Below are 44,315 nucleotides of genomic sequence, written 5' to 3'. Positions count from 1 at the left end.
ACGGGTTCGGCCGCGCTCGGCACCGGGTCGGCTGTGCTCGGCACCGGTTCTGCCGCAGTTGGTTCGGCGGGTATTGGCACCGGTTCGGCACTGGCGGGTACGGGTTCGGCCGCGCTCGGCACCGGGTCGGCTGTGCTCGGCACCGGTTCTGCCGCAGTTGGTTCGGCGGGTATTGGCACCGGTTCGGCACTGGCGAGTACGGGTTCGGCTGTGCTCGGCACCGGTTCTGCCGCAGTTGGTTCGGCGGGTGTCGGCACCGGTTCGGCACTGGCGGGTACCGGTTCGGCGGCGGTCGGTTCCGCGGGCGTCGGTTCGGCCGGAACCGGTTCTGCCGCTGTGGGTTCGGCGGCGGTCGGTTCCGCTGCCGTCGGTTCGGCCTCGCCGCTACTGCTGCTCTTGATCCCGCTGCCGACACCGGCCGCGCCCGCGGTGCCGCCCGCTCCGATCATCGTTGCGCCGGCACCGGCCGCGCCACAGCTCGCGCCGGTACCGGTGGCCGCGCCACCCGCCCCCGCGCTCGAGCAGACACCTCCGCCACCACCGCCTCCGGCGCCGCCCGCGGCATCGGCCAAGCCGAATCCGGACGTCCGGTCGACCAGCGCCGACGACGGCCTGCCGAAGCCCAACATACTGGGTGTCGTTGGCGGCCTGATCGCGCTCGCGCTGGCCGGAACCGGTTCCGGCGCAGTGAGTTTCCAGACCGCGTCGGCCGCGCAGGCCCGCATCGACGCCGCTCGTGCCGAATTCTTCGGACCGAGGACGTAAGGGTGCGTTCGATGAGTGAGAGCAGGACGCAAACCGGGCTCTGGGCCTATCGCCGGGTCGCGGCCGCGGTCGACGCGGTATGCGCTGTCGCCGCGGATTCCGATGCGACCACCCTGGAGGAGGTCGTCGCCTCCATTGCCAGCGAGCGGCGCCGCGAGATCGAAATCGCCAGTGCCGAACTGGGTCCCGGTGTCTGCGGTCAGCGCCGGTTCTATCCGGATCGCGATGTCATCGTGCTCGCCGCCGCACTGCCGAGCCGCGACCACACGCTCGCACACGAATTGGGCCATATCGTCTTCGATCATGAGGGTGCGCCCGCGCCGGAGGTGATGCTGGAGGCCAGTGACGATCTCATCGCCTACATGCTCAGTCAACGGGCGCATCAGCAGATCGTCGACGACGGTGCGGACGAACTCGCCGAATGGGAGGCCGAGACCTTCGCCGCCATGTTGATGACACGACTGCGCGTATTCAACAGCCGGGGCGCGGGCGTCTCGGTCCTTCGATTCGATGAGGCGCTGGGATGACCCTCTGGTTGACGGCCATGCTGGTCTGGGTTGCCGCTGGCGCGCGTGTGGGGCGCGTGCTGGTGAAGCCCGCGACGACCGCCCGGGTGGCGATCGTCGTGGCAGTCGCGGCGGTCGCACTCGCGGCGACCGTCGCGGTGCCCGAGATCGCCCTGGCGCTGGACAACCTGCTTCCGCGCGGTCTGCACTCGGGCCTGCTCTCCGACGGAGTCGTCGCCTCGGCCTGGATTCTCTTCGCGACCGCGACCTCGGTGGTCGCCTCGGCGGCGTGGCCGGTGGTCTCCCGTACCAACCTGCGCCGGATCGCCTTCGTCATCTATGGCCTCGCTGTGCTCGCGGTGGCGGTGAATCTGTTCTGGTCCACCACCTTCGGCTGGTTAACCGTCGCGCTCGGCTGTGTATTCATCGTCATCACCGGTGTGCGCAACCTGGACTGGACCACCCTTGGTCGCGGTATCGCGATCTATACCGCCGCAACCGCGGTCGTCGCGGTGCTGGCCGTGCTGCAGGTCCGCCGGGCCTGCATCGGCGCGCCGCCCACGAAGGCCGGTGAACCGGACTGGGGCTGGCCGATCTGGGAGGTGGCCGCGCTGCTCATCGCCTTCGGCGCGGTCTGGATCGTGGTGGAATTGTGGGTGCGCGCGCGAATCCTGTTGCGGCAGACCAAGGTTCTGCACCGCATCATGGTCGGCCGGTTTCCCGAGGTGGTCGCCCACGAACAGACCGGCACCTCGACGCAGCTCGAGGCATCCGATCAGGTCGCGCAGATCATGGACGCCCTGTATCTGCAATCCGGCGGCGGCGTCGAATTGGCCGCCGCGGGTCCGCCACCGCCACTGGTCTCGCTGCGTGCGGACCGTGTTGCGCAGTGGGCGCGAAACCCTTTGGGCGATGTAGTAGTCGACGCGCGATGGATTGCTCCACCCGAGGGGATTAGTCCCCGCGGTTGGGTCCAGGCAATCGCGCGTGCCTACGAAGCGAGTGCCGAAGCCGCTGCCCGAAATTGATCGTGTGCAATCAAAACGATCAGTTCCGGAGCATTCCGAAGGACTCGCTCCGGGTATTCAATATGGTTGACATAGCAAGGAATCCGGCCGGGTGGATGGCCATGCCGGATTCCATGTGTCTACCGACGTATCCGCACAACTGATTTCGTCGCAAACCGGTGACTCCGGGCGCGCTTTTATCGCATCCCTGCACTTGTCGCCAAGCCCACAATTTTATGGGCGGACGCGGATGCGACGAAGTCGAGAAGCGGCAAGCCCCATGACGCAGTACGGTGCGACCCTGCGGGCCGCACCGTACTGCACTGTGGGAGAACCTATTCGGTACCGTCCGGAGGAATTTCGGGCAGACCTTCACTTGCCCGCAACTTCTCCGCCATAGAGGTGAGGAGGTTCTGTGATTCTTCGGACAGATCGAACGCCCTACTCGACAACCGTCGCAGCCCATAGCCCTGCAGCTGGGACAGCAACTCCAGATCGTGATCGATCTTGGCGGCATAGATGTCGTTGAAGAAGTAGTCCGGCTTGACCTTGAAGAACTTGGCCAGTGCAGCCACCGTTTCGTCCGACGGGTTGGTCCGCTGTCCCGACCGCAACTGCGAGAGGTACGGTTTCGAGATCGGATGCCCGGAGGCGGTCAGCGCAGCCGCAACCTCCGCGTTGGTGTGCGGCTTGCGCCCCGGGGGATGCACGGTTTCGAACAGCTTGTTCAGCCGCGCCGCGAAATCAGCCATTGTGAGCCGCCCAATTCCCTTCGCTGTACTAACAGTCGTTATCTCGGATACGTATCATTGATATTAGCGGCTCAGTAACTGAAAACCTACGCCTGATTCAGGATTTCCTTGAAGCTTCTAGGTGCCGCTCCGGGGAAGACACTGCGACGGTTGCGTTTGCGGGTCACGCCAACGGCTCTTGAGAAAACGTGGTGTGATCAGGTTCTGGCCCGTCGCGAGGGTCTTCCCCGCCGCATCCATGATAGCGAAAAGATAGCTGATGGGTCATCTACACGTCTGCGCTGGTCTTTGTGTGGCGTACGACACGTTTTGGGCTCATGGGGATGAACGTTCAACCTTTGAGCAGAATTGGTTGAAACTGCTACAAGCGCTCGATGATGGTGCCTGTCGCCAATGCGCCGCCCGCGCACATCAGCACCATCGCGGTACTGCCGCCGGACCGCTCCAGTTCGTGCAAAGCCGTTGTGATGAGCCGAGATCCGGTTGAACCGACCGGATGTCCGAGTGCAATCGCACCGCCGTTTACATTTACCCGGTCCATGTCTGGTTTGTGTACAGAGGCCCATGAAAGTGCAACTGCCGCAAAGGCTTCATTGATCTCGAAAAGATCGATGTCGCCGATATTCATTCCGGATCGTTCGAGCAGTCGGGTGCACGCCTGTACCGGACCGTCGAGATGGAATTCCGGTTCCGCGCCGACCAGTACCTGGGTGACGATCCGTGCGCGCGGGCGCAAACCCGCTCGCTGCGCGGCCTTTTCGTCCATCAGCAGTACGGCGGCGGCGCCGTCGGAGATCTGCGAGGAGGTACCCGCCGTGTGGACTCCGCCCTCCAGTACCGGCTTCAACTTGGCCAGACCTTCGAGTGAGGTATCGCGCAGGCCCTGATCCCTTGTCACGTCCAGCTTTTCACCGGTGAGCTTGCCTTCCTTGTCGACGGCGGGCGCGGTCACGGTGAGCACCTCGCGGTCGAAGCGCCCCTCCGTCCAGGCCTGTGCGGCCCGCCGCTGCGAGCGGACGCCGAGCTCATCGAGATCGTCGCGAGTAAGGCCGCGCCGCTTGGCAATACGCTCGGCAGCCTCGAATTGATTCGGCAGATCGATATTCCAGGTGGCCGGGCGGCGCGGTCCCGCGTTCTCGCCGACATTGGCGCCCAACGGAACTCGGCTCATCGCTTCCACGCCGCAGGCCATACCGATATCGATGGCGCCGGTCGCGATCAGTCCGGCGATCAGATGGTTGGCCTGCTGTGCCGATCCGCATTGGGCGTCGATGGTGGTGGCGCCTACCTGCCACGGCAGTCCGGCATGCAGCCAGGCGACGCGGGTGACGTTATTGGACTGTTCACCGGCCTGGGTGACGCAGCCGCCGATAACCTGCTCGACCGACGCGGGGTCCAGATGTGCCTTCTCGAGCAGTCCGCGTTGAGCGAGGCCGAGCAGTTCGGCGGCGTGCAGACCGGCGAGCCAGCCGCCACGCTTGCCGATGGGGGTGCGAGCGGCCTCGACGATGACGGGTATGCCCATGTCCAACCTTTCTTTTGGGACAGAAACTGAAACGTGTGTTCACGCGCGATACGGCGGAGTCTGTCCTGTTCTTCCCTCATTATGCAGCTTATGCTTGAATGATTGTAGAACGTGTTTCAGTTTGTCGAAGGAGACATCTGGTGGTAGACCAGCGGAATGCCCGGCCGAATCTGCCGGATGGGTTCGATGTCACGGACCCGGACATTTATGCCGAGCGTGTTCCGGTCGAGGAGTACGCCGAACTGCGCCGTACCGCACCGATTTGGTGGAATCCGCAGCCGCCCGAGATCGGCGGCTTCCACGACGAAGGCTTCTGGGTGGTGAGCAAGCATGCCGACGTCAAGGAGGTCTCGCGCCGCAGCGATGTGTTCTCCACCTTCGAGAACACCGCGATCCCGCGCTTCAACGACGACATCACCCGCGAGCAGATCGAACTGCAGCGCTTCGTCCTGTTGAACATGGACGCGCCCCAGCACACCAAACTGCGCAAGATCATCTCCCGCGGCTTCACCCCGCGCGTGATCAACGGCCTGCGTGCCGAATTGAAGACCAGGGCCGAGGCCATCGTGAAGGAGGCGGTGGACAACGGCGCCGGCGACTTCGTCACCCAGGTCGCCTCCGAACTGCCGCTGCAGGCGATCGCCGAGCTGATCGGTATCCCGCAGGAGGACCGCAGGAAGGTCTTCACCTGGTCCAACGATATGACCGGCTACGACGATCCGGAGAGCACGGCCGATCCGGTCGCCGCCTCCGCCGAGGTGCTCGGCTACGCCTACCAGATGGCCGCGGCGCGTAAGGAATGCCCGGCCGACGATATCGTGACCAAGCTGATCGAGGCGGATGTCGACGGCGATGAGCTGACTCCGGAGGAGTTCGGCTTCTTCGTGATCATGCTTGCCGTCGCGGGCAATGAGACGACCCGCAATGCGATCACCCACGGCATGGTGGCCTTCCTGGAGCATCCGGACCAGTGGGAGCTGTTCAAGAAGGAGCGTCCGGCCACCGCTGCCGACGAGATCATTCGCTGGGCCACCCCGGTCACCTCGTTCCAGCGGACCGCGCTGGAGGACACCGAACTCGGTGGCGTGCAGATCAAGAAGGGGCAGCGGGTGGTCATGCTGTACCGCTCGGCCAACTTCGACGAGGACGTCTTCGAGAACGCGGAGAAGTTCGATATCACGCGAAAGGACAACCAGCACTTGTCCTTCGGCGGCACCGGCGCGCACTTCTGCATCGGCGCGAATCTGGCGCGCATGGAGGTCGATCTGATCTTCAATGCCATTGCCGACGCCATTCCCGATATCACCAAGCTCGGTGACCCCAAGCGGCTGCGTTCCGGCTGGCTCAACGGCGTCAAGGAATTCCAGGTCGACTACAAGGCCTCGGGCTGCCCGATCGCGCACTGAATCGCCGGGATCCAGGCTTGTGTCGGCAGCCTGGATCCCCGGCTTTCGGTGACAGACAAGGGCCCCCGCACCGGTTTGCCCAATGCCGGTGCGAGGGCCCTTGTTGTGCTGCCCCCGAGGGGAGAGGCAGCGTGCTCAGGTAATCGGTTTGGCCGTCGCCATGGCTCGGTCGACCTCCCAGAAGGCCCGCAGCGCGGCGATTTTGCCCGATTCGTCGACCTTGTAGGTGAACACACCTTCGGCATCGATCTGGTGTCCGCCCATCTTGGTGCGGATCAAACCGGTAAAGGCGATTTCGTTACCGCAGGCGAAGGAGTCCTCGAACAGGAACTCGATCGAATCGGTCTTCGCGATCGCCATATCCCAGAAGGCCGCGATGGCCTCCTTACCGCGATGGCCCTTGCCCTCCGGATCGAAACCCGAAGGGCCGATGGGATCTTCGACGATGCCGTCGGTTGCGAACAGCTCGACCCAGGCCTGCTTGTCCCTGGCCCGCACCGCCGCCTGCGAGGCAAGCCCGGCGGTCCTTGCTGGATGTTCGGAATTACTCATACGCGTGCCTTCGCGACGATGGGTTCCTCGATATTCGCCGCGGCGAAGCGACGCAGTGACTCCTGTTTGGCCGCCAACTCACCGTCGAAGCCGATGCCATCGGCCAGCCACGGAACAACGATCGCATCGGTCACCCCGGCATCGGCCAGATCCTGATATCCGGAGCGCCCGAACTTGTCGATGCACACCGCCTGGATCTCGAAAGGCGCACTCTTCCGACCGAATTCGGCGCGTAGCGTATCGAGCTTGCCGATTGTGGCGCACAGTTCGTCGTAGGTCATCATCGCTGAGGTCCAGCCGTCACCGACCTTGGCCGCCCGGCGCAGTGCGGGCGCGGTGTGGCCGCCGATGTAGAACGGCACCGGTTCGCTCGGCGCCGGGCTGATCTGCAGCAGCTCGAAATCGAAGAACTTTCCGTGGTACTCGACCATGCCGCCGCCGAGTGCCAGCTTGATGACCTCGATCATCTCGTCGACCCGTGCCCCACGATTGGCATAGGGCACGCCGCACCATTCGAATTCCTCGGGCGCCCAGCCGATTCCGACGCCGAACCCGAACCGGTTACCGGACAGGTTGGCGACCGAGCCCACCTGCCGCGCAAGCAGTAGGGGATTGCGCGAACCGAGTTTGAGCACGTTCGTGTAGAAGCGAATTCGGCTGGTCACCACCGCCATGGCGGTAGCACCGATGAGTGGGTCGACCCATGGCGTCTCCGGGCCCCAGAAGCGGCCGCCGTCGGCGGTGTACGGATACTTCGCCGACGCCGACTGCATATAGAACAGCGAGTCCGGTAGCGCGATCGACGAAAATCCGCACTCCTCAGCGGTTTTCGCCAATTCCGGCAGCTGCTCCAGCGGACTCAGCGCGATACCGACGGTGAACTTCAGCGGGGTCATCAGCTGGGCTGCTCCGAGCCGACCACCCACATCGAGAAGTACTGCGACCCACCGCCGTACGCATGTCCGAGCGCCTTCTTGGCGTTCGCGACCTGGTAGTCCCCGGCCCGGCCCATCACCTGCTTGGCGGCCTCGGCGAATCGGATGAGACCGGAGGCACCGATCGGGTTCGAGGAAAGTACGCCACCGGACGGATTGACCGGCAGGGTTCCGCCGATCTCGGTCTCGCCCTTATCGGTGAGCTTCCAACCATCCCCCTGTGGGACGAAGCCCAGGTTCTCCAGCCACATCGGCTCGAACCAGGAAAACGGCACGTAGATCTCGGCGACGTCGATTTCGTTGAGCGGGTCGGTGATTCCGGCGGCGTGCCACAGTGCGGCCGCGGCATCCTGTCCGGCCTGTGGATTGACCTGGTCGCGGCCGGCGAAGGTGGTCGGTTCGGTGCGCATGGCGGTGCCGTGCACCCACGCGACCTTCTTGCCGGTGGCCTCCACGGCCTTCGCGGCATCCTCGTCACCGATCACCAGGGCGCACGCACCGTCCGAGGACGGGCAGGTCTCGTCGAATCGGATGGGATCCCACAGCATTTGGGAGGAGAGCACCTTCTCCAGCGTGATATCGGGCTGGTGCAGATGTGCCAGCGGGTTCTTCGCTCCGTTGCGGCGATCTTTTACCGCCACCATCGCGCCGATATGGCCCGGCGCGTTCGATCGGCGGATGTAGGAACGCACGTGCGGCGCGAAGTATCCGCCCGCGCCCGCGCCGACCGGCATGGTGAAGGGCACCGGAACCGACAATGCCCACATGGCATTCGATTCCGACTGCTTCTCCCAGGCAATGGCGAGTACGCGCTTGTGTACTCCGGCCTGTACCAGATTGGCGGCGACGATACCGGTGGAGCCGCCGACGGATCCGGCGGTGTGTACGCGCAACAACGGCTTTCCGGTGGCGCCCAACGCATCCGCCAGATACAGCTCGGGCATCATGACACCCTCGAAGAAGTCCGGCGCCTTACCGACCACCACCGCATCGATATCGGCGATGGTGAGTCCGGCATCGACCAATGCGCGATCGATGGCCTCGCGGCACATGCCCGCCATGGACACATCGGTTCGTTTCGTCACGTGATGTGTTTGTCCGGTGCCGAGCACCGCAGCAGGGAAACTCATCGGCTCGCCTCCGAATCCAAAACGGCTACCAAGTTCTGTTGCAGCGCCGGACCGCTGCTGGCGTGGGCGAGCGCCCGATTCGCCGTGCCCGCGATAATCGCCTCGGCCGCGAAGCCGATGCGCTCCAGACCTGCCGCGAACATCGGATTGGCGGCGAGTGCGCCGCCCGACGGATTCACCTTGGTCTCGGGCCGCAGGCCGATGGCCTCGGCGAGAATCAACTGCTGATGACTGAACTGCGCATGCAGTTCGGCGATATCGAAGCCACTGGTATCGCCGCCGGTAACCGACTGTGCCGCAGCGGAAGTCGACGGGGATACGGTCAGATCGCGGGCGCCGAGATTGGGGGTGTCCACCCGATGCGCCATGCCGGTGATCCAGGCCGGGCGCTCGCACAGTTCGCGCGCCCGATCGCCGACCGCGAGCACAATGGCGGCCGCGCCGTCGGTGACCGGTGCGACATCGTGCGCGCGCAGCGGATCGGCGACATACGGTGTGGCGAGCAGAGTTTCGATATCGCCGGAATCACCCGCGGCCACCGCCGCCATATCGCGCTCGGTCCAGCGTCCCGCATCCAGTCCGGCCTGCGCCTGCAGGCCCGCGATCGAAAGTGCGTCCGGCCACAGCGGAGTGACCAGATACGGATCGAGCTGCATGGTCAGAACCTGGCGCAGCGTACCCGCCGACGACTTGCCGAAGCCGTACACCAGTGCCGTCTGCGCCTGGCCGGAACGGAGTTTCACGAAGGCCTCGTAGAGCGCCCACGCGGCGTCCATTTCGACATGCGATTCGTTGATCGGCGGCACCGCGCCGATGGCGTCGACCGCCGAGATGAACGAGAAGGCACGGCCCGCAAGGTAATCCGAGGAACCGGAGCACCAGAAGTCGATATCGGACTTGGTAATGCCGAGTCGGGCGTAGAGCTGCTGGAAAATGGGCACCAGCATCTCGACACCATTGGTGGTGCCGAAGGTCTCCGGCACATGCGGTGCGTGGGCGAAGCCCACAACCGCGATGTCGCTAGAGGCGGCGGGGTGGGTAGGCAGAGCGTTGTTCGTCAACGTGGCCTCTCAGAGGTGGTGCTTATAGGTCTCGTAGTCGGCATCCGGCTCGCCGGTGGGTCGGAAGTGGTCCACATTGCTGAGCCCGAAGCCCCACTCCTCGCGCGGTTTCCACACCGCCTCCACCCGCATGCCCATCCGCACCTCGCTCGCCTCACATCCGAGCACGAGGTGCAGCACCGGGATGTCCGCGCCGTCGAGCAGCACATATGCCGCCACGTACGGCGGCTTGATCCGCTGGCCCATGAACGGCACATTCACGATGCAGTAGGTGGTGACGATGCCGCGATCGGGCAGTTCGACGATTTCGTCGGTCGGTCGGCCGTCGGTCGGATTGGCGCCGCGCGGCGGGAAGTACACCTTGCCCGCGGCATCCGTGCGCCCGCCGAGCAGCTTGCCCTCGGCCAAACCGCGCAGGTAGATGGTCTCCTGCGGTGACGCGCTGTGCATGTAGTGCAGGTCGACCGGTGTGATCAGCACCTCGACCGGCTCGTCGTCCGCGCTGGATTCCGTCGGCGCGGTGGAAGTCTCGCCCGGTTCGAAGCAGGCGATGTCCTTGATGCTGCCGATGGTCTCCCCGGCCCAGCGCGCGACCACGCGCAGTCCGGTGTGGATGTCCTCGGGTGTGGAAACATCGACGGCGTGCAGCAGCGTTGTGTCCGCGCCGTCGAGCTTGATCAGCGCCCACGCGAACGGGCGGTCGAATGGCTGACCGGGCAGCGGATCGCGCACGAAGGTCCAGGACTGGACGGTGCCGGTATCGGCCACATCGACGAATTCGGTCAGCGGCGCGGAGGTGACCGGATCGTATTCCGGCGGTGGCACCAATACCCGCCCATCCGAGCCGCGCACACCGACGATCCGGCGGGCGCGCAGTTTGGCCAGGAAGGTGCCGATGGTCGGTCCGACCGATCGCGTGTAGTCGAATTGCACCCGAAGGGGTGCACTGAGTACGTCGGGCGCGGCAGTGTTCAATTCCGACCCTCTCTCATCCGTGATTGTCCCGGAGGCGGTATGCCCACCCGTCGCCTGACCACCACCCCTCATGGAGTCGCTCCGCGACGCAGTATTTTCATCAGCCACGAAATCGAGTAGAACAGGTTCTTATTCTGGTGGCAAGAAGTTGGCTGGAAAGAGGTCTCCCATGAAGTTCGGATTGCAACTCGGGTACTGGATGGCACAGCCGCCGCAGAATGCCGGTGAGTTGGTGGTCGCCGCCGAGGCGGCCGGTTTCGATGCGGTCTTCGCGGCCGAATCTTGGGGATCGGATGCCTTCGGGCCACTGATGTGGTGGGGCTCGTCGACAAATCGGGTGCGACTCGGCACCTCGGTCGTACAGCTGTCGGCGCGCACGCCCGCCGCGACGGCCATGCACGCACTGACGTTGGACCATCTCAGCGGGGGCCGGGCAATCCTCGGGCTCGGCGTTTCGGGGCCGCAGGTGGTGGAGGGCTGGTACGGGCAGCCGTTCGCCAAGCCGTTGCAGCGCACCAGGGAGTACGTCGGCATCATTCGCCGCATCCTCGAGCGGCAGGCGCCGGTCACCAATGACGGGCCGCGGTATCCACTGCCCTACACCGGCCCGGGCTCCACCGGACTCGGTAAGCCGCTCAAGCCGATTGTGCATCCGCTACGAGCGGATTTGCCGATCTGGCTGGGTGCGGAGGGTCCGAAAAATGTGGCGCTGACCGCCGAGATCGCCGACGGCTGGCTGGCGATCTACTACGCGCCGCGGCTGGCCGGGATGTACAACGACTGGCTCGATGAGGGCTTCGCCAGGGCCGGGGCGCGGCGTTCGCGGGCGGATTTCGAAATCGCGGCGAGTTGTCAGGTGGTGATCACCGACGATCCCAAGAGCGAGCTGGAACGGATGCGCTGGATCATGGCGCTCTACATCGGTGGCATGGGTGCACCAGAACTGAATTTCCACGCCCAGGTCTACCGGCGCATGGGCTATGAGCGTGAGGTCGACGAGATCGGCAGGCTGTTCCAATCAGGGAAGAAGGCCGAGGCCGCCGCAATGGTGCCGGATGAGCTGATTTTGGATACATCGATCATCGGTGACGAGGAGCATGTACGTAAACAACTCGGGGTCTGGGAAGCCGCGGGCGTCACCGAGATGCTGGTGTCGGTTCCAGATATCGAGCAATTGCATCGGCTCGCACCCCTTGTACAGATGTAGAACACGTTCTAGATTCGTAGGGGTGACTGATTCACCCACCCCGTCGGCTCCTCACCATCCCCCGATGGAGTCAGTAGAAATTCTCGGTCTCTGGAACATCGCGAACGCGGAACCCGATCGGATCGCACTGGTGGATCCATCCGGCCGCGAGGTGAGCTATCGCGAATTGGCCACGCTCGCGAACCGCTACGGCACCGGCCTACGGGCACTCGGCTTGCAGCCCGGCGACGTGCTGGTCACCATGGTGCACAACTGCGTCGAGGCGGTCGCCGCGTACTTCGCGGCCTACCAGGCCGGGTTGTACATCGTCGCGGTGAACTGGCATCTGACCGGTCCGGAGGTCGCCTATATCCTCGCCGACAGCGAGGCCAAGGCCTTCATCGCCAGTGACCGGTTCGCCGCCGCGGCGATCGCCGCCGCCGATGAGGCAGGGTTGCCCGCCACCGCGCGTTTCGCGGTCGGCGAGATAGCGGGCTTCAAGTCGGTGTCGTGGCTGGGTGCGGCCGATACCGGTCGGCCCGATAACCGGACCACCGGTGCGCCGATGCTCTACACCTCGGGAACCACGGGACGGCCCAAGGGTGTTCGGCGCCCGCTCACCGGCACCGACCCGGATGTCGTTCCGGTGTATTCGTCCGCGTTCTTCGGGCTGTTCGGGCTGAAGCCCTACGACGAGCACGTGCACATCTGTGGTTCGCCGCTGTACCACACGGCCGTGCTGAACTTCGCCACCATCTCGATCCAGTTGGGGCACAAGCTCGTTCTGATGGACCGCTGGGATGCCGAGGAGATGCTGCGGCTCATCGACAAGCATCGGGTGACCCACAGCCATATGGTTCCGACCCAGTTCCACCGCCTGCTCGCGCTGCCCGCCGACGTGCGCGCCAAGTACGACGTTTCTTCATTGCGCAGCATGGTGCACGGTGCGGCGCCGTGCCCGGCCGAGACCAAGCGGCGGATGCTGGAATGGTGGGGTCCGACGGTCACCGAGTACTACGCGGCCACCGAGGGCGGCGGCACGGTGATCAACGGGACCGAATGGCTGACGAAGCCCGGCTCGGTCGGCAAGGCTTGGCCCTGGTCGGTGATCAAGGTGTTGAGCGAGGAAGACGGCTCCGAAGTCCCCACCGGCGAGACCGGTCTGGTCTATATGCGAATGGGCACGTCCAGCTTCGAATACCACCACGCCAAGGAGAAGACCGAAGAGGCAAGGGTCGGTGACCTTTTCACGGTCGGCGATATCGGCCACCTCGACGAGGACGGCTACCTCTACCTGCACGACCGCCGCTCCGATCTGATCCTGTCCGGCGGTGTGAACATCTACCCGGCCGAGATCGAGAATGTGCTGACAACCCACCCGAAGGTCGAGGATGTCGCGGTCTTCGGTCTGCCCCATCCGGATTGGGGCCAGGAGGTCAAGGCCGTCGTCCAGCCGGTCGCCGGTGTCGAGGGCAACGACGAACTGACCGCCGAGCTATTGGCCTACGCCGCAACCCAATTGGCGAAATACAAAATGCCCCGCTCCATCGACTACCTCGATGAATTGCCCCGCGACCCCAACGGCAAGCTCTACAAGCGCAAACTCCGCGACCGCTACATCCCGGCGTCGTAGCACCATCGGACGCAGCGGATTGCTGTCGCACACCGAGTGACCGTCGCGCAGAGGGGATACCCTCTGCGCGATAGTCATTGCCTCTGCGCGACTTTCGCTTTCTGCGCGATAGCGTCAGGGGCCGCCACTTGCCTTGCGCGGCCTGCCGTCTGCTCGGCCTGCTCAACCGACCTGTCCGGCCCTCCCGTACCCCGGCGGCCCACCTCACCCAGCCGGTTCGCGCAACTCCGGCGCCAAACCGAAGAGCGGGAACAGTTTTTCGGTATCGAGGAAGAAGTTGAGTCCGGCGATCGAGTCGCCGTCGAGTTCCAGCACCGTGATGGACCAGGGGACCCAGACGCCCGGTTCGGTTTCGCTCGGCTTGTAGTGGCCGAAGGCGGGCAGGCCGTTGGCGCCTTCCAGGCGGATCATGCGGGAATCGCGGCACGCCTTGCCGTGGCCGAGCATGAATGCGGCCACATTCTCCGGGCCCGAGACCCACAGTTCGATCGGCGGCATGGACAGTGCCACATCGGTTTTCAGCAGGGTGGTCAGGGTGTCCATATCGTAGGCTTCGAAGGCCTTGACGAAATTGTCGACGAGTTTGCGCTGATCGTCATCGGTTTCGTCATAGGTGTCGGTGGCGGTGGGCTGCACCTTCGACATGGTTGCCCTGGCACGCTGCAGTGCGCTGTTCACCGAGGCGGGGGACATGGTGAGCGCCTCGGCCGTCTCGCTGGCCGAGAACCGCAGCACTTCGCGCATGATCAGGATGGCGCGCTGGGTGGCGGGCAGATGCTGACAGGCCGCGACGAATGCCAGCCGCAGTGTGTCCTTGGCCGAGGCGTGCTCGGCCGGATCCGATCCGAAAGCCAGTGCGTTGGGGATCGGTTCGATCCAGACGTAATCCGGCTGCGGCATGGGCAGCGGCGAATCCGGCCGCGACGGACCGGACAGATCCATCGGCCGGGCCCGGCGCTGCGGGCCGTCGAGCATATCGAGGCAGACATTGGTGGTGATCTTGTACAGCCAGGACCGTAGGCTGGCGCGACCCTCGAACGAGCCATAGGACTTCCACGCGCGGGTGAAGGTCTCCTGCACCGCGTCCTCGGCTTCGAAGGAGGAGCCGAGCATGCGATAGGCGTAGGCGCACAGTTCCCGCCGGTGTCCTTCGAAGGATTCGAGGACGTCCGGGGTGAGGCCGACGAAGTCGTTCATGGGTGTCACCCTGCCACAGCCCACCGACACATTCGAGACCCGAATTCGCTCGATCGAGCGCTGCCGGACGCGGTCCGTCATTAGTCCCGTACGCGTCGGCGTGCGAAGGCGAGACTACCGCCTACCTGCGGCTTCAAGATCATCGACAGATGTGTTCGGCCACACAGCGCCCGGAACCGATGAGTTTCGTGCGTTCGATCCGTCTCTACTTAGAGACCGCCGACGCCGACGTAAGGGATCCCGCATGCCCAGCAAGATGATCTTCATCAACCTTCCCGTCGCGGACCTGGGCCGGTCCAGAAACTTCTACGAGGCCATCGGCTGGAAGGTGAATCAGGACTTCACCGATGAGAATGCCGCGTGCATCGTCATCGACGACAACATCTGCGCCATGCTGCTGACCAAGGAGTTCTATTCGAACTTCAGCAAGCGCCCGATCGCCGACACGATCGCGACCAGCGGCGGCGCATACGCGCTATCCCTGGCCAGCGCACAAGAGGTCGACGCACTCACCAATGCCGCCCTGGCCGCAGGTGCCACCGAGGAAATCCACGAGGACCGCCGCGCCCAGGAGGCCCAGGTCGGCATGTTCGGCCGCACTTTTATCGATCCGGATGGCCACCAGTGGGAGCCCTTCTGGATGGACTACTCCGGCAACTGATCCCTGCCGGCGCCGGTCGAATGGTGGCCCCAGCGACCCTCGTCATTGAATCGGGCGCCGCCCGCGGGTACCACCAGTCGACTCGTCTCCGCGCGAAAGTAGTTCAGCTGCCGGTGAAGGTGGGCTTGCGCTTTTCGGCGAAGGCCTTGGGGCCCTCTTTGGCATCGGCTGAGCGGAAGACCGACATGCCGAGTTCGGCCTCGATCTGGAAGGCGTCCTCTTCCGGCATGGCCTCGGTCTCCCGAATGGTGCGCAGAATCGCCTGCACCGCGAGGGGGCCGTTCGCTGCGATCTGTGCGGCGAGTTCCAGTGCCTTGTCCAATGCGGTGCCGTCCGGGACCACATGCCCGATCAGCCCGATCTCCTTGGCCTCGGCGGCGGTGATGTGCCTGCCGGTCAGCAGAATGTCGGCGGCGACGGTGTAGGGAATCTGACGGACCAGCCGAACGGCCGAGCCGCCGAGTGGGAACAGACCCCAACGCGCTTCGGATACACCGAATTTCGCGCCTTCGGCGGCCACTCGGATATCGGTGCCCTGCAGGATTTCGGTGCCACCGGCGATGGCCGGGCCTTCCACCGCCGCGATCAGCGGTTTGGTGAGCCGGCGGCCCTTGAGCAGCGCCTCCAATTTGGTCGGATCGAAGCTGCCCGCGTTATCGCCGGGGTGCTGTGCGGTCATCGCCTTGAGGTCCATGCCCGCACAGAACGCACCACCCGCACCGGTCAGGATCGCGACGCGGATATCGGGATCGGCGTCCACCTGGTCCCAGGCGTCGCGCATGATCGCCATCATTTCGGCTGAAAGGGCATTGCGCGCCTCGGGCCGATTCATGGTGACGATGAGGACGTGATCGCGCTTCTCGACGAGGCAATCCGGCATTGCTGATTCTCCTGACTTTCCAGGGGACGGCGGGTCGGCGGAGCCGACCGGGGTGGGTAAATTCGGCCTTGTCAGAAACAGTAACACGTTCTATTTTTAGCTCTGTGAGCTACAACATAGCGGACCTAGTCGAACACGCCATCGATCTGATGCCCGACCGCGTAGCGCTGGCCGACGACGGCCGCGAGGTGACTTACGCGCAGCTGGAGGAGCGGGCCAACAAACTCGCGAACTACCTGCTGCAACAGGGTGTCCAACCGGGCGACAAGGTGGGCATCTATTCGCGTAATACGATCGAGGCCGTCGAGGCCATGGTCGCGGTCTTCAAGGCCCGCGCCGTGATGATCAACGTGAACTTCCGATACGTCGAGAACGAGTTGCAGTACATTTTCGACAATTCGGATATGGTCGCGCTGATCCACGAGCGCCGCTACAGCGACCGGGTGGCCGGGGTTCGCCCGAATACGCCGCTGCTGAAGACGGTCATCGTCGTGGACGACGATACGACCGGCACCATTGCGACCGCAGCCGATTCGGTGGAATACGAGGCGGTGCTGACCGAGTCCTCCGGTGAGCGCGACTTCGGTGAGCGCTCGGCCGATGACATTTTCATGCTCTACACCGGCGGTACCACCGGCCTGCCCAAGGGCGTGATGTGGCGGCACGAGGACTGGTGGCGCGTACTCGGCGGCGGCATCAACTTCCTCACCGGCGAATACGTCGAGGACGAATGGCATCAGGCCAAAACCGGTGCGGGCAATCCGCAGATGGTCAGGTTCCCGATTCCGCCGATGATCCACGGCGGCTCACAGACCGCGACCTTCCACAGCCTGTTCGACGGCGGTAAGGCCGTGATGATTCCGGAGTTCACCGGGCACGGCGTGTGGCAGCACATCGACCGGCACAAGATCAACCTCATCTTCATCACCGGCGACGCCATGGCCCGGCCGATGATGGATGCGCTGGCCGAGGGTAATCCGGAAACCGGTGAGCCGTACGACCTTTCGAGCCTGTACCTGATCGCCAGCAGTGCGGCGCTGTTCTCGCCGACGCTCAAAGACCAGTTCCTGGAACGGCTGCCGAACCGGATGATCACCGATTCCATCGGTTCATCCGAGACCGGCTTCGGCGGTCTCGCCGTTGTCGCCAAGGGTGCCAACCACACCGGTGGTCCGCGGGTGAAGATCGATGCCGCCACCCAGGTGCTCGACGAGCAGGGCAATCCGGTGGAACCGGGCTCCGGGCAGGTCGGATTCCTCGCGCGCAGCGGCCACATTCCGGTCGGCTACTACAAGGACGAGGCCAAGACCAAGGCAACGTTCAAGGAGTTCAACGGAATTCGCTACTCCATCCCCGGCGACTACGCCCGGGTCGAGGAGGACGGCACTGTCACCATGCTCGGCCGCGGTTCGGTGAGCATCAATAGCGGCGGCGAGAAGATCTACCCCGAGGAGGTCGAGGGCGCGCTCAAGATCCACCCGGAGATCTTCGACGCGCTGGTGGTCGGCGTTCCGGACGAGCGGTGGGGGCAGCGCGTGGCGGCGGTCGTGCAGTGTCGTGGTGACAAGCGTCCCACCCTCGACGAACTGCGTCCGGTGCTCACCCAGGAGATCGCGCCCTACAAGCTGCCGCGCAGCGTGTGGTTCGTCGATCAGATCAAGCGCAATCCGGCGGGCAAGCCCGATTACCGTTGGGCCAAGTCGCAAACCGAAGAGCGCCCGGCCGACGAGCACATCGAGGCGAGCAGCAAGTAAAACGGTAGTACGACCGATAACGGCAAAGGGCTGCCGCGATATTGCGGCAACCCTTGCCTTTTGCGGCTTCGGCGCTCGTCCGCGATAGGAGATCGAATTGACAACGCCCTATGCGTTTTTCGCGGCATCGGAAGGCGGCTTCGAGCCATTGCCGTTCGCGGCCAGCAGCTGGTCTGCGAATATGGTCAACGGGCCCGCGATCTGCGGCCTGCTGGCCAGGGCGTTGGAAAGGCAGCACTGTGCTGCGGGATTCACACCGGCCCGGCTGACCGTCGACCTGTTCCGCCCTACCTTGACCAAGCCGGTGACGGTGGTGACCGAGCTGGTACGGGACGGTCGCCGCATCCGGGTCGCCGATGCCGCACTGATACAGGACGGCGTGGATGTGGCCCGCGCCAGCGCGGTCTTCCTGAAGCGGTCGCAGCAGCCGCCGGGCGAACTATGGACGCGTACGGAATCCCCGCAGCCGCCGCCGGTTCCGATCGCGGACGGGCCGACCGCGCCGATGTGGAACAGCGACGGTACGGCCGATGGCTGGTCGTCGCGGATCGGTGAGCATCAGAACAACGGGCGCAAACGCATGTGGCAGGCGCCGCTTTCGGTGGTCGAGGGGGAGCCGCCGTCGGCCTTCGCCGCCGCCGCGATGATCGGTGAGTCGACGAGCCTCATGACCAACTGGGGGACCGCCGGCATCGGTTTCATCAATGCCGATCTGACGCTTGCGCTGTCCCGGCCCGTCATCGGCTTGGAGATCGGCGTGCAGGCCGACAGCCATATCAGCGCGGACGGAATAGCCGTCGGCAGTGCGACATTGTTCGATCGAACCGGATCCTTCGGCACATGTGTGGTTACGGCATTGGCCAACGCCGACCGTCAAGTCGACTTCGCCAACGGCGATCCGCGCCAAAGGGTCTACATTCAGTAGCCCGGATCTCCGCCGCCGCGCACGGATTGGTTCGCCGCGCACCGATTGGCTGGGCAACCGATGCGTGTCAGACAAATCCGTGCGTGGCGGCGAGCGTGAGTAACGGCGCATCCGTGCGCGACAGCGGCGGGTCAGCGGTTGGCGAGCTCGGCCAGGCGGAAGGCCAGCTTGGTGCGGACGGCGGGGATGCGGGTTGCCGCCGTCATCAGGGCGTTGCGCAGGAGTCGGGCGGGGCGTGGTCGCAGGGTCGCCATCTTGGTCATCCGGTCGGTGAAGGCGACGACACCGAGAGCGACTGGGCGGCGGGTGGTCTCGTAGGTGTCGAGCAGGGTGTCGGTCTCGCCGTTGATCACCCGGGCCAGCAGCGGACCGAGGAAGGCCGCGTCTTGGATGCCGGTGTTCATACCCTGTCCGCCCGCGGGGCTGTGCACATGTGCCGCATCACCGGCCAGCAGCAGACGCCCCGCGCGGTAGTGGTCCGCGACGCGGTGGTGCACCCGGAAACGTGAGCTCCACAGCACTTCACTGACTTTCACGCTGCCGCCGGGGCCACGGGTGGCCAGGATGGTCTGAACATCCTCGATGGTCGGGTGTTCGGGGGCCTCGGCGACGGTCGCCACGACCCGGTACCGATTCGGATCGGTGTCGTCGGGCAGCGGCGCGACCACCGTCACGCCCTCCGGTGAAAGATGCAGTGCCACTTCGTCACGCGCGATCGGCCAGTCCATGCGGACATCGGCGAGTACGAAGGATTCCGGGTAGGTGTCGCCGGTGAAGCCGATGCCCGCCTGTTCCCGAACGACGCTGTGCATACCGTCCGCGCCGACCACGTAGTCCGCGCGGATCGTGTCGGTCGCGCCGGCGCCGTCGACGTATTCGACTGTGACGCCGTCATTTTCAGCGATAATCTTGGTGATCCGGTAGGGGCGGTGCACATCGCCGCCCGCCTTGCGCAACCGTGCGAGCAGCACGGCCTCGGTGGTGTCCTGCGGAACCATCAGCGTGTACGGGTACTCGGTGGGCAGTCCGCCGAACGGCACTGTGGCCAGGGTGCGGTTGCCGTCCAGCACCCGGAAGGTCGGCACCACGATGCCGCGGTCGACGAGTTCCTCGGCAATGCCCAGTTCCTGCAGTACCTCCAGGGTCCTGGCGTGTACGACCGCGGCGCGTGAGGTGTTCGCGCCCTCGGTGAGCCGGTCCAACAGTACGAAGTCGATACCGGCGTCGGCCAGCGTGATCGCGGTGGTCAGTCCGGCCGGACCGGCCCCGACGATGACGACGGAAGTGGTCTCCGGCAGCGGGGTGGTGTTCATCGGAACTCCTAGGTCAACATCTGTAGGCCAACGCTTGTTGGCATAACCGTAGCGCGCATCGATTACATAAGTCAACAGTTGTTGGCCTACACTTGTTGGCATGAACATCGAGCCAGATCAACCCCCTGCACGTCGCTCCGATGCCACCCGCGCGGCCATCCTGGCGGCCGCGCGCGCCCGCTTCGCCGCCGAGGGTTTTCGCAAGGCGACCATCCGCGCCATCGCCGCCGATGCCGCGATCGATCCGTCGATGGTGATGCGCTACTTCGGCAGTAAGGACGGACTCTTCGCAGCGGCCGTCGATGTGCGCCTGGACCTGCCGGATCTCGCCGCGGCCGATCCGGATACCCTCGGCGAGTTGCTGATTCGCCGATTCCTGGCGATCTGGGAGGACCAGGCCGATAACAAGGTGCTGGTGATTCTGCTGCGCTCATCGATTACCGATGAGGCGGTCAGCGAACGCTTTCGACAGATCTTCGCCGAACAGGTGCTGCCCGCGGTGCTGCGCTTCGGCGCTGCGGCCGATGCGCAGCGCCGCGGGGGTTTGATCGTCACCCAGTTGCTCGGGCTGGCGCTGTGCCGCTATGTGCTCGAGCTGCCGCCGGTGGTCGGCCTGACGCGCGAGCAGATCATCGCCGATATCGCTCCGACTCTGCAGCGCTATCTGATATCGACGCCGATCAGTGCTTAGATGTGCGCGCCACCGTCGACGTGAATCGTTGTGCCGGTGATGAATTCGCCGTCATCGGAGGCGGCCATCGCGACCACAGCCGCGACCATCTCGGGTGAGCCGAGCAGTGGCCCGATGGCCGGAGCCATCTTGCTCATGAGGGTCGGATCGATATCCGATGGCACATCCAGCAGGCTGTAGGTCATGGCCGTCTCGATGCCGCCGGGTGAGACGCAGACCGCGCGCAGATTCCGCTTGCTGTACTCCAGCGCCAGCACCCGCGTGAAGGCCTCCAGTCCGCCCTTGCTCGCCGCGTACGCCGCGCGATACGGCGCGGCATAGGACGCGGCATTCGAGCTGATATTGACCACAACCCCGCGCCCGGACTCCAGCAGTGCAGGCAGGGCGGTCCGGGTCACCAGGAACGACCCGGTCAGATTGGTGCCCAGGACGGTATTCCACAGCTCGGTAGTGGTTTCGTGGGTATGCGACATGCGCACGATCCCAGCGGCATTCACCAGCACATCGAGGCCGCCGATCGCGTCTATCAGGTCGGGTACCGTCTGCTCGACGGCAGCCTCGTCCGCGATATCGAGTGTCGCGACGGTGAGCCTGTCGCCCAAGTCCTGATCCATTGCGAGCTGGGCGGTCTTGGCGAGCCCATCGCCAGTTCTGCTCACGCCGACCACCTCCGCTCCCTCCTCGAGCAGCCGCAAGACGATGGCCCGGCCGATGCCCGACCCCGCGCCCGTCACGAGCACTCGGCGTTGCGCGAAACGTTTCATACGCTCTGTACATCCCGCTCGGCCAACAACTGCGCAATCTGGGGCAGTCGGTCGAGATCGATCGGCTCCGCGACCAACTCGATGGGGAAGGGCCGATCCGCGGGCTGCGGCAGACCGGGGCCGAGGATCAGGCCACCGCGGACGCCGATGCGATCCATTTCCTGGATCAGCGGTTCGTAGCGGGCGGGCAATAAGTTGTTGTGCAGCACGAAATCCCGGATATCGTCGGCGGTGGTCAGACTGCACTGGCGCACCGGGGAGCAGACCGGGAATTTCGGGTCGCGGAAGGTCATATCGTCGACGAAGCCGCGCATGAAATCCGCGGCATGCTGCTGCAATGGTGAATGGAACGCGCCCTTGTACGCGTCCAATACAAACATTTGGCGGGTATCCGAGGACGCCTCGATTTCGGCCAGGATCTCTTGCAGTGCAGTGAGATATCCCGAGATCACGAAGGAGCGATGGACGTCATCGATCGGGCCGGTATCCACGGCGAGGTGCACGCCGGGGCGGCGCCCACCGTAATAGTTCGCCGGATCGTCCTCGATCGGCGTGTACATCAGCCCCATCCCCTGTGCGGCAACACCTTCCGGTAGTTTCGGTACGAGTCGGCGGTGATGGAGCATGCCGAACAATTCGTGCCGCTCCACCGCTGCGGCCACACAGGTGCTGATCAGCGCACCCAGGCTCAGTCCACCGGCGGCCTCCGGTTCGAAACCGCGTGTGGCCAGATCCTCGGCGAGACCGAGTGCGAAGGCGGCCTGACGCAATGCGCCGAGACTGTGCCGATCCTCCGGTTCGCTCGCCATTTCCGCGGCCACTTCTCTGGCGCGCAGGCGGTCCACCGACAATCCGGTCACCGCGGCGGCTTCTTCGTAGGCGAGTGCGATGGACGGACACCGCTCGCAGAACTCATCGATGACCTCGGCGGTCAGACTGACCTGTCCACCGAATAGAAAAGAAACCCTCATTGCATGTCCTACCCACGCCGGGGCCGCAGCAAGGCGACACCCCATTGCGTATCTGTGAAACACGTTCGACCGGAACGGAATTGGCGGCGCCGCCGTATCGAATACACCAAGCCGACCGCCCTGTGGGCAAGAGTTTCGCCGGACCAGGCGCTGGCCACCCCCTGGCCAGTAGTACCCCGGGGCAGTAGTACTACTGGCCGAGTCGCCCGAGGAATCGCAACATCAGCTGGTCGATTTCACATCCATGCGTGAGATTCGGTGTGTGCGCGGCGCCCTCGATGGTGTGAAATTCCGCGGGACCACCGAGTCCCTTTGTCAGTAAATCCACGGCGTCGTGGTCGAAGGCCGGATCGAAGGCGCCGCGGACCAATAATGCGGGACAGGTGATATCGCCGATGAGATCCGAGATGTCGTCCGCATTGATCAGACAGTCGGCCGCCGCGGCGACACGTTCCCGATCACCGCTCAACCATTTGGCCAGCCACGGTTGATGATCGGTCCGATCACCGCCGATGATCAAGCCGGCCACCATCTTCGCGATCACCGTCAACGGCCCGGTCCCGATCCAGGCATCGGTGACCTGGCGATAGCCGATCCGCTGCACGTCGCTGTAGGCCTGCGCCGAACAGCCGAGCAGGATCAGTCCATCCACGCGCGGCGGGCACAGCAAGGCCATGCGCAGCGCAGTGAACCCACCCTGCCCGACACCGCCGACGACCACCCGGTCGATGCCGAGGTGGTCGACCACCGACCAGGCATCGCGGGCCAGATCCCAGAAACTGTATGCGCCGTCGTCGTGTTCGGTCAGTCCGTGTCCGCGCGCATCGATCGCAATCACCCGGTATTGCGGTGCGAGCGCGGCAACCTGGTTCGCGAACATTTCGTGATCCATGAAGAAGGCGTGCCCGAGCACCACCGCGGGCCCGGATCCTCCGCTGTCGACGAAGTGCACTTTCGCGCCAGCGGAGGTTACGAAGGGCATAACCGTGCTCCTGTCAGACTGCGTCCCCCGAATGGAGCAGCCTAACAAGAACCGGTTATACCAACGGGTTTCACCACATCACGGGCAACTCCTCGACACCGCCGGTGAAGCTGCTGGTGCGCATCGGCACCTCGGCCGGGTCCACGGCCAGCCGCATGGTCGGGAAGCGCGTCACCAATTGGGTGAAGACGGTGTGCAATTCGATGCGGGCCAGCGGTGCGCCGATGCAATGCCGGGCCCCGTAGCCGAAGGTCACATGGGAGCCGTCCTTTCGGGTCACGTCGACGCGGTCGGGATCGGTGAAGACAGTCGGATCATGGTTGGCCGCGGTCAGATCCAGCAGCACGAGATCGCCCGCGCGGACCTCGTTGCCGTCGATCTCCATATCGGTGCGCGCGTAGCGGGGCATCTGGGTGGCATCTGCCGTCCGAAGGAGTTCTTCGATCGCGGTAGGCACCAGTTCGGGATCGTCGACCAGGGCCCGCCATTGATCGAGGTGTTCTAGGAGCCGTTTGGCGCCGACCCCGATCTGGACAACCGTGGTCTCATGGCCGCCGAACAACAAGCCGAGCCCGAGCGTCGCGATGCCCTGATCGGACAGATCGTCGCGGGCGCATAGATGCGACAGCACGTCATCGGCTCGGTCGCGCCGTTTGCGTTGGACCAATGCCATGAAGTACTCGAACAGTCCGGCGACACCCTGCTGCACCTTGGTGGCGTCGTGCTGTTCGCCGAGCGCCTCGGTCCAGGCGCGGAACTGATCGCGATCGGCGTAGGGCACACCGAGCAGTTCACAGATGACCAAGAGCGGCAGCGGCAGCGCCACGGCGGTGTGCAGGTCGGCGGGGGAGCCCTGCGCGGCCATCTCGTCGAGCAACCGCGTGGTGAGTTCTTCCACCCTGGGCCGCAATTCGCGCATCCGTCGCGGCGAGAAGAACGGCACTACCAACTCGCGCAGTCGCGCCTGATCGGCGGGTTCGGTCTCGAAGTTGCCCAGGGGTCCGCCGAAGAACATCGAATCCGAGGCGCGCGCAGCGGTTTCCGGTGTGGGATGGGCACGACCGAGGCGCGGATCGGCGAATAATGTCCGAACCTGCGCGTAGCTGGTGGCCAACCAGCCTTCATGGCCTAGTGCGGTTCGCGTCCGCCGGATGGTGTCGCCCGTGACGGGGCAGCCTATGTCCACGGTCACTCCTTACGTATTTCTCGAACCAGAGTCATTCGGGCAGGCGCACCCGCAGCAGATTGCCGCTCGCGGTGCCGACCAGGAATTCCCTTTCGCCGCCATGCGATATGACGATCGAGGTCATCGGCTCACCCGTCAGCACGGTGCACGTCGAGTGATCCGCCGGGTCGATGCGCACGAGTCGGCCCGAGGTGGTGGCGTCGTAGAGCAGGCCGTCCGGGCCGACGGCGAGATCGTCGGGTAGCGGTGGTGCGCCGGGGCCAGCGGCTAGATCCGCGATTGCGGTGACGCTCGATGGATCGTCGAGTGGGATGCGCAGGATGCGGCCGTTCGGGCTGAGATACAGCGTGACGTAGAGCGCTTCGCCGTGGACAACGATACCGTCGGCTCCGAAATGCCTTGCCTGATTGGACCATTCGGTGTCGACGCGTCCGTCCGGTCGGATCCGGACAACGCCGGTCGAGGTGTCGGCGACGAAAAGGTTTCCCGCGGTATCGAATGCGGCGCCATTGGCCATACCCAGACCGGAGGCGAAAATCTCGGCCTGCGGCGTCTCGGCTGTGGGATCAATGCGGACAACGCCGCCACCGGTTGAGCCGGGCACCAGATTGGTCGGGAAGTTCCCGTACGTCACGTAGATCAGTTGGTCCGGGCCGAGTTTCACCGCACCGGGATACGCGACCGCGACCCTGGCGGTAACGCGGCCGGACGGGTCGTAGCGAACCACTTCGTTGCGTCGCACCCGCGAGACCCACAGGTCACCGTGCGCGTCATAGGCCAAACCTTCGGCCCAGTCCTCATCCCGAACAACGGCGGCCGCCGCAATCGTCGCGGTGGCTGTTTCGCACGAAATCGGTTCGGCCACAGCAGAAGTCGGTGCCGACACGCCGAGGAAGACGCTGGTGATCGCGATGCAGATCCGGGCTGCGGTCACCATGCGACAGGCAATGCAGTCAGGCCCTTGGTGACCACATTCTCGCGCACCGGCAGGGCGTCGGGATCGACCGTCAGATGCAGTGTCGGGAAGCGGGATATCAGCTGACCGAAAGCGACCTGCAGTTCGATGCGAGCCAGCGGCGCACCGGTGCAGTAGTGCAGGCCATAGCCGAACGCCAGATGCTGCCCTTCTGCGCGGGTCACGTCGAGTTGGCGCGCGTTGGTGAAGATCTCCGGATCGTGGTTGGCCGAATCCACGTCCAGCAGCACCAGATCACCCGTCCGAACGGTGACGCCGTCGATCTGCATATCGGTGCGCGCATACCGGGCGAAGGCGGTGGAATCGTGTACGCGCAGCAGCTCCTCGATCGCGGCCGGGACCAGCTCCGGCTGGTCGACCAGCTTCTGCCACTGCGCCGGATTCCGCAGCAATTGCACAGTGCACAGGCCGATCTCGACGACCGTTGTTTCGTGCCCGGCCAACAGCAAACCCATGGCCAGCGTCGCGATGGCATCGTCGGCCAGGTCCGGCACCTCGCACAGCTTGGCGATCACGCCCTCGCCCGGTTCCCGGCGCAGCCGTTCGACCAGCGACTTGCAGTACAGGAACCATTCGGCCCCGGCCTGCCCCGACTTCGCGCCATCGCTGGTGTCGAACAGCGCCTCGCTCCAGATCCTGAACTGCGCGCGATCCTCGTAGGGGACGCCGAGCAGTTCGCTGATGACCAGCAGTGGCAGCGGTTCCGCGAAGTCCCGATGCAGGTCGGCGGGGGAGCCCTTTTCGGCCATGTCGTCGAGCAGTTGGGTGGTGAACGCGGCCACCCGCGGCGTGAGTTCGCGCATTCTCTTGGCCGAGAACAGCGGATTGAGCAGCCCGCGCATGCGCGCGTTATCGGCGGGTTCGGTTTCGAAGTTCCCGAACGGGCGGCCGAAGAACACCGACTCCGACGAGCGTGCCGCGGTCTCCGGTGTGGGATGGGAGCGGCCGAGACGCATATCGGTGAATAGCTCCTTCACCCTGTGATAGCCGCTGACCTTCCAGGCTTCGTCGCCCGTCGCGGTGCGGACGCGGCTGATCGAGCTGGGTGTGGCGCCGGTTCCGGTGAAGGGGCATGCGAGTTCCGATGAGTCGGTGGTCATGGCTCACTCCTTGCTAACAAGCTCTTATACAAGCAAGCTTAAACATAATTGCTTGTACTATTCCACTTGAACAAGGAGGTGATGTCGTGCCCGAAAGCCCAACGCCCGCCGAGACTTCGGCGCAACCCGTCCGGCGCATGCCGCGTGCCCAGCGGCGCGAGCAGATCCTCGCCGCCGCCACCCGCGCGGTGGCCCGCAACGGATTCAGCGGGACGGGCCTGCCCGATATCGCCGCCGAGGCGGGCATTACACACGTGATCCTCTACCGGCACTTCGCCTCGAAGGCTGATCTGTACCGGGCCGTGCTGGAACGGGCCTACACCAGGCTCGGTGCCGCCGTCGGCACCGAAAAACTGGACGGCACCAGCATTTCCACGTTGCTGCGGGCGGCCGCCGCGGATCCGGACGCCTTCCGGCTGCTGTTCCGCCACGCGGTCCGCGAACCCGAATTCCGCGACGTCATCGATATGGTCCGCAGCTATTCGACAATGATCGCGCAGCGGTATCTCACCGATGCCGTGCCGTCGGGGCCGTGGCAGGACTGGGCCGCGCAGGTCATCCCCACCTTCATTCTGGATGCGGTGATCGCCTGGCTCGATGCCGGACAGCCGGATCTCGACGATGCCGCCGAACGGATCAATCGCGCCGCTCGTGCGCTGATCGAGGTAGCCGGCGGCGAATTGATCCAGAAGGATTGAGCGGCAAGGCATAACGTCATCCATGGGCGGCGACCCGAAGGAGGAACATGGATGAACTACAGGTGCCGACGCTCGCCGAATTCGTGCGGATGCGGCGGCAGCGACCGACCGCGGCGCATCCGGGCGGTCTGAGCCGACAACAGCTCGCCGAAGCGATCCACTCCAGCGTCGGCTATCTCGCCAAGATCGAACAGGGCGGTGCGTTCAATCCGAGCCCATCGATTCTCGATACGCTCGCCGACGCCTTCGCATTGGAGCCGGACGAGCGCATCCATCTGTATCACCTTGCGCAACAGCGATTCAGCGGCGCTGCGCCGCAGCCGGGTCCGGTGCGCCCGCCCGTGCGCAAGACACTCGACGCATTGACCCCGCATCTCGCAGCGGCGCTGGACGACGGCTGGCGCGTCATCGACTGCAACGATGCCTTCGACGAGGCCTTCCCCGGTCTGCGCCCGAACGGACACGCGCTGCGCTGGATGTTCACCGACCCGCGTGCACGTCTGGTGATCGAGGAATGGGAGCGGGAGGCAGATCTGATGGTCGGGCGCCTGCGCGCCTACGCGGGACGTGCCGGTGCGCGGGCCGATGTCCAGCTGCTACTACGCGAGCTGGCCGCACAGTCCGATTTTCACCGCCTGTGGAATACCGGCCGGGTATACATCGGCCGCCGCGACCCGACCATTCGGCTCCGAAATCGCAAGACGGGCAAGCCGTTCGAAATCCACGTCCAGCGATTCCGCAGTACGCTGCCCGAGCCGACCCGACAACTTTTCGTCGGGTTGCTCGAGGGCAATGAGGTCGGATAGCCGCAAAGCATCACCTCCGCAACGGCCCGCCGACGCAGTCGACCACAGCTCGCGGGCTGTCCGCGGTTCCGCGCAGGCGCCGGGCGAGGCGTTGCCCACGAGTCGGGGCGCCTTGGGTGCGCACGATCCGAAGGGGGCTGCGTCGCTCAGCAATCGGCCCGCCGGTGGCAGGGCCGGCGGGCCGATTCGGGGGTGCGGATACCGGCCCTTTCGAGCGACCTGCAAGCAGTCGCCGGCGCTCGGTCAGGCAGGAGTTTCCGCGAGCAGAGAGCCGATGGCGCGCAGGTGGTCGCTCGCCCCACCCAGTGCGAATTCATTGTGCTTGGCCGCGGTGAAGTAGTTGTGCGCGATGTGGTCGCGGTCGATGCCGACGCCGCCGTGCACGTGAACCACGGTGTGCGCCACGCGATGTCCGGCATCGGCGGCCCAGAACTTGGCGGTGTGTACGGCTTCCGCGCTGGCCAGATCCTCGGAGACTCGCCAAGCCGCTTGGGTGACCGCCAACCGCAGGCCTTGGACGTCGATGTAGGCGTCGGCGAGACGCTGCGCGACGGCCTGGAAGCTGCCGATCGCCTTACCGAATTGTTCACGCTCGCGGGCATATTCGGCGACCAGTTCGAGCGCGCGTTCCAGGGTGCCCAATTGCTGCGCGCTCAGACCGAGCCAGGCGCGGGTCAGGATCCAGTCCAGGATTTCCGCGCCGGAGTCCGCCGTCGCAACCAATTCGGCTGGGGTGTCATGGAATTCGACGCCGAACTCGGCGCTGAAGTCGACCACACGCTGGGCGGTCACATTCACCGTCGTATCGGCGGGATCCACCAGGAACAGCGCGGGTGTACCGGAAACTGTGGCGGGGACCAGGATTCGGGCCGCACGATCGGCATAGGGCACCGTGGTCTTCGCGCCGGTCAGTCGCCAGCCGCCATCGACCTCATGGGCCACGGTGGTCGGTTTGGTGGGCTCCCAGTTGTGCTCCTCGGCGAGCCCGACGGTCAGGATAATGCTGCCGGCACCAGCCTGACGCGCCCAATCCTGTTGGGCGACCGAGCCGAAACGTGCGAGTGCACCCGCACCCACCACGATCGACCACAGATACGGCACTGCGGCGACATGCTTGCCCAGTTCACGCAGCACGGCGCTCTGCTCGAGCGCGCCGAAATCGCCGCCGCCCACCGCTTCCGGCAGTGCGGCGGCCAATATGCCGGTCTCGGCGAGCGACTGCCACAGCGGCTCGTCGAAGCGGCCCTCGGCATCGAGTTCGCGGATCCGGTCCGCGGTGACCAACTTGGCGCAGACCTCGGCGGTCAGGCGGGTCAGATCGAGCTGAGCTTCGGTGGGTGTGAAATCCATGGTGTCTACCTGCTTTCTGCGGTGCGAGCGACGGGCCCGGAGGCGGTAGCTTGCGTGACCATGTCGGGCCCCGGGAGCACCGCGATTGAACAGCTCAGCGCGCTGCGGCGGGTTGCTTGAGTGCGGTCATAGCGATGATGTCGCGCTGGACCTCGTTGGTGCCGCCACCGAAGGTGAGGATCAGCGCGGCGCGGTGGAACCGCTCCAACCGTCCGCGCAGCTCGGCACCGGGCGAATCCTGACGCAGATAGGCCTGCGGGCCGAGGATTTCCATCAGCAGTCGGTAGGCCTCGGTGGACAGTTCGGTGCCGTAGACCTTGCAGGTCGAGGCATCCCACGGCCGCGGCGCGGCCTCCCCGCCCGCATCGGCGCGACTGGCGATCTCCCAGTTCAGCAGCTTCAGGTATTCGACCTTGGCCTGCACCCTGGCCAGATTGAGCCGCACCCATTCCTGATCGATGACCCGGGAACCGTCGCCCGCCTTGGTGTTGCGCGCCCATTCGGTGGTCTGGTTCAGCGCCACCATGAGCGGTCCGGCCGAGGTCAGCGCGACGCGTTCGTGGTTGAGCTGGTTGGTGATCAGCGCCCAGCCGCCGTTCTCCTGCCCGACCAGTGAACTCGTCGGTACTCGGACGTCCTGGTAGTAGGTGGCGCTGGTATCCGGTCCGGCCATGGTGTGCACCGGGGTCCAGGAGAAGCCCTCGGCGGTGGTCGGCACGATGAGCATGCTGATGCCCTTGTGCTTCTTGGCGGTCGGGTCGGTGCGAACCGCGAGCCAGACATAGTCGGCGTACGCGATCAGACTGGTCCACATCTTCTGCCCGTTGATCACATAGTCGTCGCCGTCGCGCACGGCGGTGGTGCGCAGGCTGGCCAGGTCGGTGCCGGCGCCCGGTTCCGAATAGCCGATGGAGAAGTGCAGTTCGCCCGCGGCGATCTTGGGCAGGAAGAACTTCTTCTGCTCCTCGCTGCCGTAGTGCATGATCGTCGGCGCCACCGAGTTGATGGTGAGGAAGGGCACCGGCGCGCCCGCGATGGCCGCCTCATCGGTGAAGATCAGCTGGTCCATGGTCGGGCGGTCCTGGCCGCCGAACTCCTTGGGCCAGGCCAGGGTGAGCCAGCCGTCGCGGCCCATTTCCTGGACCACCTCGCGGTAGACGTTGCCGTGGCCGTACTCGCCGGTGGTCGCGCTCAGCGCGGCTCGGCGCTCCGGGGTGATCAGCCGCGCGAAGTAGTCGCGCAGCTCCGCGCGGAGCTCTTCCTGCTGCGGCGTGTACGCAATGCGCATGGCGATACCTCATGCCCTCGTTCGGTGTCGGTCAACCGATCATTGCATACGGACTGAAACATGTTCCAGTATTGCTACCGAATCCGCACAATGGCGGTACCCGATATGACCTGGTGTTGTTAGGCTTCGACCAGAGTCGCGTTTAAGGAGTTTCTATGAAGGTCACGGTCGATCCGGATCAGTGTGAAGCCAACGGAATCTGTGTCGGAATCGCCCCCGACGTCTTCGAACTCGATGACGAGGACGTGTTGCACATCGTGGAAGCCGACGTGCCTGCGGATCGGCTCGCCGATGTCGAGGACGCGGTGGCCCAGTGTCCGAAGGCGGCGCTGAAGTTGCAGTAGCCGATGCTTGCCGTCAGATAGGAACACGTTCTAGAGTCGGCCCGTGAGTGAGCGCAGCGAACGAACCGAAAACACAGCGTGTATCACACACGGCGGAACCGAGCGCAGCGAGGTGCAGCCGTGAGTGATGTAGACAACACGGATGTTGGCCTTGCGGGGCGGGTGGCCATCGTTACCGGTGGCGGCGCCGGACTGGGGCGCGCCGAGGCGCTGGCCTTGGCGCGGGCAGGCGCGTCGGTGGTGGTCAACGACCTGACGGAGTCGGATGCGGTGGCCGAAACGCTCGCCGATATCCGTGCGCTCGGCGCCAAGGCCGAGTTCGTGGCGGGCAGCATTGCCGAGCGCGCCACCGCCGACGCGCTCATCAGCACCGCCGAGGAAGCGTTCGGCAGCGCCGACATCGTGGTGAACAACGCGGGCATCACCCGCGATCGCATGCTGTTCAACATGTCCGACGAGGACTTCGACGCGGTGGTCGCAGTCCATCTGCGCGGCCATTTCCTATTGACCCGCAACGCGGGTGCCTACTGGCGGGCAAAGTCCAAGGCGGCGGGCGCGCCGATCTACGGCAGGCTCGTCAACACCTCTTCCGAAGCGGGCCTGCTCGGTCCGGAGGGGCAGGCCAACTACGGTGCGGCCAAGGCCGGTATCACCGCGCTGACGCTGTCCGCCGCGCGGGGGCTGTCCCGATTCGGTGTGCGCGCTAATGCCATTGCGCCGCGTGCGCGCACCGCGATGACCGAGGCGGTCTTCAGTGCGGCGCCGGAGGACGGCATCGATCCGCTCTCGCCCGATCATGTGGCCCGCTTGGTCGCGTATCTCGCTTCGCCCGCCGCCGATGTGGTCAACGGTCAGCTGTTCGTGGTCTACGGACCGATGGTCGCCTTGATGGCCGCGCCGGTCGTCGAACAGCGCTTCGATGCCGCCGATGATCACTGGTCGGTAAATGATCTCGCCGCCACGCTCGGCGGTTACTTCGCGCAGCGGCCCGCGGGGCGTACGTTTTCTGCGTCTTCATTGATCGATCTAGACAACTGACACTGTGATGGCAGGCGCCATCGGACACAAGCTGATCACTCGACCAGTTGTTGATCACCGATGCGGCGCTTGGTAGACATGGGAGTCAATGGTGCGTGACGCCTCACAAGGGTTAGGCCACCCTCAAATGACACCTGTTACAAATTCATGGGCCGAATTTGAGAAAAATGGCAGTTCAAATGTGCCAAAAAGCTTCCTACAGCAATGTGAACATGTTCTAATCGTTGCGGCGATGTGGCCAGGGCGGGGGCATCGTGCGATGAGCAGAATCAGCAGGATGAGCAAGGAGGATCGTGCATGAACGAGGTCCTTGCTGTGCCATTGCGGGCAGTCGGCGGATTCTTCGAACTCGTCGCCGACGTTGCGCGGGCCAGCATTCGACGTCCGTTCCAAGGGCGCGAGTTCATTGATCAGGCCTGGTTCATCGCACGCGTTTCGATCATTCCGACGCTGCTGGTGGCGATTCCGTTCACCGTGCTGGTGAGCTTCACGCTCAACATCCTGTTGCGCGAAATCGGCGCCGCCGATCTCAGCGGCGCCGGTGCGGCATTCGGTGCGGTCACCCAGGTCGGGCCGATTGTCACCGTATTGATCGTGGCGGGCGCTGGCGCCACTGCGATCTGCGCGGATCTCGGTGCGCGAACCATTCGCGAAGAGATCGATGCGATGCGCGTACTCGGTATCGACCCGGTGCACCGCCTGGTGGTGCCGCGGGTGCTGGCCTCGATGTTCGTGGCATTGATGTTGAACGGCCTGGTCTGCACCATCGGCATCGTCGGCGGCTTCCTGTTCTCGGTGCTGCTGCAGGACGTTAATCCGGGTGCTTTCGTCAATGGCATCACGCTGCTCACCCATCTGCCCGAGCTGGTCATCTCCGAAGTGAAGGCCGGTTTATTCGGGCTGATCGCCGGACTGGTGGCCTGTTATCTCGGCCTGAATGTCAAAGGTGGTCCCAAGAGTGTCGGTGATGCGGTGAATCAGACCGTTGTCTTCGCCTTTATGGCCCTGTTCGTAGTAAACGTCGTGGTCACCGCCGTCGGTATCAAGTTCGCGGCGCGGTGAGGCGATGGCATTCGTAATCCAATCCCGCTTCCCGCGTACCGTTCGGCGAGTGCGTCGCTTTTCGAACTCGCTCGATTCGCTGGGTAAACATGCGGTGTTCTATGCGCAGACGATCGGTTCCATCCCACGCGCACTGATCTACTATCGCACCGAGACCATTCGTTTGATCGCCGAAATCAGCATGGGCACAGGCGCTTTGGCAGTTATCGGCGGCACGGTTGTCATTGTCGGATTTCTCACGCTGTTCACCGGCGGCACCATCGCGGTGCAGGGTTACAGTTCGCTCGGAAATATCGGTGTCGAGGCGCTGACAGGCTTCTTCGCGGCATTCATCAATGTGCGCATCGCGGCGCCGGTGATCTCCGGAATCGGTTTGGCGGCAACGATCGGCGCGGGTTCGACCGCGCAGCTGGGCGCCATGCGGGTGGCCGAGGAGATCGACGCACTGGAGTCCATGGCGATCCGGCCGGTGCCGTATCTGGTCGGCACCCGGGTGCTCGCGGGCATGATCGCGATCGTGCCGCTGTACGCGCTCGCGGTGATCTGTTCGTTCATCGCCAGCCGATTCGCCACCGTGGTCATCTACGGGCAGTCGGCGGGCGTTTACGACCACTACTTCTCCACCTTCCTGATCCCCAGCGACATCCTCTGGTCCTTCGCCCAGGCGATCTTCATGGCCTTGGCGGTCATGATGATTCACACCTACTACGGCTACAACGCCGCGGGCGGACCGGTCGGCGTGGGGATCGCGGTCGGCAATGCGGTGCGGGCCTCGTTGGTCGCGGTGGTCACGGTGACACTGCTGATCTCGCTGGCCATCTACGGCACCTCCGGCAACTTCCATCTCTCCGGGTAGAGCGGTATGGCAACGAAGCAATCGGGAAGCGGCCCAAACACCTCAGCATGGGCCGCGGCACTGCGCGGCGGGCTCGGGCTCAAGCTCGCCGGGCTCGGCATGGTGATCGCGCTGGTCGCGATCGTGTCCGTCGCGATGGTCATGTTCGTCGGCGGATTCACCAACACGGTGACCGTCACGCTGGACGCACCGCGCAGCGGCCTGGTGCTCGATCCCGACGCCAAGGTGAAGATCCGCGGTGTGGAGATCGGGCGGGTCTCGCAGATCAAGCAGACCGCCGACGGCGCGAAGCTGACGCTGGCGATGGATCCCGAACTGCTGAAAATGGTTCCGTCGAATGCGACCGTGGATATCAAGTCCACCACCGTATTCGGCGCCAAGTACATCAATTTCACTGCGCCGGACCAGCCTTCGTCGACCCCCCTGAAGCCGGGTTCGACCGTGACGGCCCAAGCGGTGACCGTCGAATTCAATACGCTGTTCCAGCATCTGACCGATGTGCTGCAGAAGATCGAGCCGGAAAAACTCAATGCCACACTGTCGGCGCTGGGCACCGCGCTGCAGGGGCGTGGCGACAAGCTCGGCGATCTGCTCGCCCGCAGCGATGCCTACCTGCGCGATATCAACCCGAGTCTGCCCGCGCTGCAACGCGATCTGGTCTCCTCGACCGGCGTCACCAACCTGTATGCCGACACCGTGCCGGATCTGCTGCGTACCACCGATAACGTGACCGTGACGGCCGCAACGCTCGTCGAAGAGCAGGAGAACGTCGATGCGATGCTGGCCAACCTCATCGGATTGGCCGATACCACCGGCTCGGTGCTGCACGAGAACGAGCAGCCGCTGGTGACGGCGCTGGATCTGCTGCGCCCGACCACCCAGCTGCTCAACGACTACAAGCCCGCGCTGTACTGCCTGGTCGTCGGTCTGGCCAATGTGCTCCCGATCGGTGAGGACATCTTCGGCGGACGGTACGACGCGGTGCCGCTGAATGCGAGTTTCATGCCCGGTGCCGATGCCTACCAGTACCCGCAGGATCTACCGAAGGTGAATGCCACCGGCGGGCCGCACTGTGCGGGCGTGCTGGATCGAGTGCCGGACAGCCACGCGGACTTCGTGGTCACCGATACCGCCGAGGGGCACGTGTGGACGCCCTCGACGACGACACATCTGAACGGGCCCAAGGTGTTCCAGTTGCTGTTCGCCGGATTGCCGGGGGTGGGGCAGCTGTGAAACCGCGCGCGACAACGGTCAAGCTGACCATCTTCACGCTGGTGATGGCCCTGGTATTGGCGGGACTGGTAGTGGTGTTCAGCCAGATGCGCTTTGCCAGGGAGAGCGGCTATCACGCGGTCTTCACCAACTCCTCCGGCATGCTGGACGGCGCCAAGGTTCGAATCGCCGGTGTGCCGGTGGGTTCGGTGACCGGGGTGCATGTCGGCAAGGACAAGCTCGCGCACGTCGATTTCGATGTGGACAGCAAGTACCGGCTCTACACCAGCACCAAGGCAACCATCCGCTACGAAAACCTGGTCGGGGATCGGTATCTCGAACTGCTGGAGGGGCCGGGCACCGCGCAGGTGATGTCCAAGGGCGCCACCATCGGCCTCGACCGCACCTCGCCCGCACTCGATCTCGATATGTTGCTCGGTGGCTTCAAACCGCTGCTGCGCGGCCTCGATCCGGCTCAGGTCAATGATCTGACCGAGGCGCTGCTCCAGGTATTCCAGGGGCAGGGCGGCACGCTCGTCGCGCTGCTGAACAGTTCCGGATCGTTCGCCAAAACCCTCGCCGATCGAGATGCGTTGATCGGCAGCGTGATCGAGAATCTGAAGACCGTGCTCGCCACGATCGATGACCGCGATCAGCAGTTCGCCACCACTCTCGAGGAATTGCAGCGGCTGGTGAGCGGTTTGGCTGCCGATAAGGATCCGATCGGCGCCGCCCTGCCGCGGATCGCCGGTGCGACCGGGGATCTGACCGAGCTGCTACAGCAGGCCCGGCCGGATCTGAAGACCACCATCGAGCAGACCGGCACCGTCGCCGCCACCCTCGACGACGGTTCCGACACCATCCAGTGGGTGCTGGATCGGCTGCCCGAAACCTATAAGAAGCTGGTCCGGATCGGTTCCTACGGATCGTTCCTGAACATGTACGTGTGCGGCACGAACTTCATTGTCGACGGGCCGGACGGCAAGCCGTTGCACATCACCCTGCCCGGGTTGCAGACGACGGGAAGGTGTGCAAAGAGCTAATGAACGAAACCCGATCACGCGCAGTCTCGCTCGGCATTATCGGCATTGTCGTCGCGACCACGGTCTCGCTGTCCGCACTTCAGGTCGACCGGCTGCCGTTCATTCGCTCCGGCGCGACCTATACCGCGTACTTCGCCGATGCGGGCGGACTGGTTCCCGGCGACAATGTGCAGGTCGCGGGTGTGAAGTCGGGACGCGTCGAGCAGGTGAAGCTGGATGGTGCGAAGGTCTACGTCCGGTTCACGCTGGACGAGGCAATCGTGCTGGGCAATAAGACGAGTGCCGCCATCAAGACCAATACGGTGCTCGGCCGCAAATCGCTCGAGGTGACTCCGTCGGGCAGCGGTTCGACTCGGACCAACGAGACCATTCCGCTGGACCGCACCACCTCGCCGTATTCGCTCACCGACGCGCTCGGCGATTTGTCGAATACCGTCAAGGGCCTGGATATGGACAAGGTCAACCAGACACTGGACGCATTGTCGACGACCTTCGCCGATACTCCGGCTCCGCTGCGGTCGGCACTCGACGGCGTCACTCAACTCTCACGCAGCCTGAATGCCAGAGATCAGGCGCTGACCGAGTTGCTCCGCCGGGCGCAGAACGTCACGAAGGTGCTCGCCGATCGCAGCAATCAGATCAATGCGCTGCTGGTCGACGGCAACGAGTTGCTCGGCGAATTGGATCGGCGGCGCGGCGCGCTCAGTCAGTTGATCGTGTACATCAACGGGCTGGCCCAACAGCTGACCGGCCTCGTCAACGACAACGAGGCACAGCTGAAACCCACACTGGACCGGCTGAATTCGGTGCTGGCACTGCTGCAGTCCAATAAAGACAACCTGTCGAAAGCGCTCGATGGACTCGGTCCGTTCTCGGCCGCGCTCGGTGAACAGGTCGGCAGCGGTCCGTACTTCCAGGCATATGTCTCGAACGCCACTACGCGCGGCCTACAGATACTCGTCGACGCGCTGGTCTGGCCGCAGCATGTGCCCGATTCCTTCCGCGCATATCTGACCGATCCCGCGCTGCCATCGATCGAGCCCGCCATTCAGGAGCCGCCGCGATGAATGCATTGCGCACTGTTCGTTCGGCACCGCAGTGGGTGCGGGTGCTCGCCCTGGTCGTCATCGCCGCACTGGTGATCGCCGGCGGTTGGTCACTGATATCGCGGATCGGAAAGACCTCGATCACCGCGTATTTCCCGTCCACGACCGGCTTGTACGCCGGTGACGAGGTGCGGGTGCTCGGGGTCGCGGTCGGCCGAATCGACTCCATCGATCCCGGTCGTGACCGGGTCCGGGTCGCGATGACACTCGATCGCGGGATCGAGATCCCCGCGGATGCCAAGGCGGTCATCATTTCACCGTCGCTGGTGTCGGCGCGATTCATCCAATTGGCTCCGGCCTACACCGGTGGACCGAAAATGCACGACGGCAGCGTTATTCCGATCGAACACACCGCGGTTCCGGTGGAATGGGATGACATCAAGGCCGAATTGTCCAAGCTGGCAACGACTTTGGGGCCGGTCGGCGACGATGAGCAGGGCTCGTTCGGGCGCTTCGTGAATACCGCCGCCGACAATCTCGGCAATGGCAACGCGCAGGCGCTACGCGATACCTTGCGCGAGTTGTCGCACACGCTGAGCACATTGTCGGATGGCCGCACCGATCTGTTCGGCACCATCCGCAATCTGCAACAGTTCGTGGATGTGCTGTCCAAGAGCAACGATCAGATCGTGCAATTCGGCGGACGGCTCGCCTCGGTGTCGTCGGTGCTCGCGAATGTTTCCGGTGATCTCGGTGCCGGACTGGACAATCTCGACATCGCCGTCGGTGATGTGCAGCGGTTCATCCAAGAGCGCGGCGGCGCGCTGACCGAGGGGGTGCAGCGGCTGGCCGAGGTCACCCAGAACCTTGCGGATAAGCGGCCCCAGCTCGAGCAGGTATTGCATTCCGGGCCGACGTCGCTGGCGAACTTCTATCAGATCTATGATCCGGCGCAGGGCAGTCTCACCGGTGCCGTAGTCGCGCCGAACTTCGCCAACCCGTTCGCCTTCCTGTGCGGCGCGGTCGAGGCGAATGACGCGAACGGTTCCGATCAGAGCGCCGCACTGTGCCGCCAGTATCTGGCGCCCATGATCCAGCAGCTCATGATGAATTACCCACCGCTGCTTGCCAATCCGGTATCCAATCAGACCGCGTTCCCGAATCAGCTCGTCTACAGTCCGCCGAGTCTGGCCGCGCGCGGACCGAGTGATTCGGTGCCGCAATCGGATCCGGTCACCGTGCCGAACGGTATTGCCGGGCTGGCCATTCCGGGAGGAGGGCGATGATGCACAGGCGAATTGCCGGTGCGGCAATCGGATTGGCTGTCGTGCTCGGAGTCAGCGGCTGCGAGTGGGATGGGCTCAATTCGCTGCCCATGCCCGGTACCGCCGGAAGTGATCCGAACGCCTATGAAGTCGAGATCCAGATGCCCAATGTCACCACGCTGACCCGTAATTCGCCGGTCCGCGTGAACGACGTGACGGTCGGAACCGTGACGAAGCTCGAGGTGGAGGGCTGGCACGCGCTGGTCACCGTCTCGTTGAACCACGATGTGAAGCTGCCCGCCAATGCGACCGCCCGAATCGGGCAGACCAGTCTGCTCGGCAGCAATCACCTCGAACTCGCCGCGCCGAAAGATGTTCCAGCACAGGGTGAGCTGAAGAACGGCGATCTGATCCCGTTGGATCGGGCCGGTGTCTATCCCACCACCGAGCAGACCCTGTCATCGCTGTCGGTGGTGCTCAACGGCGGCGGCATCAGTCAGCTCGAAACCATTACCCACGAACTCAATGCCGCATTCAACGGCCGCGAGGATGCGATCCGGGATCTGCTGCCGCAGCTGACCGAGCTGACCACCACACTGGATTCTCAGACCAAAGACATCATCGATGCGATGGGCGGACTCGACCGGTTCACCGGCACGCTCGCCAAGCAGAAGGATCGGGTGGCCGCGGCGATCGAACAGATCCATCCGGCGCTCACCGTGCTCGCCGATCGGCGCGAGAACATCACCCAGACCCTCACCGCCCTTGGTGATCTGAGCGATGTGGTGCAGCGGATCATCGCGCAGGGTGGGGACAATCTGAAGGCGAATCTGGCGAATCTGGCACCCGTGCTGGAGACGCTGGCCAGCACCGGGAACAGCCTGGTCGAGGTGCTGAAGCTGATCTTCACCTTCCCGTTCCCGATGAAGAATCTCGATCACGCGGTCAAGGGCGACTACATGAACCTGCTCATGACCGTCGATATCACAGGTAAGCGGTTGGATTCGAACTTCCTCACCGGCACCCCGCTCGGCGGTCGGTTCGGCGGGGTCGAGGGCGCACTCGGCGGTCTGGCCGGTTCGGCGGAGGGCAATAGCAATCCGGCGACCGCACCGCTACAGCCACCGGCGACACCGGCTCCGACGCCGAGTATCCCCGGGCTGCCGCCGATTCCGGGTCTGCCCGCGATACCCGGCCTCACCGTTCCGCCCGCCGGGCAGGAAGGTGCGGGCCGATGAAACTCACGCGCTTCGTCCGGATCCAGTTGGCCATCTTCTCGGTGCTGACGGTGATCGGGTTGGTGGTGATGGGCGGCACCTATGTGGGACTGCCCGCCATGTTCGGCATCGGCCGCTATGAGGTGACGGTAAAACTGTTGGCCACCGGCGGGCTGTATCCGACGGCCAATGTCGCCTACCGCGGCACGAATGTCGGCAAGGTGGAAGAGGTTCGGCTCACCCCGACGGGTGTGGACGCGAAGCTGTCCATTGATAGTGATTACAAGATTCCGTCCGATGTCGACGCGTGGGTGCGCAGTGTTTCGGCCATCGGTGAGCAGTACGTCGATCTGGTACCGGCCGCTGATGCCAAGGGCGGCAACCTTTCCGACGGTTCGGTGGTTCCGGTGGAACGCACCAAGCTGCCCGAGGATATCGGTACTGTGCTCGATCGCTCCGATCGTCTGTTGTCCAGCATTGCCGACACCAAGCTCCGGCAGGTGATCGACGATGCGTTCACGGCATTCAACGGGGCCGGACCGGATCTACAGAAGTTCATCGATTCCGCATCGCTGCTGGTGCAGGAGGCTCAGGCGAATGCGGAGCCGACCAAGGATCTGCTGGAAAAGATCGGACCGCTGCTGGATACGCAGAATCAGTCCGATGCGGCGATCCGGTCGTGGACCCACGACCTGGCAACGGTCACCGATCAACTGCGCGCCCATGATCCGGCATTGCGCAATGTCATCGAGAAGACGCCCGGTGCCGCCCAACAGGTGAGTTCGCTGTTCCAGGACCTGCGCCCGACCTTGCCGATTCTGCTGTCGAATCTGGTCAGCGTGGGTCAGGTCGCGGTGACCTATCACTCGGGTCTGGAACAGATCCTGGTGATTTATCCACCGCTGACCGCCGCGTTCCTGACGGTTATCCGCGGCCCGGTCGAATACGGTGCCGTCGTGGACTTCCACCTGGAACTCAACGATCCGCCCGGCTGCACCACCGGCTTCCTCACGCCGGAACAGCGCCGCTCGCCCGCCCAGCTCGACACGCCGGATACACCGCCCGGGCTGTACTGCAAGGTGGCGCAGAACGCCAGGGAAGCCGTGCGCGGTATCCGCAATACGCCGTGTATGGAGGTGCCGGGTAAGCGGGCACCATCGCCGGAGCTGTGCCGCGATCCGAACGGCTATGTGCCCGAAGGCAATAACCCGGCGTTCGGTGCGCCGCAGCCGGTGACGCCGTCTGGCGACCCGATCGGCGATCAGGGCTCGACCCACCCGGCCGCACACAGCACGACATTGGATCCCGGCAGTGGGACGTTCATGGGACCGGACGGACGCACGTACCGTCAGGGGGATATCGGAAAGGACGGATCCGGCACGATACCGTCGAGTTGGCAGGCGATGCTTCAGGAGCAGCAGCAGTGAGAGAGCGCAGCGAACGAACAATGTCACAGCGTGCTTCGCGCATGCCGGAACCGAGCGTCAGCGAGGTGCAGGCATGAGTGAATCCAGTGTGGTCAAGGCTCGGCCCAGGCGACGGGCGGTGCGTTCGGCGGGTCCGCCGCCGGAGGACACGCTCCCGCTCGAGACCGAAGGTGTCGAGCTGTCCAAGGCCGTCGATGTCACCGTCAAGGTGACGAAGACGGAGTCGGACAGTCCGAGCGAGGATGCCGAATCCGTGACGACGCTGGAGATCCCCAACGTCGCCGATGAGGTCGTCGATGACGCTGCGAAGTCCGCCCCGCCGCGCTGGGTTCTCATCGCCGGTGCCGTCGCGGCCGCGGTCGTGGCGATCGCGCTGGTGGTCGGCACCGGATTCTTCGCCTTCAACCTGCACACCGCATCCGACCGCGATGCGCGGCGCGCGGACTACGTGCAGACCGCCAAGCAGGCGATTCTCAATCTCACCACCATCAAGGACGACACCGCCAAGGCCGATATCGACCGCGTCCTCGCGGTGGCCTCCGGTGAACTCAAGGCCGAATACTCCCAGCGCAAGGACGCCTACGCGAGCGTTGTGGAACAGGCCAAGGTGAAGGCCACCGGTGAGATCATCGAATCCGCCATCGAGAGCGAGGACGGGGATTCGGCACGCGTGCTGGTCGCCGCCAAGCAGACCCTGACCAATGCGGGCATGGCGGATCCGCAGACGCGGTACTACCGGTTCCGGGTCACCGTCACTCGCGGCGATAACGGGATCACCGCCTCACAAGTGGAGTTCGTGGCATGAGTCGGCGGCTGATTCTGGTGGCGTCCGCGGTCGCCCTCGTCATCGTCGCGTTGGCGGCCATCTGCGGCGTCACCGGATACAAATTCTGGAACGACCGCAAGAGCGAACAGGCGCGTACCCAGGCCGTCCCCGCCGCCCAACGCACTGTCGAAGCGATGTTCACCTACAACTTCAAAACGGTGGACGCCGAATTGCCCAAGGTCGCGGACAATCTCAGCGGCAGCTTCCGCGACGACTACCTGAAACTGATCAGGGAAGCTATCGCCCCCGGCGCCAAGGAAAAGGAACTCAACGTCCAAGCCACCACCCAGGCCACCGGCGTAGTCTCCGCCGAACCCGCCCACGCGGTGGTCCTGCTGTACCTGAACCAGGTAACCACCGGCAAGGACTCCCCCCAAGCCAACATCAGCACCAGCCGAGTCCGAGTAAACCTCGAAAAGGACAACGGCCACTGGCTCGTATCCGCAGTAAACCCGATTTAGTTGGCTGCACCCGCTGTCACCGCGGCCGGGGGTGTCCCTATGTTCGTTGTCAAGTCGTGGGTTGATGTTCTGCCTGGTGATGGCTTTGGCGGAGTCCGCGGTCGGTAACGTGATTCGAGTGGCGTCAAAGGCTGAATGGCAGGCTGCTCGGGATCGTGTGGCGGCGTATCACGAAGTGCGGCTCGGCGAGCTGCTCGAGCACGTCGGCCGGGCATTGGACGGGTTCGGTGCCGGGCAGTTGGATGCGTTCGAGGTCGACGCGGTGATCCACCAGTACCATCGGGCGGCTCAGCGGTTGTGGACGTTTTGCGGCGAGTCCGGTGCGCAGGTGGAAGCCGCCGCGCATCTGATCGAAGACATGACTCGCGCGGGTGAGGTGATCGATTGGTGGCAGCGCGGCATGTCGGCCAGGGCCCGGCGTGCTGAGGGGCCGGACGCCTGAACCGTGCCGGTTGTCGAGCAGCTGCCCGGCGATCAGGCCGCCGCTGCGACGTCCTCTATGCCATGCTCGAAGCCAAGCGGCTATATCGAGATCCGAGACCAGCCGCAACCTGAGCCTCGGCACGACCAGTCGGCCGCGAACAACGCTTCCCAATACCCAGACCCGCCCCGATGAACAACACACCACCGAGCATGAACCACGGATTCCACAGCACCAGACTCCACCAAGTTCGATGCGGCCCCACCTCGCAACGGACACCGCCCGCATCCGCGGCTAACGCGACCTCGACCAGGACACCGCGAGCCAGCAACACCAGCCCGGCAAGCCCGATCATCCACGCCATAACCCAGCGCCACCGGCGCGGCATATTCACAGCTGCTGCCACACCAACGAACGCAGCATCAGCCAGAAGCACAACAGCCACGCCCCACAGACCGGCCGCAACGAACATCGGCGGACGCCGAGCCGCCAAATCCGAGCCCGCTGACGACGCCAGCCCCACAGACCCACCCAAGGCCCAGAACAAGTGCACCGCCGCGAACACACAGCTCCAAAACACCGCGGCGACCACGGCCCAATCCCTCCGAGCCAACCTCATCCAACGCAGCATACGTCCCGAAATCTCCGAGAAGCTTCCGCCGCCACCACCGTCTCCACAGTTACCACGGTTGCAAATCGCGCCTACCACGGTCACTGCGGTCATCGCACCACTTCTCTTGGTCGGCCGATCAGGTGGAACTGGCGGCGGCGAGTAGACCCCGCCACCGGTTCCCCGTGATCGCTTGTCCAGCAGTGTATTTCGGGGGAGGGGCAGGTTTATGATGCTGGGCCGCGGTTGGGAGGTCCGCTGGGGGCAGTTCGAAGGTGTGTGCGTCACCGACGCGTGGTGCGACGCTGAGTCCGGCGCGGCCGCACTCGTTCGTCCGGGGGCTACGCCGTGATCAAGACGGCATTACCGCTGGCCTGGCGGTGCCCTGGAACAGCGGCCCCCGTCGTAGGGCACCTCAACCGGATCAAGCCTCTGTCACGTGAACGGGCGCGCCGTGACCGACGCGCTCGGCTGGGGCCCCCTGTCAGGATTGAACTGACGACCTTTCGCTT

The 44,315-nt window shown here is 64.6% G+C and carries 43 protein-coding genes and 1 pseudogene; 25 read left to right on the top strand and 19 right to left on the bottom strand.

Annotation, left to right across the window (positions count from 1 at the left end; genetic code table 11):
• From ACIBI6_RS37255 to ACIBI6_RS37245, 3 genes and pseudogenes are all read left to right on the top strand, one after another.
• Window positions 1-765, top strand: a pseudogene (locus tag ACIBI6_RS37255) (hypothetical protein); the annotation flags it as partial.
• Between the two features lie 11 nt (window positions 766-776).
• Window positions 777-1,292, top strand: coding sequence for an ImmA/IrrE family metallo-endopeptidase (locus ACIBI6_RS37250; RefSeq protein WP_364357386.1), 516 nt, complete (start codon window positions 777-779; stop codon window positions 1,290-1,292).
• Window positions 1,289-2,299: a hypothetical protein gene (locus ACIBI6_RS37245; RefSeq protein ID WP_364357383.1), complete on the top strand. Its 1,011-nt coding sequence runs from the start codon at window positions 1,289-1,291 to the stop codon at window positions 2,297-2,299. The genes ACIBI6_RS37250 and ACIBI6_RS37245 overlap by 4 nt, the downstream gene beginning before the upstream one ends.
• Before the next feature lie 314 nt (window positions 2,300-2,613).
• Here ACIBI6_RS37245 and ACIBI6_RS37240 read toward each other — a convergent pair whose 3' ends face one another.
• Together ACIBI6_RS37240 and ACIBI6_RS37235 are read right to left on the bottom strand one after the other, a co-directional pair.
• Window positions 2,614-3,030, bottom strand: coding sequence for a helix-turn-helix domain-containing protein (locus ACIBI6_RS37240; RefSeq protein ID WP_011207048.1), 417 nt, complete (start codon window positions 3,028-3,030; stop codon window positions 2,614-2,616).
• Between the two features lie 361 nt (window positions 3,031-3,391).
• Window positions 3,392-4,555 (bottom strand): steroid 3-ketoacyl-CoA thiolase, encoded by a 1,164-nt coding sequence (locus tag ACIBI6_RS37235; protein ID WP_364357380.1) that lies wholly within the window; start codon window positions 4,553-4,555, stop codon window positions 3,392-3,394.
• Between the two features lie 98 nt (window positions 4,556-4,653).
• Between ACIBI6_RS37235 and ACIBI6_RS37230 the strand changes: the two genes are divergently transcribed.
• Window positions 4,654-5,961 (top strand): cytochrome P450, encoded by a 1,308-nt coding sequence (locus ACIBI6_RS37230; protein WP_396959647.1) that lies wholly within the window; start codon window positions 4,654-4,656, stop codon window positions 5,959-5,961.
• A gap of 135 nt (window positions 5,962-6,096) precedes the next feature.
• Here the strand turns inward: ACIBI6_RS37230 and ACIBI6_RS37225 are convergent, their stop codons facing one another.
• From ACIBI6_RS37225 to ACIBI6_RS37205, 5 genes are read right to left on the bottom strand one after another with little or no spacing between them, the layout of a single operon-like run.
• Window positions 6,097-6,513, bottom strand: coding sequence for a nuclear transport factor 2 family protein (locus ACIBI6_RS37225; RefSeq protein ID WP_364357374.1), 417 nt, complete (start codon window positions 6,511-6,513; stop codon window positions 6,097-6,099).
• Window positions 6,510-7,400, bottom strand: coding sequence for a TIGR03619 family F420-dependent LLM class oxidoreductase (locus ACIBI6_RS37220; RefSeq protein WP_396959671.1), 891 nt, complete (start codon window positions 7,398-7,400; stop codon window positions 6,510-6,512). Before ACIBI6_RS37220 ends, ACIBI6_RS37225 begins: the two co-directional genes overlap by 4 nt.
• A gap of 8 nt (window positions 7,401-7,408) precedes the next feature.
• Window positions 7,409-8,578 (bottom strand): thiolase domain-containing protein, encoded by a 1,170-nt coding sequence (locus tag ACIBI6_RS37215; RefSeq protein WP_396959644.1) that lies wholly within the window; start codon window positions 8,576-8,578, stop codon window positions 7,409-7,411.
• Complete coding sequence (locus tag ACIBI6_RS37210; RefSeq protein WP_364357368.1) at window positions 8,575-9,639, bottom strand: thiolase domain-containing protein; 1,065 nt, start codon at window positions 9,637-9,639, stop codon at window positions 8,575-8,577. Before ACIBI6_RS37210 ends, ACIBI6_RS37215 begins: the two co-directional genes overlap by 4 nt.
• 9 nt (window positions 9,640-9,648) lie before the next feature.
• Window positions 9,649-10,614, bottom strand: coding sequence for a Zn-ribbon domain-containing OB-fold protein (locus ACIBI6_RS37205; protein ID WP_396959642.1), 966 nt, complete (start codon window positions 10,612-10,614; stop codon window positions 9,649-9,651).
• 169 nt (window positions 10,615-10,783) lie between these two features.
• Between ACIBI6_RS37205 and ACIBI6_RS37200 the strand changes: the two genes are divergently transcribed.
• Together ACIBI6_RS37200 and ACIBI6_RS37195 are read left to right on the top strand one after the other, a co-directional pair.
• The gene (locus ACIBI6_RS37200) at window positions 10,784-11,821 is read left to right on the top strand and encodes an LLM class F420-dependent oxidoreductase (RefSeq protein WP_364357362.1); all 1,038 of its coding nucleotides are present in this window, start codon (window positions 10,784-10,786) and stop codon (window positions 11,819-11,821) included.
• Between the two features lie 64 nt (window positions 11,822-11,885).
• Window positions 11,886-13,433 carry an acyl-CoA synthetase gene (locus ACIBI6_RS37195; RefSeq protein WP_364357359.1) on the top strand — a complete coding sequence of 516 codons (1,548 nt, stop codon included), beginning with the start codon at window positions 11,886-11,888 and terminating at the stop codon, window positions 13,431-13,433.
• 204 nt (window positions 13,434-13,637) lie between these two features.
• Here the strand turns inward: ACIBI6_RS37195 and ACIBI6_RS37190 are convergent, their stop codons facing one another.
• On the bottom strand, window positions 13,638-14,630 hold the full coding sequence (locus ACIBI6_RS37190; RefSeq protein WP_364357356.1) for a sigma-70 family RNA polymerase sigma factor: 993 nt from the start codon (window positions 14,628-14,630) through the stop codon (window positions 13,638-13,640).
• A 244-nt stretch (window positions 14,631-14,874) separates the two neighbouring features.
• On the opposite strand from ACIBI6_RS37190, the gene ACIBI6_RS37185 reads away from it, so the two are divergent.
• Complete coding sequence (locus ACIBI6_RS37185) at window positions 14,875-15,291, top strand: VOC family protein (RefSeq protein ID WP_364357353.1); 417 nt, start codon at window positions 14,875-14,877, stop codon at window positions 15,289-15,291.
• A 103-nt stretch (window positions 15,292-15,394) separates the two neighbouring features.
• Here the strand turns inward: ACIBI6_RS37185 and ACIBI6_RS37180 are convergent, their stop codons facing one another.
• The gene (locus tag ACIBI6_RS37180; protein ID WP_396959639.1) at window positions 15,395-16,171 is read right to left on the bottom strand and encodes a crotonase/enoyl-CoA hydratase family protein; all 777 of its coding nucleotides are present in this window, start codon (window positions 16,169-16,171) and stop codon (window positions 15,395-15,397) included.
• 104 nt (window positions 16,172-16,275) lie between these two features.
• On the opposite strand from ACIBI6_RS37180, the gene ACIBI6_RS37175 reads away from it, so the two are divergent.
• Window positions 16,276-17,925 (top strand): acyl-CoA synthetase, encoded by a 1,650-nt coding sequence (locus ACIBI6_RS37175; RefSeq protein ID WP_364357347.1) that lies wholly within the window; start codon window positions 16,276-16,278, stop codon window positions 17,923-17,925.
• 97 nt (window positions 17,926-18,022) lie between these two features.
• A complete protein-coding gene (locus ACIBI6_RS37170; RefSeq protein WP_396959637.1) occupies window positions 18,023-18,850 on the top strand; it encodes a thioesterase family protein in 828 nt (275 codons plus the stop codon).
• 131 nt (window positions 18,851-18,981) lie between these two features.
• Here ACIBI6_RS37170 and ACIBI6_RS37165 read toward each other — a convergent pair whose 3' ends face one another.
• Entirely contained in the window at window positions 18,982-20,163 is a 1,182-nt protein-coding gene (locus tag ACIBI6_RS37165; protein WP_396959635.1) for an FAD-dependent oxidoreductase, read from the bottom strand.
• Between the two features lie 100 nt (window positions 20,164-20,263).
• On the opposite strand from ACIBI6_RS37165, the gene ACIBI6_RS37160 reads away from it, so the two are divergent.
• Window positions 20,264-20,854, top strand: coding sequence for a TetR family transcriptional regulator (locus ACIBI6_RS37160; protein ID WP_364357338.1), 591 nt, complete (start codon window positions 20,264-20,266; stop codon window positions 20,852-20,854).
• Here ACIBI6_RS37160 and ACIBI6_RS37155 read toward each other — a convergent pair.
• From ACIBI6_RS37155 to ACIBI6_RS37130, 6 genes are all read right to left on the bottom strand, one after another.
• Window positions 20,851-21,618 carry an SDR family NAD(P)-dependent oxidoreductase gene (locus tag ACIBI6_RS37155; RefSeq protein ID WP_396959632.1) on the bottom strand — a complete coding sequence of 256 codons (768 nt, stop codon included), beginning with the start codon at window positions 21,616-21,618 and terminating at the stop codon, window positions 20,851-20,853. The two genes, ACIBI6_RS37160 and ACIBI6_RS37155, sit on opposite strands and share 4 nt — an antisense overlap.
• The gene (locus tag ACIBI6_RS37150; protein ID WP_396959630.1) at window positions 21,615-22,589 is read right to left on the bottom strand and encodes a hypothetical protein; all 975 of its coding nucleotides are present in this window, start codon (window positions 22,587-22,589) and stop codon (window positions 21,615-21,617) included. The genes ACIBI6_RS37155 and ACIBI6_RS37150 overlap by 4 nt, the downstream gene beginning before the upstream one ends.
• 190 nt (window positions 22,590-22,779) lie before the next feature.
• A complete protein-coding gene (locus ACIBI6_RS37145) occupies window positions 22,780-23,571 on the bottom strand; it encodes an alpha/beta fold hydrolase (RefSeq protein ID WP_396959628.1) in 792 nt (263 codons plus the stop codon).
• Between the two features lie 70 nt (window positions 23,572-23,641).
• Window positions 23,642-24,757 carry a cytochrome P450 gene (locus ACIBI6_RS37140; RefSeq protein WP_396959626.1) on the bottom strand — a complete coding sequence of 372 codons (1,116 nt, stop codon included), beginning with the start codon at window positions 24,755-24,757 and terminating at the stop codon, window positions 23,642-23,644.
• Window positions 24,758-24,788: 31 nt separating this feature from the next.
• A complete protein-coding gene (locus ACIBI6_RS37135) occupies window positions 24,789-25,694 on the bottom strand; it encodes an SMP-30/gluconolactonase/LRE family protein (protein ID WP_396959624.1) in 906 nt (301 codons plus the stop codon).
• Window positions 25,688-26,833 (bottom strand): cytochrome P450, encoded by a 1,146-nt coding sequence (locus ACIBI6_RS37130; RefSeq protein WP_396959622.1) that lies wholly within the window; start codon window positions 26,831-26,833, stop codon window positions 25,688-25,690. The genes ACIBI6_RS37135 and ACIBI6_RS37130 overlap by 7 nt, the downstream gene beginning before the upstream one ends.
• Before the next feature lie 86 nt (window positions 26,834-26,919).
• On the opposite strand from ACIBI6_RS37130, the gene ACIBI6_RS37125 reads away from it, so the two are divergent.
• Together ACIBI6_RS37125 and ACIBI6_RS37120 are read left to right on the top strand one after the other, a co-directional pair.
• Window positions 26,920-27,531, top strand: coding sequence for a TetR/AcrR family transcriptional regulator (locus ACIBI6_RS37125; RefSeq protein WP_364357317.1), 612 nt, complete (start codon window positions 26,920-26,922; stop codon window positions 27,529-27,531).
• Between the two features lie 47 nt (window positions 27,532-27,578).
• Window positions 27,579-28,337 carry a helix-turn-helix transcriptional regulator gene (locus ACIBI6_RS37120; protein ID WP_364357314.1) on the top strand — a complete coding sequence of 253 codons (759 nt, stop codon included), beginning with the start codon at window positions 27,579-27,581 and terminating at the stop codon, window positions 28,335-28,337.
• A 243-nt stretch (window positions 28,338-28,580) separates the two neighbouring features.
• Here ACIBI6_RS37120 and ACIBI6_RS37115 read toward each other — a convergent pair whose 3' ends face one another.
• Complete coding sequence (locus ACIBI6_RS37115; protein ID WP_364357311.1) at window positions 28,581-29,687, bottom strand: acyl-CoA dehydrogenase family protein; 1,107 nt, start codon at window positions 29,685-29,687, stop codon at window positions 28,581-28,583.
• A 94-nt stretch (window positions 29,688-29,781) separates the two neighbouring features.
• Window positions 29,782-30,975, bottom strand: coding sequence for an acyl-CoA dehydrogenase family protein (locus ACIBI6_RS37110; protein ID WP_396959619.1), 1,194 nt, complete (start codon window positions 30,973-30,975; stop codon window positions 29,782-29,784).
• Between the two features lie 155 nt (window positions 30,976-31,130).
• Here ACIBI6_RS37110 and ACIBI6_RS37105 point away from each other — a divergent pair, with 155 nt between their 5' ends.
• The 13 genes from ACIBI6_RS37105 (at window position 31,131) to ACIBI6_RS37045 (ending at window position 43,214) form a co-directional block, all read left to right on the top strand.
• Window positions 31,131-31,319 (top strand): ferredoxin, encoded by a 189-nt coding sequence (locus tag ACIBI6_RS37105; RefSeq protein ID WP_364357305.1) that lies wholly within the window; start codon window positions 31,131-31,133, stop codon window positions 31,317-31,319.
• A gap of 120 nt (window positions 31,320-31,439) precedes the next feature.
• Window positions 31,440-32,357, top strand: coding sequence for a 3-oxoacyl-ACP reductase (locus ACIBI6_RS37100; RefSeq protein WP_396959617.1), 918 nt, complete (start codon window positions 31,440-31,442; stop codon window positions 32,355-32,357).
• A 297-nt stretch (window positions 32,358-32,654) separates the two neighbouring features.
• Window positions 32,655-33,419 (top strand): ABC transporter permease, encoded by a 765-nt coding sequence (locus tag ACIBI6_RS37095; RefSeq protein ID WP_062988486.1) that lies wholly within the window; start codon window positions 32,655-32,657, stop codon window positions 33,417-33,419.
• A 4-nt stretch (window positions 33,420-33,423) separates the two neighbouring features.
• Window positions 33,424-34,275 (top strand): ABC transporter permease, encoded by an 852-nt coding sequence (locus tag ACIBI6_RS37090; protein ID WP_040686323.1) that lies wholly within the window; start codon window positions 33,424-33,426, stop codon window positions 34,273-34,275.
• A gap of 99 nt (window positions 34,276-34,374) precedes the next feature.
• Window positions 34,375-35,508: an MCE family protein gene (locus ACIBI6_RS37085; RefSeq protein WP_364357419.1), complete on the top strand. Its 1,134-nt coding sequence runs from the start codon at window positions 34,375-34,377 to the stop codon at window positions 35,506-35,508.
• On the top strand, window positions 35,505-36,530 hold the full coding sequence (locus ACIBI6_RS37080; protein WP_364357297.1) for an MCE family protein: 1,026 nt from the start codon (window positions 35,505-35,507) through the stop codon (window positions 36,528-36,530). The genes ACIBI6_RS37085 and ACIBI6_RS37080 overlap by 4 nt, the downstream gene beginning before the upstream one ends.
• Window positions 36,530-37,597 (top strand): MCE family protein, encoded by a 1,068-nt coding sequence (locus ACIBI6_RS37075; protein WP_364357294.1) that lies wholly within the window; start codon window positions 36,530-36,532, stop codon window positions 37,595-37,597. Before ACIBI6_RS37080 ends, ACIBI6_RS37075 begins: the two co-directional genes overlap by 1 nt.
• Window positions 37,594-38,862 (top strand): MCE family protein, encoded by a 1,269-nt coding sequence (locus ACIBI6_RS37070; protein ID WP_364357291.1) that lies wholly within the window; start codon window positions 37,594-37,596, stop codon window positions 38,860-38,862. The genes ACIBI6_RS37075 and ACIBI6_RS37070 overlap by 4 nt, the downstream gene beginning before the upstream one ends.
• On the top strand, window positions 38,859-40,079 hold the full coding sequence (locus ACIBI6_RS37065) for an MCE family protein (protein ID WP_364357288.1): 1,221 nt from the start codon (window positions 38,859-38,861) through the stop codon (window positions 40,077-40,079). The genes ACIBI6_RS37070 and ACIBI6_RS37065 overlap by 4 nt, the downstream gene beginning before the upstream one ends.
• The gene (locus ACIBI6_RS37060) at window positions 40,076-41,485 is read left to right on the top strand and encodes an MlaD family protein (protein ID WP_364357285.1); all 1,410 of its coding nucleotides are present in this window, start codon (window positions 40,076-40,078) and stop codon (window positions 41,483-41,485) included. Before ACIBI6_RS37065 ends, ACIBI6_RS37060 begins: the two co-directional genes overlap by 4 nt.
• A 73-nt stretch (window positions 41,486-41,558) precedes the next feature.
• On the top strand, window positions 41,559-42,290 hold the full coding sequence (locus ACIBI6_RS37055; protein WP_364357282.1) for a hypothetical protein: 732 nt from the start codon (window positions 41,559-41,561) through the stop codon (window positions 42,288-42,290).
• Complete coding sequence (locus ACIBI6_RS37050; RefSeq protein ID WP_364357279.1) at window positions 42,287-42,772, top strand: h domain protein; 486 nt, start codon at window positions 42,287-42,289, stop codon at window positions 42,770-42,772. Before ACIBI6_RS37055 ends, ACIBI6_RS37050 begins: the two co-directional genes overlap by 4 nt.
• 118 nt (window positions 42,773-42,890) lie before the next feature.
• Window positions 42,891-43,214, top strand: coding sequence for a hypothetical protein (locus tag ACIBI6_RS37045; protein ID WP_364357276.1), 324 nt, complete (start codon window positions 42,891-42,893; stop codon window positions 43,212-43,214).
• Between the two features lie 55 nt (window positions 43,215-43,269).
• Here ACIBI6_RS37045 and ACIBI6_RS37040 read toward each other — a convergent pair whose 3' ends face one another.
• Window positions 43,270-43,812 (bottom strand): DUF3995 domain-containing protein, encoded by a 543-nt coding sequence (locus ACIBI6_RS37040; RefSeq protein WP_364357273.1) that lies wholly within the window; start codon window positions 43,810-43,812, stop codon window positions 43,270-43,272.
• Window positions 43,813-44,315 lie beyond the last annotated feature (503 nt).

It is taken from the genome of Nocardia sp. NPDC050412 (assembly GCF_044458825.1).
In the GTDB taxonomy this organism is placed as follows: Bacteria; Actinomycetota; Actinomycetes; order Mycobacteriales; family Mycobacteriaceae; genus Nocardia.
This window is presented reverse-complemented; position numbering and strand designations above follow the sequence as displayed.

Coding starts and splice junctions, on each gene's coding strand:
- ACIBI6_RS37250 (WP_364357386.1), top strand. CDS start 777: ATGAGTGAGAGCAGGACGCAAACCGGGCTCTGGGCCTATCGCCGGGTC.
- ACIBI6_RS37245 (WP_364357383.1), top strand. CDS start 1,289: ATGACCCTCTGGTTGACGGCCATGCTGGTCTGGGTTGCCGCTGGCGCG.
- ACIBI6_RS37240 (WP_011207048.1), bottom strand. CDS start 3,030: ATGGCTGATTTCGCGGCGCGGCTGAACAAGCTGTTCGAAACCGTGCAT.
- ACIBI6_RS37235 (WP_364357380.1), bottom strand. CDS start 4,555: ATGGGCATACCCGTCATCGTCGAGGCCGCTCGCACCCCCATCGGCAAG.
- ACIBI6_RS37230 (WP_396959647.1), top strand. CDS start 4,654: ATGATTGTAGAACGTGTTTCAGTTTGTCGAAGGAGACATCTGGTGGTA.
- ACIBI6_RS37225 (WP_364357374.1), bottom strand. CDS start 6,513: ATGAGTAATTCCGAACATCCAGCAAGGACCGCCGGGCTTGCCTCGCAG.
- ACIBI6_RS37215 (WP_396959644.1), bottom strand. CDS start 8,578: ATGAGTTTCCCTGCTGCGGTGCTCGGCACCGGACAAACACATCACGTG.
- ACIBI6_RS37200 (WP_364357362.1), top strand. CDS start 10,784: ATGAAGTTCGGATTGCAACTCGGGTACTGGATGGCACAGCCGCCGCAG.
- ACIBI6_RS37195 (WP_364357359.1), top strand. CDS start 11,886: ATGGAGTCAGTAGAAATTCTCGGTCTCTGGAACATCGCGAACGCGGAA.
- ACIBI6_RS37190 (WP_364357356.1), bottom strand. CDS start 14,630: ATGAACGACTTCGTCGGCCTCACCCCGGACGTCCTCGAATCCTTCGAA.
- ACIBI6_RS37185 (WP_364357353.1), top strand. CDS start 14,875: ATGCCCAGCAAGATGATCTTCATCAACCTTCCCGTCGCGGACCTGGGC.
- ACIBI6_RS37180 (WP_396959639.1), bottom strand. CDS start 16,171: ATGCCGGATTGCCTCGTCGAGAAGCGCGATCACGTCCTCATCGTCACC.
- ACIBI6_RS37165 (WP_396959635.1), bottom strand. CDS start 20,163: ATGAACACCACCCCGCTGCCGGAGACCACTTCCGTCGTCATCGTCGGG.
- ACIBI6_RS37160 (WP_364357338.1), top strand. CDS start 20,264: ATGAACATCGAGCCAGATCAACCCCCTGCACGTCGCTCCGATGCCACC.
- ACIBI6_RS37155 (WP_396959632.1), bottom strand. CDS start 21,618: ATGAAACGTTTCGCGCAACGCCGAGTGCTCGTGACGGGCGCGGGGTCG.
- ACIBI6_RS37150 (WP_396959630.1), bottom strand. CDS start 22,589: ATGAGGGTTTCTTTTCTATTCGGTGGACAGGTCAGTCTGACCGCCGAG.
- ACIBI6_RS37145 (WP_396959628.1), bottom strand. CDS start 23,571: ATGCCCTTCGTAACCTCCGCTGGCGCGAAAGTGCACTTCGTCGACAGC.
- ACIBI6_RS37135 (WP_396959624.1), bottom strand. CDS start 25,694: ATGGTGACCGCAGCCCGGATCTGCATCGCGATCACCAGCGTCTTCCTC.
- ACIBI6_RS37130 (WP_396959622.1), bottom strand. CDS start 26,833: ATGACCACCGACTCATCGGAACTCGCATGCCCCTTCACCGGAACCGGC.
- ACIBI6_RS37120 (WP_364357314.1), top strand. CDS start 27,579: ATGGATGAACTACAGGTGCCGACGCTCGCCGAATTCGTGCGGATGCGG.
- ACIBI6_RS37115 (WP_364357311.1), bottom strand. CDS start 29,687: ATGGATTTCACACCCACCGAAGCTCAGCTCGATCTGACCCGCCTGACC.
- ACIBI6_RS37110 (WP_396959619.1), bottom strand. CDS start 30,975: ATGCGCATTGCGTACACGCCGCAGCAGGAAGAGCTCCGCGCGGAGCTG.
- ACIBI6_RS37105 (WP_364357305.1), top strand. CDS start 31,131: ATGAAGGTCACGGTCGATCCGGATCAGTGTGAAGCCAACGGAATCTGT.
- ACIBI6_RS37095 (WP_062988486.1), top strand. CDS start 32,655: ATGAACGAGGTCCTTGCTGTGCCATTGCGGGCAGTCGGCGGATTCTTC.
- ACIBI6_RS37090 (WP_040686323.1), top strand. CDS start 33,424: ATGGCATTCGTAATCCAATCCCGCTTCCCGCGTACCGTTCGGCGAGTG.
- ACIBI6_RS37085 (WP_364357419.1), top strand. CDS start 34,375: ATGGTGATCGCGCTGGTCGCGATCGTGTCCGTCGCGATGGTCATGTTC.
- ACIBI6_RS37075 (WP_364357294.1), top strand. CDS start 36,530: ATGAACGAAACCCGATCACGCGCAGTCTCGCTCGGCATTATCGGCATT.
- ACIBI6_RS37070 (WP_364357291.1), top strand. CDS start 37,594: ATGAATGCATTGCGCACTGTTCGTTCGGCACCGCAGTGGGTGCGGGTG.
- ACIBI6_RS37065 (WP_364357288.1), top strand. CDS start 38,859: ATGATGCACAGGCGAATTGCCGGTGCGGCAATCGGATTGGCTGTCGTG.
- ACIBI6_RS37060 (WP_364357285.1), top strand. CDS start 40,076: ATGAAACTCACGCGCTTCGTCCGGATCCAGTTGGCCATCTTCTCGGTG.
- ACIBI6_RS37055 (WP_364357282.1), top strand. CDS start 41,559: ATGAGTGAATCCAGTGTGGTCAAGGCTCGGCCCAGGCGACGGGCGGTG.
- ACIBI6_RS37050 (WP_364357279.1), top strand. CDS start 42,287: ATGAGTCGGCGGCTGATTCTGGTGGCGTCCGCGGTCGCCCTCGTCATC.
- ACIBI6_RS37040 (WP_364357273.1), bottom strand. CDS start 43,812: ATGAGGTTGGCTCGGAGGGATTGGGCCGTGGTCGCCGCGGTGTTTTGG.